The 57,671-nt window shown below is 33.4% G+C and carries 56 protein-coding genes; 25 read left to right on the forward strand and 31 right to left on the reverse strand.

The genetic code is table 11. The features are described 5' to 3' along the window. Positions 1-11 precede the first annotated feature (11 nt). From VGE71_RS21120 to VGE71_RS21160, 9 genes are all read left to right on the forward strand, one after another. A complete protein-coding gene (locus VGE71_RS21120) occupies positions 12-491 on the forward strand; it encodes a gliding motility lipoprotein GldH (protein WP_331140154.1) in 480 nt (159 codons plus the stop codon). Between the two features lie 10 nt (positions 492-501). Then, a complete protein-coding gene (locus tag VGE71_RS21125; RefSeq protein WP_331140087.1) occupies positions 502-2,802 on the forward strand; it encodes a penicillin-binding protein 1A in 2,301 nt (766 codons plus the stop codon). A gap of 273 nt (positions 2,803-3,075) precedes the next feature. After that, positions 3,076-3,288, forward strand: coding sequence for a hypothetical protein (locus VGE71_RS21130; RefSeq protein ID WP_331140088.1), 213 nt, complete (start codon positions 3,076-3,078; stop codon positions 3,286-3,288). 76 nt (positions 3,289-3,364) lie between these two features. Continuing rightward, on the forward strand, positions 3,365-4,855 hold the full coding sequence (locus tag VGE71_RS21135) for a hypothetical protein (RefSeq protein ID WP_331140089.1): 1,491 nt from the start codon (positions 3,365-3,367) through the stop codon (positions 4,853-4,855). 89 nt (positions 4,856-4,944) lie between these two features. Beyond that, the gene (locus tag VGE71_RS21140; RefSeq protein WP_331140090.1) at positions 4,945-5,298 is read left to right on the forward strand and encodes a hypothetical protein; all 354 of its coding nucleotides are present in this window, start codon (positions 4,945-4,947) and stop codon (positions 5,296-5,298) included. Between the two features lie 66 nt (positions 5,299-5,364). After that, positions 5,365-5,775 (forward strand): hypothetical protein, encoded by a 411-nt coding sequence (locus VGE71_RS21145; protein WP_331140091.1) that lies wholly within the window; start codon positions 5,365-5,367, stop codon positions 5,773-5,775. A gap of 227 nt (positions 5,776-6,002) precedes the next feature. Continuing rightward, on the forward strand, positions 6,003-6,704 hold the full coding sequence (locus VGE71_RS21150) for a CoA transferase subunit A (protein ID WP_331140092.1): 702 nt from the start codon (positions 6,003-6,005) through the stop codon (positions 6,702-6,704). Between the two features lie 21 nt (positions 6,705-6,725). Beyond that, positions 6,726-7,379, forward strand: a complete 654-nt coding sequence (locus VGE71_RS21155) for a CoA transferase subunit B (RefSeq protein WP_331140093.1) — start codon at positions 6,726-6,728, stop codon at positions 7,377-7,379. Positions 7,380-7,551: 172 nt separating this feature from the next. Beyond that, the gene (locus VGE71_RS21160; protein WP_331140094.1) at positions 7,552-7,986 is read left to right on the forward strand and encodes a hypothetical protein; all 435 of its coding nucleotides are present in this window, start codon (positions 7,552-7,554) and stop codon (positions 7,984-7,986) included. 136 nt (positions 7,987-8,122) lie between these two features. Here VGE71_RS21160 and VGE71_RS21165 read toward each other — a convergent pair whose 3' ends face one another. Together VGE71_RS21165 and VGE71_RS21170 are read right to left on the reverse strand one after the other, a co-directional pair. Next, positions 8,123-8,650, reverse strand: a complete 528-nt coding sequence (locus VGE71_RS21165) for a DUF6646 family protein (protein WP_331140095.1) — start codon at positions 8,648-8,650, stop codon at positions 8,123-8,125. Between the two features lie 51 nt (positions 8,651-8,701). Continuing rightward, on the reverse strand, positions 8,702-9,436 hold the full coding sequence (locus tag VGE71_RS21170) for a metallophosphoesterase family protein (RefSeq protein WP_144216645.1): 735 nt from the start codon (positions 9,434-9,436) through the stop codon (positions 8,702-8,704). A gap of 139 nt (positions 9,437-9,575) precedes the next feature. Here VGE71_RS21170 and dinB point away from each other — a divergent pair, with 139 nt between their 5' ends. Together dinB and VGE71_RS21180 are read left to right on the forward strand one after the other, a co-directional pair. Further along, positions 9,576-10,658 carry a DNA polymerase IV gene (gene dinB / locus VGE71_RS21175; protein WP_331140096.1) on the forward strand — a complete coding sequence of 361 codons (1,083 nt, stop codon included), beginning with the start codon at positions 9,576-9,578 and terminating at the stop codon, positions 10,656-10,658. A 102-nt stretch (positions 10,659-10,760) separates the two neighbouring features. Next, positions 10,761-11,261, forward strand: a complete 501-nt coding sequence (locus tag VGE71_RS21180; RefSeq protein WP_331140097.1) for a PAS domain-containing protein — start codon at positions 10,761-10,763, stop codon at positions 11,259-11,261. A gap of 158 nt (positions 11,262-11,419) precedes the next feature. Here VGE71_RS21180 and VGE71_RS21185 read toward each other — a convergent pair whose 3' ends face one another. The 12 genes from VGE71_RS21185 to VGE71_RS21240 all read right to left on the reverse strand — a co-directional run bounded on the left by VGE71_RS21185 (position 11,420) and on the right by VGE71_RS21240 (position 24,385). Beyond that, positions 11,420-13,024, reverse strand: coding sequence for a fumarate hydratase (locus tag VGE71_RS21185; protein ID WP_331140098.1), 1,605 nt, complete (start codon positions 13,022-13,024; stop codon positions 11,420-11,422). A gap of 70 nt (positions 13,025-13,094) precedes the next feature. Further along, the gene (locus tag VGE71_RS21190; RefSeq protein WP_331140099.1) at positions 13,095-13,844 is read right to left on the reverse strand and encodes a hypothetical protein; all 750 of its coding nucleotides are present in this window, start codon (positions 13,842-13,844) and stop codon (positions 13,095-13,097) included. A gap of 4 nt (positions 13,845-13,848) precedes the next feature. Further along, on the reverse strand, positions 13,849-14,535 hold the full coding sequence (locus VGE71_RS21195) for a hypothetical protein (protein ID WP_331140100.1): 687 nt from the start codon (positions 14,533-14,535) through the stop codon (positions 13,849-13,851). Between the two features lie 24 nt (positions 14,536-14,559). Continuing rightward, positions 14,560-15,999: a nucleoside recognition domain-containing protein gene (locus VGE71_RS21200; RefSeq protein ID WP_331140101.1), complete on the reverse strand. Its 1,440-nt coding sequence runs from the start codon at positions 15,997-15,999 to the stop codon at positions 14,560-14,562. Between the two features lie 121 nt (positions 16,000-16,120). Continuing rightward, the gene (locus tag VGE71_RS21205; protein ID WP_331140102.1) at positions 16,121-17,194 is read right to left on the reverse strand and encodes a winged helix DNA-binding domain-containing protein; all 1,074 of its coding nucleotides are present in this window, start codon (positions 17,192-17,194) and stop codon (positions 16,121-16,123) included. A gap of 92 nt (positions 17,195-17,286) precedes the next feature. Then, the gene (locus VGE71_RS21210) at positions 17,287-18,000 is read right to left on the reverse strand and encodes a 3'-5' exonuclease (protein WP_331140103.1); all 714 of its coding nucleotides are present in this window, start codon (positions 17,998-18,000) and stop codon (positions 17,287-17,289) included. 214 nt (positions 18,001-18,214) lie between these two features. Then, the gene (locus VGE71_RS21215; protein WP_331140104.1) at positions 18,215-18,691 is read right to left on the reverse strand and encodes a methylated-DNA--[protein]-cysteine S-methyltransferase; all 477 of its coding nucleotides are present in this window, start codon (positions 18,689-18,691) and stop codon (positions 18,215-18,217) included. A gap of 136 nt (positions 18,692-18,827) precedes the next feature. Further along, complete coding sequence (locus VGE71_RS21220; RefSeq protein ID WP_331140105.1) at positions 18,828-19,643, reverse strand: NAD-dependent epimerase/dehydratase family protein; 816 nt, start codon at positions 19,641-19,643, stop codon at positions 18,828-18,830. 97 nt (positions 19,644-19,740) lie between these two features. Further along, positions 19,741-22,131, reverse strand: a complete 2,391-nt coding sequence (locus VGE71_RS21225) for a M28 family peptidase (RefSeq protein WP_331140106.1) — start codon at positions 22,129-22,131, stop codon at positions 19,741-19,743. Between the two features lie 15 nt (positions 22,132-22,146). Beyond that, positions 22,147-22,494: a hypothetical protein gene (locus VGE71_RS21230; RefSeq protein ID WP_144216666.1), complete on the reverse strand. Its 348-nt coding sequence runs from the start codon at positions 22,492-22,494 to the stop codon at positions 22,147-22,149. A 15-nt stretch (positions 22,495-22,509) separates the two neighbouring features. Continuing rightward, a complete protein-coding gene (locus tag VGE71_RS21235) occupies positions 22,510-22,836 on the reverse strand; it encodes a hypothetical protein (protein ID WP_331140107.1) in 327 nt (108 codons plus the stop codon). Positions 22,837-22,855: 19 nt separating this feature from the next. Beyond that, a complete protein-coding gene (locus VGE71_RS21240) occupies positions 22,856-24,385 on the reverse strand; it encodes a bifunctional GNAT family N-acetyltransferase/carbon-nitrogen hydrolase family protein (RefSeq protein WP_331140108.1) in 1,530 nt (509 codons plus the stop codon). A 176-nt stretch (positions 24,386-24,561) separates the two neighbouring features. Between VGE71_RS21240 and VGE71_RS21245 the strand changes: the two genes are divergently transcribed. Beyond that, positions 24,562-24,888 (forward strand): single-stranded DNA-binding protein, encoded by a 327-nt coding sequence (locus VGE71_RS21245; RefSeq protein WP_331140109.1) that lies wholly within the window; start codon positions 24,562-24,564, stop codon positions 24,886-24,888. Between the two features lie 336 nt (positions 24,889-25,224). Here VGE71_RS21245 and VGE71_RS21250 read toward each other — a convergent pair whose 3' ends face one another. The 13 genes from VGE71_RS21250 to metG all read right to left on the reverse strand — a co-directional run bounded on the left by VGE71_RS21250 (position 25,225) and on the right by metG (position 39,866). Continuing rightward, on the reverse strand, positions 25,225-25,920 hold the full coding sequence (locus tag VGE71_RS21250; RefSeq protein WP_331140110.1) for a DUF2461 domain-containing protein: 696 nt from the start codon (positions 25,918-25,920) through the stop codon (positions 25,225-25,227). Positions 25,921-26,003: 83 nt separating this feature from the next. Beyond that, complete coding sequence (locus VGE71_RS21255; protein WP_331140111.1) at positions 26,004-26,189, reverse strand: hypothetical protein; 186 nt, start codon at positions 26,187-26,189, stop codon at positions 26,004-26,006. A gap of 82 nt (positions 26,190-26,271) precedes the next feature. Next, positions 26,272-26,790: a ferritin gene (locus VGE71_RS21260; protein ID WP_331140112.1), complete on the reverse strand. Its 519-nt coding sequence runs from the start codon at positions 26,788-26,790 to the stop codon at positions 26,272-26,274. Positions 26,791-26,886: 96 nt separating this feature from the next. Continuing rightward, positions 26,887-28,278, reverse strand: a complete 1,392-nt coding sequence (locus VGE71_RS21265) for a hypothetical protein (RefSeq protein ID WP_331140113.1) — start codon at positions 28,276-28,278, stop codon at positions 26,887-26,889. A 131-nt stretch (positions 28,279-28,409) separates the two neighbouring features. Beyond that, a complete protein-coding gene (locus VGE71_RS21270) occupies positions 28,410-29,804 on the reverse strand; it encodes a hypothetical protein (protein ID WP_331140114.1) in 1,395 nt (464 codons plus the stop codon). Between the two features lie 33 nt (positions 29,805-29,837). Then, positions 29,838-30,467: a chloramphenicol acetyltransferase gene (locus tag VGE71_RS21275; protein WP_331140115.1), complete on the reverse strand. Its 630-nt coding sequence runs from the start codon at positions 30,465-30,467 to the stop codon at positions 29,838-29,840. Beyond that, on the reverse strand, positions 30,467-31,174 hold the full coding sequence (locus VGE71_RS21280) for an HAD family hydrolase (RefSeq protein WP_144216688.1): 708 nt from the start codon (positions 31,172-31,174) through the stop codon (positions 30,467-30,469). The genes VGE71_RS21275 and VGE71_RS21280 overlap by 1 nt, the downstream gene beginning before the upstream one ends. Positions 31,175-31,431: 257 nt before the next feature. After that, on the reverse strand, positions 31,432-32,319 hold the full coding sequence (locus VGE71_RS21285; RefSeq protein ID WP_331140116.1) for a DMT family transporter: 888 nt from the start codon (positions 32,317-32,319) through the stop codon (positions 31,432-31,434). 126 nt (positions 32,320-32,445) lie between these two features. Further along, entirely contained in the window at positions 32,446-33,960 is a 1,515-nt protein-coding gene (locus VGE71_RS21290; RefSeq protein WP_331140117.1) for a flotillin family protein, read from the reverse strand. A gap of 16 nt (positions 33,961-33,976) precedes the next feature. After that, entirely contained in the window at positions 33,977-34,540 is a 564-nt protein-coding gene (locus tag VGE71_RS21295) for an NfeD family protein (protein WP_186296606.1), read from the reverse strand. Between the two features lie 163 nt (positions 34,541-34,703). After that, positions 34,704-36,143: a hypothetical protein gene (locus tag VGE71_RS21300; protein WP_331140118.1), complete on the reverse strand. Its 1,440-nt coding sequence runs from the start codon at positions 36,141-36,143 to the stop codon at positions 34,704-34,706. A gap of 77 nt (positions 36,144-36,220) precedes the next feature. Then, positions 36,221-37,606 (reverse strand): hypothetical protein, encoded by a 1,386-nt coding sequence (locus VGE71_RS21305; RefSeq protein WP_331140119.1) that lies wholly within the window; start codon positions 37,604-37,606, stop codon positions 36,221-36,223. A 124-nt stretch (positions 37,607-37,730) separates the two neighbouring features. Next, entirely contained in the window at positions 37,731-39,866 is a 2,136-nt protein-coding gene (gene metG / locus VGE71_RS21310; protein ID WP_331140120.1) for a methionine--tRNA ligase, read from the reverse strand. A gap of 364 nt (positions 39,867-40,230) precedes the next feature. Between metG and VGE71_RS21315 the strand changes: the two genes are divergently transcribed. Both VGE71_RS21315 and VGE71_RS21320 read left to right on the forward strand, forming a co-directional pair. Next, positions 40,231-41,730 (forward strand): family 43 glycosylhydrolase, encoded by a 1,500-nt coding sequence (locus VGE71_RS21315; protein WP_331140121.1) that lies wholly within the window; start codon positions 40,231-40,233, stop codon positions 41,728-41,730. Positions 41,731-41,983: 253 nt separating this feature from the next. Further along, a complete protein-coding gene (locus VGE71_RS21320; RefSeq protein WP_109191044.1) occupies positions 41,984-42,211 on the forward strand; it encodes a CDGSH iron-sulfur domain-containing protein in 228 nt (75 codons plus the stop codon). 53 nt (positions 42,212-42,264) lie between these two features. Here the strand turns inward: VGE71_RS21320 and VGE71_RS21325 are convergent, their stop codons facing one another. Continuing rightward, the gene (locus VGE71_RS21325; protein ID WP_331140122.1) at positions 42,265-43,008 is read right to left on the reverse strand and encodes a hypothetical protein; all 744 of its coding nucleotides are present in this window, start codon (positions 43,006-43,008) and stop codon (positions 42,265-42,267) included. Between the two features lie 180 nt (positions 43,009-43,188). Here VGE71_RS21325 and VGE71_RS21330 point away from each other — a divergent pair, with 180 nt between their 5' ends. After that, complete coding sequence (locus tag VGE71_RS21330) at positions 43,189-44,742, forward strand: patatin-like phospholipase family protein (protein WP_331140123.1); 1,554 nt, start codon at positions 43,189-43,191, stop codon at positions 44,740-44,742. Between the two features lie 83 nt (positions 44,743-44,825). Here the strand turns inward: VGE71_RS21330 and VGE71_RS21335 are convergent, their stop codons facing one another. Both VGE71_RS21335 and VGE71_RS21340 read right to left on the reverse strand, forming a co-directional pair. Further along, on the reverse strand, positions 44,826-45,275 hold the full coding sequence (locus VGE71_RS21335) for a protease complex subunit PrcB family protein (RefSeq protein WP_331140124.1): 450 nt from the start codon (positions 45,273-45,275) through the stop codon (positions 44,826-44,828). 189 nt (positions 45,276-45,464) lie between these two features. Then, positions 45,465-45,872, reverse strand: coding sequence for a hypothetical protein (locus VGE71_RS21340; protein ID WP_331140125.1), 408 nt, complete (start codon positions 45,870-45,872; stop codon positions 45,465-45,467). Positions 45,873-46,015: 143 nt separating this feature from the next. Between VGE71_RS21340 and VGE71_RS21345 the strand changes: the two genes are divergently transcribed. The 10 genes from VGE71_RS21345 to proC all read left to right on the forward strand — a co-directional run bounded on the left by VGE71_RS21345 (position 46,016) and on the right by proC (position 56,082). Then, positions 46,016-46,555 (forward strand): DMP19 family protein, encoded by a 540-nt coding sequence (locus tag VGE71_RS21345; RefSeq protein WP_331140126.1) that lies wholly within the window; start codon positions 46,016-46,018, stop codon positions 46,553-46,555. Positions 46,556-46,702: 147 nt separating this feature from the next. Continuing rightward, positions 46,703-47,623 carry a hypothetical protein gene (locus VGE71_RS21350; RefSeq protein ID WP_331140127.1) on the forward strand — a complete coding sequence of 307 codons (921 nt, stop codon included), beginning with the start codon at positions 46,703-46,705 and terminating at the stop codon, positions 47,621-47,623. Between the two features lie 159 nt (positions 47,624-47,782). Next, entirely contained in the window at positions 47,783-49,054 is a 1,272-nt protein-coding gene (gene serS, locus VGE71_RS21355; RefSeq protein WP_331140128.1) for a serine--tRNA ligase, read from the forward strand. Between the two features lie 84 nt (positions 49,055-49,138). Then, positions 49,139-49,981 (forward strand): prolipoprotein diacylglyceryl transferase, encoded by an 843-nt coding sequence (lgt, locus tag VGE71_RS21360; RefSeq protein WP_331140129.1) that lies wholly within the window; start codon positions 49,139-49,141, stop codon positions 49,979-49,981. A gap of 43 nt (positions 49,982-50,024) precedes the next feature. Continuing rightward, a complete protein-coding gene (locus VGE71_RS21365) occupies positions 50,025-51,806 on the forward strand; it encodes a tetratricopeptide repeat protein (protein WP_331140130.1) in 1,782 nt (593 codons plus the stop codon). A gap of 124 nt (positions 51,807-51,930) precedes the next feature. After that, complete coding sequence (locus tag VGE71_RS21370; RefSeq protein WP_144216721.1) at positions 51,931-52,242, forward strand: DUF4286 family protein; 312 nt, start codon at positions 51,931-51,933, stop codon at positions 52,240-52,242. A 146-nt stretch (positions 52,243-52,388) separates the two neighbouring features. Next, positions 52,389-53,042, forward strand: a complete 654-nt coding sequence (locus VGE71_RS21375) for a hypothetical protein (RefSeq protein WP_331140131.1) — start codon at positions 52,389-52,391, stop codon at positions 53,040-53,042. Positions 53,043-53,075: 33 nt separating this feature from the next. After that, positions 53,076-53,861, forward strand: a complete 786-nt coding sequence (gene rsmA, locus VGE71_RS21380; protein WP_331140132.1) for a 16S rRNA (adenine(1518)-N(6)/adenine(1519)-N(6))-dimethyltransferase RsmA — start codon at positions 53,076-53,078, stop codon at positions 53,859-53,861. After that, positions 53,845-55,194 carry a magnesium transporter gene (gene mgtE, locus VGE71_RS21385; protein WP_331140133.1) on the forward strand — a complete coding sequence of 450 codons (1,350 nt, stop codon included), beginning with the start codon at positions 53,845-53,847 and terminating at the stop codon, positions 55,192-55,194. The genes rsmA and mgtE overlap by 17 nt, the downstream gene beginning before the upstream one ends. A gap of 111 nt (positions 55,195-55,305) precedes the next feature. Further along, complete coding sequence (proC, locus tag VGE71_RS21390) at positions 55,306-56,082, forward strand: pyrroline-5-carboxylate reductase (RefSeq protein WP_331140134.1); 777 nt, start codon at positions 55,306-55,308, stop codon at positions 56,080-56,082. Positions 56,083-56,285: 203 nt separating this feature from the next. Here proC and nhaA read toward each other — a convergent pair whose 3' ends face one another. Next, complete coding sequence (gene nhaA / locus VGE71_RS21395; RefSeq protein ID WP_331140135.1) at positions 56,286-57,443, reverse strand: Na+/H+ antiporter NhaA; 1,158 nt, start codon at positions 57,441-57,443, stop codon at positions 56,286-56,288. Between the last annotated feature and the right edge of the window lie 228 nt (positions 57,444-57,671).

Raw genomic sequence — 57,671 nt, forward strand, 5'->3', positions numbered from 1 at the left:
GAATACTAAAAATGAGAATAAAAAATAGCGGAATTCTTCTTTTGGCAGCAATACTTCTTTTTTCTTGTGATAAAAAAAGAGTATTCGACGAGTATAAATCTGTTGGAAGTGCTTGGCATAAAGACAGTATTGTAAGTTTTAATCTGCCAGTTTTAGATTCTACAAAAAAGTACAATTTATTTGTAAACATTAGAGACAACAACAATTATCCGTTTAATAATTTGTTTTTAATTGTTGCTATTGAAACGCCAAGCGGATTTACAAAAGTAGATACTTTAGAATACCAAATGGCTGCTCCAGACGGGACTTTACTAGGAAACGGTTTTACCGATATTAAAGAAAGTAAACTGTTTTACAAAGAAGATGTGAAATTTAAAGGAACTTATAAAGTCCACATCAAACAAGCGGTAAGACAATCAGGAAAAATTCCTGGTGTTGAAGCTTTAGAAGGAATTACAGACGTTGGTTTTAGAATAGAACAAAAAGATTAGATAAATAGTTATGGCTGCTAAAAAAAACAATCAATCAAATAAGGATATTAATTATTATAAAAAGAAATTCTGGCGGGTTTTTGCCTACTCTTTATTGGGAGTTTTAGCTTTCTTTTTGTTTGCCTCATGGGGATTATTTGGTTCTATGCCTTCATTTGAAGATTTAGAAAATCCAGATTCAAACCTTGCCACAGAAATCATCTCTTCTGATGGAGTTGTACTGGGTAAATATTTCAAAACCAACAGATCACAACTTAAATATTCTGATTTACCTAAAAATTTAGTCGAAGCGCTTGTTGCAACTGAAGATGCACGTTTCTACGAACATTCAGGAATTGACGGACGTGGAACTTTAAGAGCTGTTTTTAGTTTAGGAACAAATGGTGGAGCAAGTACATTAACGCAACAGCTTGCAAAACAGTTATTTCACGGTGAAGGTTCTAAGTTTTTGCCTTTCAGGATTGTACAAAAAATAAAAGAATGGATTATTGCCATTCGTCTAGAAAGACAATATACTAAAAATGAAATTTTAGCGATGTACTGCAACGTTTATGATTTCGGAAATTATTCTGTTGGAGTAAGTTCTGCTGCTCAGACTTATTTTTCTAAAGATCCAAAGGATTTGACAGTTGATGAATCTGCAATTTTGGTTGGGATGTTCAAAAACTCAGGTTTATATAATCCGGTTCGTAATCCGCAGGGAGTAAAAAATCGTCGTAATGTGGTTTTGTCTCAAATGGCAAAAGCAAAAATGATCTCAGAAGCTGAAAAAGAAAGACTTCAAGCTCTTCCGATTACTTTGAAATTTAAATTGGAAAGCCACCGTGAAGGTATCGCTACATATTTTAGAGAATATCTTCGTGATTACATGAAGAAATGGGTAGCAGAAAACAAAAAACCTGATGGATCTGAATATGATATTTATAAAGACGGACTTAGAATTTACACAACGATAGATTCTAGAATGCAAACCTATGCTGAAGAAGCAGTCGCAGCGCACATGCAAAACCTTCAACAACAGTTTTTTATTGAACAGAAAAACAATAAAAATGCTCCTTTCGTAAATATTACACAAGCTGAGACAGACAGAATCATGATGCAAGCGATGAAAAATTCTGTTCGTTGGGCGCAAATGAAAGAAATGGATAAAAGTGAAGAGGATATCATAGCTTCATTCAAAGTAAAAACCAAAATGCGTGTCTTTACCTGGAAAGGGGAACGTGATACAACAATGACACCACTGGATTCTATTCGTTATTACAAACACTTTCTACAATCAGGTTTGATGTCTATGGAGCCTCAAACTGGTGCTATTAAAGCTTGGGTTGGAGGTATCAATTACAAATATTTCCAATACGATCACGTAGGACAGGGAGCTAGACAAGTAGGTTCTACTTTCAAACCGTTTGTTTACGCTACAGCAATTGAAGAATTGAACATGTCTCCTTGCGATTCTATTCTTGATGGACCTTTCATGATTCATAAAGGACGTCATCATGTAACAGAAGATTGGGAACCAAGAAACTCTGATTATAGATACAGAGGAATGGTTACGTTAAAACAAGCTCTGGCGGCTTCTATCAATACTGTTTCGGCTAAATTAATTGACAGAACAAGTCCAGAAGCAGTTGTAGAATTGACTAAAAAGTTAGGAGTAAAAACAGAAATTCCAGTACAGCCATCAATCGCATTAGGAGCTGTTGATATTACGGTTGAAGACATGGTTGCGGCATACAGCACTTTTGCTAATCAAGGAGTTTATGTAAAACCACAGTTTTTAAGCCGAATTGAAAACAAAAGCGGAGAGGTTATCTATGAGCCAATTCCAGAATCTCATGACGTTTTAAATAAAGACATTGCTTTTGCCGTAATTAAATTGCTTCAAGGAGTTACCGAAAGTGGTTCTGGTGTACGTTTGCGTACGCAAGGCGGTGGAAGTGGAGACAACCGTTGGACAGGTTATCCATACATGTTTACAAATCCGATTGCTGGTAAAACAGGAACAACACAAAACCAATCTGATGGATGGTTTATGGGAATGGTTCCTAATTTGGTAACTGGTGTTTGGGTTGGATGTGAAGACCGTTCTGCACGTTTCAAAAGTTTGACGTACGGACAAGGAGCAACTGCAGCATTACCAGTTTGGGGGTATTTCATGAAAAAATGTTATGCCGATAAAGATCTTCAAATTTCTAAAGGAGAATTTGAACGTCCAGCAAACCTTTCGATCAAAGTAGATTGCTACCAAAGACCAGCGATTGTAAAAGATACAACACAGACCGAACAAAATACAGATGAATTTGAATTGTAAAAAGAATCTTTTTTACAGTTTGAAAAGAGGACTGAATTATCTACAGATGATTCAGCCCTCTTTCGTTTACGATTATTCATTAATAATAAAAAGTAGTAAAAAACTTATTTTTTTATTCTTTTTGTAAATCTTAATTCGTATGTTTGAAAATACATCCTCATAAGTATACATCCTAAGATCATATTAAATACCACACTTTTAAAAAAGTGGGAATCATAAATCCTTTTTTAGCCCGGCATAGTGCGAAGTAGAAAGGTAGAAAAGATTTTTAATATGAGTGCAAAAATGAAATGGGTTTATCTGTTTACTTTAATTTCGTTTACTTTTCAAAGCTGTGAAAAAGATTTGAATGAAGAACTACCCACAAAAGAGCAGAGTAAAGAAGCTAAAATTAATCATCTGACAATTAAGGATGCTCCTTTTTTACGACCAAATATTGAAACTTATCAGTCGAGTAATTCAATAACTAGCAAAACTTTAGGTTAACAACGTCGACGAAGTAGAACTTGATCTCGAACATATAATTGAATATGAAGGCGCAGATGATTTCAAGAGTTATACGGTGCCAGTTATAGGTAAAGCAACTGAAATGGAAGATTATTATTTTGAAAATCTTCATGTTCTGAAAGATGGGGACAAGTATGAATCTTTTATTGTAAGATACTTTCCAGAAGATAAAACGAAAAAGTTTGAGTTAAATCAATTTACAGGAAGAATGCAATTCTTTGATTATGCTAAAAAGTTGAGGAGCACTTTGTATTTTGAAAATGGAAATGTCAAAAGAGTAGAGGCAGCACCAACAAACAGTATAACGGGAAAATTACCGGATCAAATAGAAGATAATGATGATGGTTGTGGATGTAGAGGAGGTGGAGGTAGCTTATTGTCACAATTTTTCAGCTGGATTGGCGGGCTATTTAGTAATATTCATATTTCATTTGGTTCTGGAGATTATTATAGTGGTGGAGATTACTACGCTGGGGACTATTTTCTTAGCATAAGCCCTCCTAACGGAGGAGGTGATTATTATTTAGGTCATGGAAATTCTTATTATGGTAATAGTAGTAGTGGTACTAGTTCCAACCCTGTAGTTTTCGTTCCCACTCAGGCACAATCGGAGTATCATCGTATGCAAGTTAGAGATATTGTTAGAAAGTTAGGTACTACAGATTCTATAGTATTATTATGGATGATGGATTATAATAATATTGAGAATGTTAACAATATATATTATTTTTTAAATAAGTTTGAAAATACACCTGAAACATTAGATTTTTTTAGAGAAGCTGTTTTTGCTCTTAAAGATGGTGGAGGAGTTGATTACGGGTTTAGAATAATTGAAGACAAATCGTTTACAGAAAATCCATGTCTTAGCGGGGTTTATAGTAAACTTGGAGAAGGATCAAAATTTGATAGTTATTTAAAAAAATTTGATGGAGATTTTTCAGTAGCTAATTTAATGCTGAGTGCGGTTAAGGATTCTAATTATCCAAAAGCAAATGCAGTAACTTATTCTCCAGTTGATTATTTAATTGAAATAAAATTTAATCCTGAAAATTTACATAGACCAGCATTGGATATTGCAAGAACATTTATTCATGAATTGATTCATGCTGAAATTTACAGAAAATTATTAAGCTGCTCCAGATTGCCTCATGTTAATGTTGGTAAAATGACAGATTCGCAATGGCAGATTTACATTTATAATTTGAAAAATGATTTTCCAGGTCTTTTTGAGTACTATATGAGGTATAAGTATAATGTTCCTCCCAATCAACAGATTTCAGATCCGCACCACGAATTAATGGCGCAGCATTATAGACAAATTGTTGTTCAGGTGTTGAAGCAATATGACGGTAATGCCCATTCAGATGAATTTTACAATGCATTAGCCTGGATTGGGCTTATGGGAGAAGGAGAGTTGCCGATTGATAGCCCGACTGGATTACCGCCAGTTCCTACCGTTGTATGGAAGAATGTGCCTCAATCTCAAAGACTACAAATTTTGTCTATTTATAAAAACTTTTTAAATACTAATGCGCCATGTCAATAATCAAGCAAATATTTATTTGTGCTATGATGATATCATCAAATATGATTTCTTCACAAATTGTAAGCTCCAATAAAAATCGCCCATTTCTTGTGATCTTAGATGACCCTTTGATAGCTCATTATTCGGTGAGTAAAGATACTTCTAGAATGTCTATAAGCTTTTATGTAAATGGATATGAATCGAAGCAAAAAAGAGAGAAAGCAATTAAAGCACGTCAAGACGAATGGAATAAACAGAAGAGGAGAGAATATGTTAGACTTCCAACCTTTTATGTTAATTATTTTGACACTGAAAAACCAGAAAGAATGTCAAGTTTAGACTGTGATTATCGAAATCTGAATGAGTTATTTGAAAATAATACTGAGTTTTTGATATATCTAATAATAAAGCAAGATGACGGAACTTATTTAAAATGGTCACCTGTACTTTTGCCTGAAGAGTAATTAATAAGAAAAATATATAGAGGTGAATGATATTTTTCTGAACCTCCAATTAAAATAATTAATAGTATGAAAAGAATTATAATAATAGCACTAATTTGTTTAAGTTCGTGTATTAGCTATCAAAAATTTGATTACAACAAGGATAATAATAGTTGGATACGTGCATTTCAAGATAATGTGTTTTTATGGAGCTTAAAAGAGAGTGGCCAGAACGATTCTATTTTTCAAATGGAAAGGAAAAATCTTTACAATTCCTACGGGGTTTTAAGTCTGGATGAAATGAACGAAACGAGAAGACTTGCAAAGGATTTTGTTAAAACCATTCCAAAGCCACTTATCTGTGAAAATTGTAAGGAGGATGAATATTACTATTTGAAAAATTGTTTGCATTATTATGCTAGTTGTGAGTTAGAGTTTATTGCAAAAGAAGCTTATAAAAAACATTTGAGCATGCAAACTGAATCTCTTGCAAAGTAAATGGTTTCTCTATTAAAGATACTTTGGAAACAGAGCAAAACACAGGCTAGAGTTAAGTGAAACTATGTTGCAATAGTGCTTATCTAGTTAAAATTCAATCCTTTTACTGTTCTTTCAAGAGAATAGTAAAGGGATTTTTCTTTTGGTTTTATTTTTACGAAATCGTTATAATTTCATCTAAAAATCTTATTTTTATCAAAAATATTCAGCAATAAAGATAGTTTGTTATGATAACAAAAAAAGTAAATAACGTTCAGGATGCTATAAACGGAATTGAAAGTGGCATGACCATCATGTTTGGAGGTTTCGGATTGTGTGGTATTCCTGAAAATACAATTGCAGCTTTGGTAAACACATCGATTTCAGATTTAACTTGTATTTCTAACAATGCAGGAGTTGATGATTTTGGTTTAGGATTATTGTTGCAGAAAAAGCAAATTAAAAAGATGATTTCTTCTTATGTGGGAGAAAACGCAGAATTCGAACGTCAAATGCTTTCAGGAGAATTGGAAGTTGAATTAACGCCACAAGGAACTTTGGCAGAACGTTGTCGTGCAGCTCAAGCGGGAATTCCTGCTTTCTTTACACCAGCAGGTTACGGAACCGAAGTTGCCGAAGGAAAAGAAGCAAGAGAATTTAATGGAAAAATGCACATTATGGAAGAAGCTTTTAAAGCCGATTTTGCAATTGTGAAAGCTTGGAAAGGCGATGAAGCCGGAAATCTGATTTTTAAAGGAACCGCAAGAAACTTTAATGCGCCAATGGCTGGAGCTGCAACAATCACAATTGCCGAAGTTGAGGAACTGGTTCCTGTTGGAACATTAGACCCAAATCAGATTCATATTCCGGGAATTATGGTACAGCGAATCTTTCAAGGAGAAAAATTTGAAAAGAGAATCGAGCAACGCACTGTGAGAGTTAGAAATTAGATAATTGACACATTTAGAAATATGTTGACAAAAGAAGATATAGCAAAACGAATTGCAAAAGAAGTAAAAGACCGATATTTCGTAAACCTTGGTATCGGGATTCCGACTTTGGTTGCGAATTACGTTCGAGAAGATATAGCAGTTGAATTTCAAAGTGAAAATGGTGTTCTCGGAATGGGACCTTTTCCGTTTGAAGGAGAAGAAGATGCCGATATTATTAATGCAGGAAAACAAACTATTACTACGCTTCCAGGTGCCAGTTTCTTTGATTCGGCTTTTAGTTTTGGAATGATTCGAAGCCAAAAAGTAGATTTGACTATTTTGGGAGCAATGGAAGTTTCAGAAAACGGAGATATTGCCAACTGGAAGATTCCAGGAAAAATGGTAAAAGGAATGGGAGGTGCAATGGATTTGGTAGCTTCTGCCGAAAATATCATCGTAGCCATGATGCATGTGAACAAAGCAGGAGAGTCAAAAATCTTAAAAAGATGCACTTTACCATTAACCGGCGTAGGATGCGTTAAAAAGGTTGTAACGGAGCTTGCGGTTCTCGAAGTAACTAAAAAAGGTTTTAAGCTCTTAGAACGAGCGCCAGGTGTGTCAGTCGAGCACATCATCGCCTCAACCGAAGCTGAATTGATTATTGAAGGCGAAATTCCTGAAATGGCAATTTAGTTTTTTATTAGGTTCAAAGGCTCAAAGATACAGAGGTTCAAAGTTGAAATGCTGTAGTGAGATTTAGATAGAGAGAACTTTCTTAATTGAAGGTTCTCTTTTATTTTAATCAATTTCGAACAGTTTAAATAGTCTTTTATTTACATTTGCTGTGATTTAAAAAAAGAGACATTTGGAAAAGTTTGAAATCGATATTAAATGGGGAAGTTATTTGTTTGTTACATATACGGCGACTTCAATTGTAATATCACTTTTAATGTTATTAGTTGATTATGATAGATATTTGTACAATGTTCTTGTACTACTTTTTGTCGTTCAATTAATATATTTTACTAGTAAAGCGATATCCGAAAACAAAAAAAATGATTTAAGTAAAGGCTATAGAAAGTTCTTTGTTTGTATTAGGCTTTTATTTTTCTACTACCTTCTTACGTCATTTTTGAATGGAAGCGCAATTACAAATACAGGTAGTTGGTACTTGTCTCTATTTACGCCATATAGGGAAAAAGACATTTCAGAATTAATAGCTGAGGATGATCCAAATGATAATAGCATCACTCTTAATGAGTTTATGTTGGCATTAAAAAGAAAGTTTGCCAGAGCATAAAGTATGTAAAAAATAAAAAACCGCCCAATTTAGGCGGTTTTTTTATTTTTTAAACTTTGCGACTTAGCGTCTTTGCGAAAAAAAAATCTTGCGAACTTAGCGTAAAACTTTGTGTTCTTTGCGGTTAAATTGCCAATTATAAGTTGAAAGAAGCTCCTAAACTAAAAGTAGCTTGATTATTCAAATGATAAAAAGGATCATTGTTTGAACCATATTTTGCAATTGGGAATCCGATTTCTGTGAAAACACCAAATCCGTCAGTAAAGAAATAACGACCACCAACGTGACCTCCAAAATTATGTAAACCTAAGCTTAAACCAGGGTAAACATCCAATTGTTCTACACCAATTACACTAGATAAGTTAGCGTTGATTCTTGCTTTTGCATCAAAACGGTCACCGAAATCTGGTGTTGCATCATTGTAAGCGGCAGTGCTTCCGTGATAGAAACCATTAAAATTATCAACGCCTAATAAATAATTTGCAACAAAACCAAATGAGAAGTTTTCTCCTAAACCAAAATCAATAGAACCCTGAATTCCAGAACCACCATCTTGTAAATTAGCACCAACATTTACCCTTGTGTCACCTTTACCTGTAAAGGCGCTTTGTGCATTAATAAATCCGAATGATACTAAAAACAAGAGTGTAATAACCTTTTTCATAAATTTTAAAATATTAATTATTTTGAAGAGCAAAAATAAAATTTAAACAAATTAATTCCTACCCTTTTCATTAAAATACAATTCGTTTAACGGTTCACTTTGCCAGTATTCCTTAGTGTCGACATCCATAATGGTAAGCGGACCTCTAAAGGCAGCACCTGTATCGACATTCCAAACGCAGGCTTTGTTTACAGGAACCGTTTTTCCTATTCGTGTAACAGGAGTATGTCCGATGTAAACTTCTTTATAAACGGTAAATCTTTTAGGATAGTGTAAATCGTCTTCCTTTAATTTTGGATCTAATGAAAGAGCTGTTTCCCAAAGTGTTCTGTCCCAATAAAATAGTTTAGAAAAATATTCCCATTTTACACCATTTAAATTGGTAAATCCAGCATGAACAAACAAACGATTTTGGTCATCAAGGTAATAATCCTGAAGATTTTCCAAGAATTCGATATGAGCTTTCTTTTTATCAGCCGAAATTTTGGCATAACCTTCAACAGTTGCTTTTCCGCCGTGTTTGTACCACATTTCTTCATCAAAGTCATCATTTCTCTCTTCTAGCCAGTCTAGTGCCAGCTGATCGTGATTCCCTCTTATGCAGATGCAGTTTTGTTTGCTTTTTAAATCAATCAAATAGTCGATTACTTCAACAGACTGACTCCAGCCGTCAACATAATCGCCCAAAAAAATTAGAGTATCTTCTGTGGTAACTTCGGCTCTCTTCATCACTTGTTCAAGTGCAAGTAATCCGCCATGAATGTCACCTATAACAAATGTTCGCATTATTTAATTTTTCGAGTAGAAGAACAAAAATAAAAAGAATTATTGGTTTGCACTCACCTAATTTATATTCTTTAAAAATTGATACTATTTATAACTATTTGAAATCCTTTTTTATTGCTTTCCGCTGTAAATTTGTAGCATGTCTGAAACACCAACATATCGCAAAATTATTCATATTGATATGGATGCTTTTTATGCATCGGTCGAGCAGATGGATAATCCTGAGCTGCGTGGAAAACCTGTTGCAGTTGGCGGTTCAGAAAATAGAGGAGTAGTTTCAGCAGCAAGTTACGAGGCAAGAAAATTTGGTGTAAGAAGTGCAATCAGTGGCGTTTTGGCAAAAAAATACTGTCCGCATATTATTTTTGTTCGTCCAAGATTTGATCGTTATAAAGAGATTTCATCCAAAATTCATAAAATTTTTAATGAATATACCGATTTAGTTGAACCTCTTTCGCTAGATGAAGCTTATCTGGATGTTACTCATAATAAAAAAGGAAATCCGAGCGCAAGTTTATTGGCGCAGGAAATCAGAATGAGAATTTTTAATGAAGTTGGTTTAACGGCTTCTGCGGGAATTTCGATTAATAAATTTGTGGCTAAAATTGCCAGTGATTACAATAAACCAAACGGACAGAAAACGGTAAATCCAGATGAAGTAGAAGCTTTTTTAGAAGATTTGCCTATTCGGAAGTTCTATGGAGTCGGAAAAGTAACTACAGAAAAAATGTATCAGCTTGGCATTTTTACTGGAACAGATCTCAAAAGTAAATCCTTGGAGTTTTTAGAGAAACATTTCGGAAAATCGGGTATATTTTATTATCATGTAGTACGTGGAATTCATAATAGTGAAGTAAAATCATCCAGAATTACCAAATCCGTCGCTGCAGAACATACTTTTGACGTCAATCTTTCTTCTGAAATTTTTATGATTGAGCAACTGGAAAAAATTGCAGCTTCTTTAGAAAAACGACTCGAAAGACATAAACTTTCAGGAAAAACAATAACGCTTAAAATAAAATACAGTGATTTTTCGCAACAAACCAGAAGTAAAACGATTCCTTATTTCATCTCCGATAAAAAATTGATTATGGAGAATATACAGGAATTATTATATCAGGAAAAAATGAAAGATTCTGTGAGATTGCTTGGTATTTCGTTAAGTAATCTTAATAATGAAATTAAAAAAGAAGTAGTGGTTCAGTTAAAATTTACGTTTTGATAACATTTTCGATTCTTAAAAGAGTATTAATGATACTTATTGGGAGGATTTTTCCTCTATCTTTGGATAAAATATTTATTGATCATTTAAATTGTATTTTACATGAAAAATAAAAATTCCGAAGATTTTTTACAACGAAATACAGTTCCAATTCTTTCATGGGACTTTCATCATGAATATATGAAAGAACTGAAAGATTTAACCTATGATCTGGAAAGAGTAAGTAAAATTTCAAGTGAGTTTACTTGGGATGAAAAAAAACTGAATATCAGTGAGAGAATCAAAGAAGAAGTCGTTTTGATTACGGATTTGGATTTAAAGATTGTTTTCGCGTCAAGCGGAATCAAAAAAATGACGGGTTACAAAGAAGAAGAGATTCTCGGAAAAACGCCAAAAATGTTTCAGGGGCCTGCAACTTCTAAAAAAGATTTAAGAGAAATTAGAGCGGCAGTAAAAAAGAAAATTCCTTTTGAAAAAACACTCGAAAACTACCGAAAAAACGGTAAAACTTATAAATGCAAAATTGATGCTTCGCCAGTTTATAAATTAAACGGAGAAATATCACATTTTATAGCTTTTGAAAAACAGGATTTGAGCGCTTAGATTTTGTTTAACCGCAAAGAACGCAAGGATTTACGCAAGGCACGCTAAGATAAAAAAAGGAAAAACCGTCCAAATAGGACAGTTTTTCCTTTTTTTATAAATAAATTTTTCTTTGCGAACTTTGCGTAAATCCTTGCGTTCTTTGCGGTTAAAGAAAATTACAAATCAGCAAAGAAATCATTTCCTTTATCATCTGTGATAATAAATGCTGGGAAATCTTTAACGGTGATTTTACGAACAGCTTCCATTCCTAATTCTTCAAAATCAACTACTTCAACTTTTAGAATGTTGTCCTGAGCTAAAATAGCAGCTGGACCTCCGATAGAACCTAAGTAGAATCCGCCGTATTTGTTGCAGGCATCAGTAACTTGTTTGGTACGGTTTCCTTTTGCCAACATAATCATACTTCCGCCATTTTTCTGGAATTCATCTACATAAACGTCCATACGTCCAGCAGTTGTTGGTCCGAAACTTCCTGAAGCCATTCCGTCTGGAGTTTTTGCTGGACCAGCATAATAAACTGGGTGATTTTTAAAATATTCCGGCATTGGTTTTCCAGCGTCTAACAATTCTTTGATTTTTGCGTGAGCAATATCACGAGCAACAATCACAGTTCCGTTAAGTTTTAAACGTGTTTTAACTGGATATTGAGATAATTTTGCTAAAATATCTGCCATTGGTTGATCTAAATCAATCTCTACAGGGGCTTCTAAATGTGGAGCTGTTTCTGGTAAAAATTGTTTCGGATTTACTTCTAATTGCTCTACGAAGATTCCGTCTTTCGTAATTTTTCCTTTGATATTTCTATCAGCAGAACAAGAAACACCTAATCCAACCGGACAAGAAGCCGCGTGACGAGGCAAACGGATTACACGAACGTCGTGCGTGAAATATTTTCCTCCAAATTGTGCTCCAATGGCACTTTCTTGACAGATTTTTTGAACTCTTTCTTCCCATTCAAAATCACGGAAAGCCTGACCAGACATGTTTCCAGTAGTTGGAAGATGATCATAATATCCTGCGGATGCTTTTTTTACAGCGCTTAAGTTGGCTTCTGCAGAAGTTCCGCCAATTACCAAAGCTAAGTGATATGGAGGACAAGCAGAAGTTCCTAAATCTTTGATTTTATTGCGAATGAATTCATCTAAAGACTTTTCGTTCAACAAAGATTTTGTCTGTTGGTATAAATAAGTTTTGTTTGCAGATCCTCCGCCTTTTGCCATAAACAAAAAGTCGTAAGAAGTTCCTTTTTTAGCATAAATATCAATTTGTGCCGGAAGATTTGATCCTGAATTTTTCTCTTCAAACATCGAAATCGGAACAATCTGCGAATAACGTAGGTTTCTTTTTTGATAAGTATTAAAAATTCCACGGCTTAACCATTCTGCATCATCAACACCCGTAAAAATGCTTTCGCCTTTTTTTGCCATTACAATCGCTGTTCCAGTATCCTGACAGCTTGGTAACTGACCTTCGGCAGCAACAGAAGCATTTTGAAGTAAATTGTAAGCTACGAAACGATCATTATCTGTGGCTTCTGGATCATCAAGGATTTTTCTAAGTTTTTGCAAATGAGTCGTTCTTAGCATAAACGAAACATCTGTTAATGCCTCTTCTGCTAGTAATTCTAAACCTTTTGGATCAACAGTTAAAACTTCGCGTTCTCCAAATTGTTCCACTTTCACAAAATCTGAGGTGATTTTGCGGTACTGCGTATCATCCTTTAAGATCGGATAAGGATCTTGGTATATAAAATCAATCATTGCTTTGTTTTTTCACAAAGTTAGAAAGAATTTATTTTAGAAAGAGTTTGAATAAGGGTTCTGCAGCAGTTTATTCCTGACTGTTAAACTGATCAAAGGTCATCTTCTTTTTGAAGTAAGCTTTGTCTTTTGCAGATAGTAATTTCTTACTCCATTGGTTGCCTTTCAATTCAAAAGAAATTGAATCAGAATGTGTTAGGATTCCCATGTCCATGTTTTCATCTTCATCTGCTGGTACAAATGCAACAGTTTTGCAATAAAAAGATTTTGGATCTGAACTCTTGGATGGATTTGCGATTTCTACCCAACTTCCCCAACCACTGTCGGACATTGTATTCCATTGATGAACAAGTTGTAAGCTATTATTTTTTAAGTAATATAAGTAGTTGTCATGTGTATAACCACAAGCAGGATATCCTACAGAAATATGTATGAAAGGCGAATTTTTAGAAGTTTCAGATGTCAATCCATAAGAAGCCATCCAGTCTGATCCTTTTTCAAAACCTTTGATTGTAACTTTTGAAGATCCTGTTTTGTTTTTATTCTGATAGAAATCCAATCTATATTTTACGGTTACCACGCTGTCTTTGTCAGCTTGTTGTTCTACTAAATTGGCTAGAATGTAATCTTTTGAAGATTCTTCGCCATTAACATAAATTGCAACGGTATCGGTTTTAATGATTTTTTCGTCAGCTGAATTGTCAACGGCTTCCATTGGAATTTCCTGAACAACGGGTAATGCTGCGATTTCAGAATCTGTGTTTTTTGTTTTTTGGCATCCGATTAGTAGGATTGAGAAGAGGAGGGCTTGTATTTTCATGGTATTATTGTTCTAATAGTAAAACTAAAAGTTTTTTCTTTTGATAAAGTTCTGCCAGTGATATTTTTTCGCCTTCGAAATAAAAAAGTTGGTCTTCAAATTTTACTTCATTAGGATCAATAAGAAAACAGTAGTTATCACGATCGTTTAGAACACTCAAATTATCAAAATTCAATTCGATTACTTCAACATATTTGATAATGTTTAGCTTATGTGCTTCTTCTAAAGTAACAGGCGTGCTTTCATCATATCTAAAAAAGAATTTTTCACCACCGCCAGGCATTCCAAACCAAGGCATTGCTTTTCCTGAAACCAGGTTGATGTATTCGGGAGCTTCATTAATCACAAATAAACGTTGGTTCATTGTTTGAAAGAATTCAGGAAGAGATTTGTTCTCAAAAGCTTCTTTTTCTCTCCAGAAATAAATTCCCTGATTTTGCCAAGACGGATTCTGAAAATCTTTTTCGGTCTCAGAATCAGAATAATGCATATACAATTCTCTTGGCATAAAAGTCAAGATAGAATCATTTATAAGCCAGTCAATTTTATTGGGTTCAAACTGGTTTTCTTCAGATGGTGCGTTTTCTTCAGGTTGTGGTTCTTCTGTAAATTGAGTTGTTTCAAAAGAAGGCTCTTCTTTGATTGTTTTAAGATCTTTTTCCTTGCCGAATAATTTTTTAAATAAATTCATGTTTTGAGCTTTTATCAAATGAAATTAAAAGAACCAAGTTGCCACAAATATTGCTGTAATAACGCAGATTAAATCTACTAAAAGCATTGTGCCTAAAGCATATCTTGTATTTTTGATGTTTACTGAACCAAAATATACCGCAATTACGTAAAACGTGCTTTCTGCACTACATTGGAAAATACTGCTTAATCTGGCAGTTAAAGAATCGGCACCAAATGTATTCATCGAATCAATTAAGAAACCTCTAGATCCGGCAGAACTAAAAGGACGAAGCATTGCAACAGGAAGTGCATTGGTGATTTCTTTGCTTACGCCCAAATTCGCAAATACAAATCCGATTCCGTCGCTAATGATTTCAAATAAACCGCTGTTTCTGAATAGTGAAATCGCTACTAACATTCCTAAAACGTACGGGAAAATAGTAACTCCGGTTTTAACTCCATTATTTGCTCCAACTACAAAAGTGTCGAAAACAGTGGTATTTGCATCTTTAAACTTTTGCTCATGTCTAAAAGAAAAAATCAGCGTAAAAGCAATAATCGCCAACAAGATTAATCCAGAAAGGTTTGATGTAAAATAGTTTTTTCCAATTAAATCCAAATGATTTACATACATCAGCAAACCAACAATAGCAGCAATTAATCCCATTAAACCAATTAGAAGTGAAGCACTTTTAAAATTGATTTTTTGTTTGATTCCGACAATTAAGAAAGCAGCAATAGTCCCGATAAATGAAGTAATAATACACGGAAGCATAACATCGGCTGGATTACTAGCATTTGCAGCAGCACGATAGCCAATAATCGAAGTTGCAATCAAAGTCAAACCAGAAGCGTGAAGACACATAAACATGATTTGTGCATCGCTGGCTTTGTCTTTGTCAGGGTTTATTTCTTGTAAACTTTCCATGGCTTTCAATCCAAAAGGTGTTGCAGCCGAATCCAATCCTAAGAAATTGGCAGCAAAGTTCAAGGTCATGTACGATATTGAAGGGTGGTTTTTAGGAATACTTGGAAACACTTTTACAAATACTGGACTTAATCCTTTTGCCAATTTTCCAGAAGCTCCAGAAATGATTAGAAGTTCCATTAAACCACAGAAAAAGGCCAAGTAAGCAATAAGAGGCAGAATTAAATCGACTAAAGTGCTTTTACAAGTTGGCAATAAACCGTCAGATTTTTGAAGTCCGCTGTAGATTTTTACCGTTTTGTTTTTAAAAACGTAAGTCGTGTCGGCATTCAACGTATCACGATTGATAATCATGGTTTGATCTGGCGCTTTTTTAATGCTGTCTTTGATGAAAGCAGGAAGTTCTTCAATGTATTTTTCAGAAACTAAAATCGGATCATCTTTCTTCCCATTTAAAACAGAATCAATGGTATAAGTATTGGCAGTAAATAAACTGACTACAATAAAAAGAATCGAAGAAATAAAAATAACTAACCAAAATCTGCTCAATACCATAATTACATTTTTTTGTAAATGTAATTATTTAGCGATAAAATGCATAAATATTTTGTTTCTGATGAATAATTTGATGGGCTGTGATTTTGAAATATTTATAAAACGGTTTAAAAATTCAATTTTATTCAATGACAATTTTGGTTTCCATATAATGCTCAAAAGCTTTAATTCCTTCAAACAAAATCTCTTTTCTAGAATTTTCGGTTTCATTAAAAAATTCCGTTTCTATCTTGACATGATCTTTTTTAATGGTTCTTTTCCAAATTCCAATCACTTTTCCGTTTTCTAAAATAATGGGTTTAAAAATGCCATTATTGGTAAAAACTTTAGATTGATGTTCTGTATTGAAAGACGCTTCACGTGTTTTATACGAAATTAAAATCTCATCAAACGCAGGAAGAAAATGTACGCTTTCGCGAAAGTCATTCTCTTTAGTGTCCTCTTTTTTAAACCAATATAGCTGATTATCAATAGAGATAGAGTTTAATTGCAACTCTATTGCGTTAATTGCATTCTTGCAGATTGTTGGCGCAAAACCAGACCACCAAGAGAAATCAAGCAACGTTGCGGGACCATGACTTTCAAAATAACGTTGTGCAAGTTTTGCCAGCGCTTCCTCTTTGCTTAATTTGAATTTTGGTTTAGAAACCCTTTCTTCGAGCAAAGCATACGTAATTTGTTTGCCTTTCATTCTTCCGTTGCAGACTAAGCCATCCAATTCGGCATTCATCATAATGGCAGCACTTAGAAAATCTTCCTTTGAGGTTTTTTTGATATTAAGTTCCTGCATGATTTCATCGCGAGTCAAATGATTGTTTCCTGCCAGTAACTTTTCTATAGAAGAATTGACCTGATTTAGCTTTTTCTCATCATAACCAAATTTTTTTGCTGCAGAATTGGTGAAACGTTTTACCTGCGGAGCAGAAAGCTCAAGCATCCAATAAATGTCATCTGAAGCAACAAAATGCCAAGTTGGACGCAAAATATGGGTTCGAATAATCTTAGCCGAATTTACAGCTTCTTCAATCTCTTTTTCTGATGAATCGCAACGAGAACCAATCGCCCATTTTGCCATCGCATAATCCTGCGCCTGCATCGCACCAAAATGTTTTACCACTTCTTGTGGCGTACAAGTGCTCGTTTTATACAAATTTTGAGCAACCAAACGATGATGTGAAATTTCCTCGTGCGTCATTTTTTTAACCATATAAGTGATATAAGTTAATTTTAGATTGCTATTGCAAAACCTTTGTAGCTATGAACCTTTGCAACTTTGAACCTTAAGATCTAAACATGAATAATCTCCTCCTCAATCAATAAATCTTCTCTTCTTAAACGAAGAAAAACCTGAGCTACGGCAATTGTATCTTTTTCGCAGTAAGTTATGATTCGGTCAATGTCTTTTTCAACATAAAAAACATGCGCTACCTGACTTCCATCAATATCGCCTTTTGGCGATGGGACACCGAGAATCTTGGTTAATAGCTTTAAAGAAGTAAAATGTTTATAATCGCCGAACTTCCATAATTCTAAAGTATCCAGATGTGGAATTTCCCAAGGTTTTTTGCCAAAGAGGTTTAATTTGTCTGGAATGGGCATTTGATTAATAATCATTCTTCTGGCAATAAACGGAATATCAAACTCTTTTGAGTTATGTCCGCACAACAAATGCTGTGGTTGATTGAAATGATTGTTGATCAGATTAGAAAAATCTTTTAGGATTTTCTTTTCTTCACCAAAAAAGGAAGTCACTCTAAAGTTTCTAACATCTCCTTTGATGGTGAAAAAGCCAACAGAAATACAGATTATCTTTCCGAACTCAGCCCAAATTCCGGCGCGTTCGTAAAATTCTTCAGGTGAGAACTCGTCCTTTCGTTGATATTGTGTTTTCAAATCCCAAAGTGATTGCATTTCTGCATCAAGCGAATTGAAATTCTCTTCTTCAGGAACAGTTTCTATATCAAGAAAGAGAATGTTATTGAGGTTTATTTTTTCAATCATAATTTTGTTATGGGTTTGCCACGAATTCACGAATTGAACAAATTCTTAATTTGATATAAATGTACACAAATTTGATTTTATTATTTTTTGAAAATTAAAATAGAGTGAATTTTCTTATATTTAAAATATTGAAGAAATAATTGATTGTATTTTAGTTAAAGAAAATTCGTGAATTGCTACGCCAGTCGCTATCGCTCGAGTCGTGGCGAAAAAACTAAAACAAACTTTGCTGTTGAGATGGAGATTCGTGTTCCAAAAGCCATTTTTTGCGCGACAATCCGCCAGCATATCCTGTTAAAGATCCATTCGTGCCGATAACACGATGACACGGAACAACAATCCAAAGCGGGTTTTTTCCATTTGCAGATGCTACGGCGCGAATCGCTTTTACATCACCCAGTTTTTTGGTCTGATCCATGTAACTTACCGTTTTTCCATATGGAATCTCTAATAATGCTTTCCAGACTTTCTGCTGAAATTCGGTGCCTTTTGGATTTAGTTTTAAATCAAAATTGGTTCTTTTGCCTTCAAAATATTCATTTAACTGTAAAACGGCTTCCTTCAAAACTTCTGGAATTTCATCGGAAACTTCATTTGTTCCAACATCAGAAACAGAAATTACGGAAATACCATTTTCATCTCCAATTATTTTGGTGATTCCTAAAGGCGAATTGATGAAGACTGTTTCCATATTTTTTGAACCGTAAAGAGGTTAATAGCAAAGTTCGCGAATTTTTTTTGAACCATATAAGTGATATAAGTTCATTTAATTAATTCTTTAAAATTTAAATTACTTATATCACTTATATGGTTTAATAATATGTGGTTTAATAATTGTTCATTCTAAATTTATAATCTAAAACGGTTTCAATTTTTTCGCTAGAAATTACTTTTTTGATATTAGATTGCTGTGAACTGAATTTCGGTAACGGCAAATTCATTTCAATTGCTTTTTGAGTATAATAGTTTTCTCTTGTAGGATGAAAAGGCGCTACGGCATTAAGAACTTCATTCCATTTGGATTGATTGATGATGGCTTCAATGATTTCGATACAATCGTTTTGATGAATTAAATTTACAGGCGCGTCTGGATTTTCAATGTTTTCCTTTCCTGATAAAAATTTGATAGGATGACGATCTTCACCGATTAATCCGCCGAAACGTAGAATTGTCGTTTCGAAGTTTTTATTTTTTAGAAGAAGATTTTCTGCCAACAGCAATTGTTTTCCGCTGTCTGTTTCGGGATTTGGAATGCTTTCTTCTGTGATTTTACTGTTATCATCGCCATAAACCGATGTTGAACTTACAAAGAGCACTTTCTTGATTTTTGATTTTTCTATGAAAGGAATTAGATTTTCGATTTTTTCTACAAAAAGTTTCCTTTCAGAATCAGGATTTGCAGCTCGCAATTTTGGCGGAATGTCGATAATTAGAATTTCGCTTTGCGCTAAAAAATCAGCGATATTTTCAGAAATACTTTCGCTTTTAACGGTTATTAAAAACGGATTTATTCCAACATTATCTAAAATAGAAAGTTTATGTTCAGAAGTTGTTGATCCATTTACTGAATTTCCATTTTCAATTAGCTTTTTTGCTAAAGGAAATCCGAGCCAGCCACATCCTAATATGCTTATTTGTTTCATTTTTTTGTTTTGAGGTGCAAAGTAACAAAGGTACAGAGTTGCAAAGTTTTTTGAGCTATAAAGAAAAAGGCAGATTTAAAATCTGCCTTTGTTTATATTATTCTGGTGTTACAACCGGTTTTATACTGTCTTTCGGAATCGCCAAACTGTCTTTAACGACTACAGGTTCAATAGGTTTTATTGGTGCAACATATCTTTTTATTTTCTGCTGAATTAGAACGGCATCATTTAAAACAAAAGGAGTTGGCATCATCCAGTTTTCTCTTGGTTTGACACTTAATAGAGGATTTGTCATCAAATCGAACGAACTTTCGATTAAATCCATATCAAAAATAGACGATTTGTTGATGTAGAATTCCATTTCCAGCGGTTCATTTCCGACAACATAATAGCACAAAATTTTGCTGTCTTCTCTTTGTAAACGATTTCCTTTTTCTCCCGAAGTCGTTACTCCGTTTGCTTTAAAGTTGTAAAACGTCATTTTTGGGTTGGCATAAATGTCGTAACGGTTTACTTTTCTGTTTGGCGTAATTTTGATTTTTAGATATCTATTGTTTCCAATAACGCTGTCTCTTAAGAATTGAATTGTAGGTTTTGGAACATCAACAACAGGTGCAATTGAGCTGTAAGTGAATGTTGAATTGTATTTACTTGCCAACGGAAGCGAATTTAAACCAACTGCTTTCTGATTTTTCTCTCCTAAATAAGATTTTGTCCAGTCGTCAAGATTTTTATCGTAAGTCGCCCAGACTGCAGAATTGTTATCTGCATTGTAAATATACAGTAAGCTGTTTGATTTTGCTTTTCCATATTCATAACCCGAATTGTATCCGGCGTAGATGAAAAATGAAATAGAAGCCAGGAAGAAAACAACTGTCCAGATTCCTTTTTTGGCAAAATCTCCAAATATTGGCAGTAACAATCCGAACAATAAAACGGTTAGAATGGCACTTCCAAACAAAATTTTAAGACCTAAACCAATTGGAAACATTACGATAAATGGTGCAATGATAGCCAAAGCTGGAATACTGAAAATCAGATTTACTCCTAAACTGTAATGTTGTGTGAAAACGAATATTCCGAATAATAATATTCCGAAATAAACAGGAATAATTAAAAATCCTGCTCCCGTTAAACTGTTTGCTAAAAACCCATTGATGATGATCCAAAGTAACAATGGCGCCACAAAATGGTTCATTGTGATTTTGGTATCAGAAAAATGATGGTAGAAAGCAAAACAAATTGCAATACTTAGAGTGACAAAGGCGCCGATATAAGCGTGTCCGTTATAAGTAAAGCCGTTTAATAGGTCAGAATATTGAGGGTAAATTTCTAAAATAAGTTTCCATCCTAAAAAAGTTACTAATCCTGCAATAATTATAGAACCTAAAAGAGGTACAAATCCTCTAAATATTTCTCTAAAAGTGATAATTCGTTTAACTTTTCCGATGAAAATAAATAAAGCCAATAATCCAAAAGCAATTAATGTCATTGGCATTACCCAAGTAAAAGGGTAATTAATGAATGAAAATGGAGCACTGAAATAAACATTATCTTCAGTAGATTCTGTTTGGTTTAAGTCAATGTTGGTTAGGTATTTTAATAAAGGCATCAAGTATGTACCTTGATGAGCTAAAGTGGTTTTGCTTAAGTGTTGTACATCATCTTGTTGTGTATGATAGTTGAAATGCCCATCAATAAAAGCAAAATTAAATCCTTGAATGTTTCCTTGCTCTCTAAAAACAGTCAAATCGGTATCATTCGGAAGCATTTTATAAATGCTATACATCAAGGAATTGGAAACAGGGTGAGATGTTTTTGCTTCAGAAAATTCTTTTACAAGAGCTTCATTTCCTTTAGTGGTTTCCATTAACATGTAACTTTGACCAGAAGAGCCTCGTGCTTCAAAATTCAAAACCAAGCCAACGTCTTTTGCCCAAGGATGTTTATTTACAAACAGAGCGGCACCGTTTAGTCCTAATTCTTCTGCATCTGAAAAGAGTATGATTATATCATTTTTCTGAGGATGTTTAGAGTATAAAAAGGCGCGAACACCTTCTAAGATTGTTGCGACACCAGAAGCATCGTCGCTTGCCCCTTTTGAGAAAGAATGCGGAGCACTATCGTAATGAGAAAGAAGTAAAAGCGCTTTGGTATTGTTTGTTCCTTTAATTCGGGCTAAAATATTTTTAGACTTTACTAAAAGACCTTTATCGTTTAGAGTAAAACCTTCCTGAACGCTCGTTTCTAAACCGATTCTGTTTAATTCAAGTTTCAGATAATTGGCAACCAGTTCATGATTTGTAGATCCGACGTAATGTGGTTTCTGTGCAATAATTTCGACTTGGTTTAAAGCCCTTTCGGTTGAGAATTCTGCGAGTGCTTCGTCGTCTTTATTGATTCCTTGCGGCATCATTGTGGCGTATATAATGCCTAGCAAAGCTAAAACGCAGGCAATTGCGAGAATGGAGGTTTGGTTTTTTCTCATGGTTAATAAAACTATCTATATTTCTTTTTTAACAAGCATATAATAATCATTGTCCAAGGAACGGTAGCCTTGGTCATACAAGAAATAATATGTATTTCCTGTCTTAGTTTGTAAAATATTAGTAAAGAACTCAAAATCAAAGCCTTTGTTTAACATTTTCTCACGCGTTGCTTTCGATTTTCCCTCTGTATTTAACTCTGCCAAAATACGGTAATTTTTGCGTAACTTGTTGTTTATATTTCGCATGAAATTCGTACTATCTTTATTTATTTTGTTATTGTATGCATTTCGGCAACCATCCGAGCAAAATTTCTTGTCTTCACGACCAACAATTTTAATAGAACATTCGAGGCATGTTTTCATGTGATGCTATTTAATTTATTGAAAATCAGGTTTTTTATTAATTGTTTGATTGACCTCATAGATTAAAACTTCAACTTTTTCAATATTACAGTTAGTCAAAAGAATGTCTTTAAAACCATTTTCCATATTTATTCTCAGTTTATTAGATTTTGGAGGATAATGTAAACCAATCATAATTTCAATGATTTTATTGAAGAAAGATAAATCCCGAATTAGTTCTAAACTTTCAATGTCTTCTATCGCAATTGCTCTGCTATCTTTTTCATAATCAGTATTATTAATTGTTAAATGACCATCTTTTGTGTAAATTTCAAATAAAGGATTTTTTCTAATGATGGCCATTTTAATAATTAAATATTTATTACGAATTCATTTTTTTAATTTCGTAAAGATCAGATCTACGGTCTTTTAACGTTTTAACGCTTCCATGTTCGTGAAGTTCTTTCAATAAATCGACATCAACGTCAACAATTAGAGTCATTTCGGTATTTGGAGTAGCCTCTGCTTTGATTCCGTTACTTGGAAAAGCAAAATCAGATGGTGTAAATACAGAAGATTGCGCATATTGAATATCCATATTGTTCACTTTCGGAAGATTTCCAACACAACCTGCTATGGCTACATAACACTCATTTTCGATGGCGCGAGCCTGCGAACAATGTTTGACACGTGTATAACCGTTTTGTGTATCTGTTAAAAAGGGCACAAATAATATGTTCATTCCTTCATCTGCCAAAAGTCTTGAAAGTTCTGGAAACTCGACATCATAACAAATTAAAATTCCAATTTTACCGCAATCGGTATCGAAGGTTTTAAATTCTGAACCGCCTTTCATTCCCCAATGAATTACTTCGTTTGGTGTAATATGAATTTTGGTATACATTTCTGAAGTTCCGTCTCTTTTACATAAGAAACCGACATTATACAGATTTCCACTTTCTACATAAGGCATACTTCCAGTAATAATATTGATGTTGTATGAAATCGCAAATTCTTGGAATTTCTTTTGAATGGGATCAGTATGACGAGCCAGTTCACGAATGGCTTCAGCTTCAGATAAATGATTGTAATCGGCCATTAAAGGAGCTGTAAACAATTCCGGAAATAAAGCAAAGTCAGATCCATAACCAGAAACAGCATCGATAAAGAATTCGGCTTGTTCAAAAAGAGCTTCAACATTGTTCAACGGACGCATTTGCCACTGAATTAATCCTAAACGAATGATGTTTTTCCTTAGGTTAATCAGTTTCGGACTTTCTTCATAATAAATATTGTTCCATTCCAGTAAAACAGCAAATTCTTTAGATTCTTCGTCACCTTCCAAATAATTTTTGATGATTCTTAAAACGTGAAAATCGTTGCTCAATTGGAAAGTCAATACTGGATCATATAATTCTTTGGTTCGAACTTTTTCAATATACGCTTTAGGAGACATTTTTTTAGCATGCTCTCTATAACTCGGAATTCGGCCAGCAAATACAATGGCTTTTAAGTTCAGTTGTTCGCAAAGTTCTTTTCTCGCGTCGTATAAACGTCTTCCTAAACGTAAACCTCTATAGTTTGGATGAATAAAAACATCAATTCCGTATAAAATTTCTGCACTTGGATTATGAGTAGAGAAGGTGTAGTCGCCACTAATTTGCTGATAATTATGTCTTTTCTCTACTAATTTTTCATCGACAATAAGCGATAATGCCGAGCCCACTACCTTTCCGTCCACCAAAATTACGAGCTGTCCTTCTGGGAAAATAGAAAGAAGTCTTTCAATATCATCAGATCCCCAATACGAATCGGCCATTTCTGGATACGATTCAATCATTGATTTTTTTAACTGTTTGTAATCTTCAATTTCTAAATTTCGTAATTCTACTTTTTTGATTTTTGCCTGCATATAGTAAGATTTATCTCAAATATACAAAAAAAGAGTTCCATTTACAAACGTTTACAAATAGTTACAGTCGATAGTAAATAGTTAATAACCGACTGTCGTTTAAGGGTTTTCTCATCTTTGCATCGTTGAAGTTGACGAATAATTTCAATTTATATAACCTTAAAATAATATACGCCATGAATGCAATGAAAAACAGAGTACAGTTAATCGGGAACGTAGGGAATGATCCAGAAATTAAAACATTAGAAAGCGGTAAAAAGCTAGCACATTTAACAATTGCCACACACGATGTTTACAGAAACGAAAAAGGTGACAAAGTAGAGCAAACCGAATGGCATCGTGTAACAGCTTGGGGGAAAACTGCCGAAATTATCGAAAAATTTGTTGTAAAAGGGAAAGAGGTTGCAATAGAAGGAAAGTTGACCCACAGAAGTTACGATGATAAAAACGGAGAGAGAAAATACATTACAGAAGTTGTTGTAAATGAGATTTTATTGCTATAAATAATCTTTGACTAAACGCCACGAAATACAATTAAACCCGACAGGCTTTTAAAACCTGTCGGGTTTTAAATTTTGAATGATTCATTCCGTAGGAATGTTTGGTCGGTAGAATTAGATTGAGGTTTGCAGTGGTACGTTCCGTAGGAACGTTTGATTATTTGTGTGTCGTAAATCAAGTGTTCCTATGGAGCACAATTCCCAACCATGCTATTTTTTCTACCGACGAGATATTCCTACGGAATATTGAAAATTGTAATTAATATTCTTTTTTCTGTATAGCAAACCCGACAGGTTTTTAAAACCTGTCGGGTTTAATTGTATTAATTATAATCCATTTTATAAAACAGACGCCCCATTTATATCAGTCGTAAGCACTTCACTCATATAATCAAAAAAGGGCCTCATGTTTTTAAAAGCATCCAAAGCCATTTCTAAAAATTGCGGACTCAATACTTCTTCATCCGTAAAGCGTTTTATGACTAGAAATTGTTTGTAACGAAGTAAATCAATTGCTGGATGGTCTAAATCAAAACCTTTTGGTTTGGTTTTGAGTTGTTCGCCCTGAAGGGTTCCGAAATTGCTTTTAAAGGATTTTGAATTTAATATTTTTTGAAAGCTTTCGGGATCTTGAGCAAATTCTGCTCTTATTCTTTTTAAATCTGCAGCGCTTGGTCCCCAGAAGGCTCCGGCGAAAAAGCTGTTTCCTCCTTTTTCGAGGTGAAAATAATAACCGCCACGTCTTGCTGCGGTTGCACGCGTAAAACTGCCTCCCCAATAATCTTTGAAAGGAGTTTTATCTTTAGAAAAACGAATATCACGATAAATTCGGTAAACGCTTTTCTTGCCAGAAGTATTTTCTAACACATCTGTTTTAGAAAGCTCTTTTAGCAAAGCACCTGCAAAATTTTCGATATGATTTAATTCGATTAAATATTTTGATTTATTGGCTTCAAACCAAGGTTTGTTATTGTTTTCTTTTAGCTGAACCAAGAAATCGAGGCTTGATTTCGGGATTGTAATATTGTTTTCCATAATGAATTTTAAGAATCGAAAGAGACTGCAATTTAAAACTAAAAAAACCACCAGAGAAATCTGATGGTTTTTTCTATATTTTGTTAAGCAGTTTTTTTGAATAAATCAAACATAGGACAACGTGAGCAACGCTTCTTTTCGCTTTTTTTATATTTCTCACAGCAAGAAGATTTACAGTTTTCAATCTTCTTAATCTTCTCAAGGATAACTTTATTTTTTTTGTCTTTTTTATCCTTTTTCTTCTCCTTGTCTTTTTCTTTCTTGCCCAATTTTCCTCTGTATTATAAAAACAGAGACAAATATAAATCAAAAAAGTTATTTTTACATATTCTAAATAAACTTTAACTTTTTTTATTTTGGATTGATAGCAATTGAACTTGTAACCGTTAATTGCTGAATATCACGGTCAAACAAATAAAGTCCACCTTTGTCATCACCAATCAAATTGATTTTATCTAAGATAGATTTTGCTGTAGCTTCTTCTTCAATTTGTTCCGAAACGTACCATTGTAAGAAATTGTGAGTTGCATAATCTCTTTCTTCAAAAGTGATATGTACCAATTCGTTGATAGATTTTGAAACAAAAAGTTCATGATTATAAAGTTCCTCAAACATTTCTTTAAAAGTAGAATAAGTTGTTTTAGGTGCTTTAAGATCTGTAACCTGAGCGTGTCCGCCACGTTCATTTACATATTTAACCAGTTTAAGCATGTGTGCACGCTCTTCGTCTGATTGTGTGTACATAAATTGAGCAATTCCTTCTAATCCTTGTACTTCAGCCCAACAAGCCATTGAAAGATAAGTTTGTGAAGATTCTGCTTCTATTCTGATTTGCTTATTTAAAGCCGATTCTATATTGTTTGATAGCATAATATGTGTGTTTTTGGTAAAATTAAGAAAAAATAATCGAAATCGCTTTTTGAAAACCGCGAAAACATTACACTTTTGGATCAGCTTTCACTAATCTCAATGTGATTTTATATCGCCAAAAGTGAACGGTTTCGAAAATTCAGATTTATTCATAATTGGATTTCCAATATCCTGCGTCATAATACCGTCTGTAAATTTTCGCATCAAAAATTGTTGAGAGGCACTTTCATAATAACTCAAAACATAATAATCTTTCAATCGTAATATATCATATATTCTGATTTCCTTATTGCTATTTAAATAATAAAATAAGTTATCAATAGCCAAAGGTCTTGATTGATAGTCTCTTGTGAAATTTAAATTTTGGTTTAACATAACATCAAAGTAAACGGCTTTCGTTAACGAATATGGAGTACGTTCTCCAAAATCACTTGAAGAATTGAATGAAAAATAAAAATCGGAATATTCTCCAAAACCGCTAAAAGTGATAAAACTATTTTGGTGGTTTTTAAAAATAGAAATACCAGCAGGAAGCCCGTTTATGCTTTTCAGGAATTTTTCAGTGGTTTTTAATTGACGAGGAGAATTGTTGTCAATTTGCATTGTAAAAGGCGAGTTCATAAAAGGAATCGTGTCATTTTTTGAGAATGTATAATTCTTAATGCCTTTCCCTGAATCAAAGTCTTTGATTTCAAACAAAAGGAATTCTTTATTTGCCTTCATTTGAAATATTTTATTATCGCTATAAAATGAATTCGTTGTTCGGAACGGAGTTTCTGAAGCTGGCAGATCAAAAGTTTTTTCTTTTATATCGCCAGTATTAATGTTAAGATCGAAAGCTTGTGTTTTGGTAAGCGTATTGTCGAATGTCAAAATAATATGGTCTTGAACAACATACATTTTGCTTATGCTTGAAGCCAATTCTATAGGAGTGTAAATATCTGGGTCTATTTTGTTTATCGGGAAATATTTAATAAGTGCATTAAAAGAGATTTGTACATTCCTTTCATTCTTGAAAATAAATGACGAAAAATCAAACATTTTAATTTCACATTTTCCATCTTCGAATTTGTAAAGAAGCAAATGTTCAAAATCTTTTTCTTTTACCAGCATATAAAACTTGTTAAGTTGCTGGAAACAGCTGATGATATACTCGTGATTTTTAGGAAAATCAAATTTTAAGGATTCTGAGGTTTTGTTATCGAGATCATAGGTTGTAATTAAAATGTTTTTATAATTTTCTGAACTCCAGTACAACGATGGTTTTTTATGCTCATTGATACTGTAACCAATTAAATCACGACTAATTTCATGTTTTAGAGAATCTTTAAATTGATTCGTAAGGAATAAAGACGAATTGTATTTTAAAATATTTACATTTTTATTATCCCAATTAAAAATATAAATATCCTTGGTTTTTTCGTCTTGAGCATTTAAAATCTGGGTTTTTCCTAGAAAGTTCAGATTTAATGGCAAAGAATTTAGCACTGTTTGGCTAAACAATATTGTTTTAGAAAACAAAAGAAAGAGGAGTAGCAGTTTTTTCATAGGTAAATATCCATCAAATTTTATTCCATTATATGCATTGAAAGTGAAACAAAAAAGTACTTAAGAACTTACTAATCAAATCCGTCGGTGAATTTGCGTAAAACATATTCTTTGGCAATTGTATCATAATAACCTAAAATAGAATAATTGCTCAGTTTTAGAATATTTGGAAAAAATATTTCCCGATGATTGTCTATAAAATAATAAATCTTGTCTGCTGCCAGAGGTTCATGAGTTTCGGTAGTTAATTCCAGTTTTTTTGTCCAAACGCTTTCCAAAAACACAGAATAATTGCTTTCTATGCTGTAATTATTGGATGGAAAGTCTCCAAAAAAATCATCAAACATATTAAAACCATTCATAGATACGGTTCTCGAATTACTACCAGAACCTCCCAACGTGATAAAAAGATTCTTTTTGTTTTTGAATACTGAAAGTCCTGCATCAACAGAAGCTAATTCTTTTATAAAACTGGCGGTTTTCTTGATTACTTTCGGTTTTCGATTTTCAATCTGCATCAAAAGTGGCGAATTGTTAAAGCGAATGGTATCTTTTTTTGTTACGTTAAATGATTTTAAAATTTCACCAGAATCGTAATCTTTGACGTCAAATAAAAGTTCATTCGAATTTACAGTAAGTTGATAGAGCTTATTTTCGTGATAAAAAGAATTAGAAGTTCTTGGATTTTTCTGGCCTAAAGGCTTTATAAATGTCTTTTCTTTTATCTCAGAATTTTCCAGATTTATATCAAAAAGCTGAGTTTTTCTGGGACTTTGGTCTAAAGTCAGAATTAAACGATTTGGAAGTGTATATAATTTGTTTTTTGCCACAACCCGATACAGTGGATTGTATTCTCCTGAATCCATTTTCTCAATCGGATTTTCATTTAAAATCTGATTGAAGGTTTTCTGCTGGGTTTTTCGATCTCTAAATGTAAAAGAAGAGAAATCGAGAAACTTTTCGTCGGCAATTCCGTTTTTAAAAGTATATGCGGTTAATGCCTGTTTGTCTTTGTATTTCAGAATCAGATAAAAATTATTGTCTTTCTGATATTGTGCAATAATAGTTTGATTTTCAGTAGGAAAAGTGAATTTTAGTGCTTTGGTCGTTTTAGTTTCAAAATAGTATTTTATGACAATGATGTTCTTTTCTACAGGCGAAAACCAATAAACGGTCGGATTACCGTCTTCACTGAAGCTATATCCCATCATAGATCGGTTTTCAACATATTGACGTGTAGCCACAAACTGATCGTTTAGAAACAAAGCGCTATTGTATTTGAGAATCGTAAAATTATTGGGCGATGCTATAAAAACAAAGACATCATGTGTAATGGTGTTTTCTGCATTTAAAGTTTCACATTCTTCCTTTGGTGTTTTTAAATCTATTGGATAAGAAGTTAGTACTGTTTGACTTATCGAAACAGTACTATAGATTATAGCCAAAAAAAGGAAGATTTGTTTCATATGTTTTTTTGAACAAAAATTATTTCATTTAATTTATTGATTCATAAGCTCTTGAAATAAATCTACAAATTGGCCAAGATGCATTCCATCCATCAAACCGTGATGTACATAAACAGCCATTGACATAGTTCTTTTTCCAGTTTCAGAAACCATCATTTTGCCAAAAGAAACTTTAGGGCAACTGTCAGGATAGGTAAAACTTCTTGCGTGTGTAAGCGATGTAAAGTTTAACCACGGAATCGCCGAAAAATGAATCAGATTGTCATTGTCAAAAGATCTGGTGAAAAGTCCGGTTGTGTTTTGAATGCGTTCGATTTCTGTTAATGTATTTTGTTTGAAGATTTTAAAATCGGGATGATATTCAATTAATGAAAAACCAAAAGTACCGTCTTCACGTCCAATTGTTGCCGAAGCATCAACACGATCATTAATATAAATCTGATCTCCTGAAATTCGGTATTTAAAATTTTCAATTGCGTTTACCGCAGTTAAAGTTTTGTGTAAATAGAAAATGAAAAAAGAAGCGTTTAAACTTTTGGCCGTTTGATAGGCTTTGGTACAATCGATTTCTACAGTTGCGCCAAAGAAAGGTTCTTCCATTTGTTTAAAATGAGCAAAATGCTCTTTTCTATTCCAGTTTTCTAAGTCTAAAAGTGTTTTCATTATAGTAAATTCGGAACCACTTCTGCAATAGTTTCAAATGAACTAAAATGCTCGTGTTCTATGGTATGATTAATTTTTTCGTGTTCCCAAGTGGTGTGAAACGGAATATGAACGGCATAACCTCCAATTCCTAAAACCGGAAGAACATCTGATTTTAATGAATTTCCGATCATCAAAAACTCATGCGCCTGAATATCCAAACGACCCAACAGTTTTTGATAATCAATTTCTTGTTTGTCTGACATTACTTCAATATGGTGAAAATAATGACCCAAACCAGAACGATGTAGTTTGCTGTGTTGGTCTTTCAAATCGCCTTTTGTAGCCACAACCAATTTGTACTTTCCTTTTAAAGCTTCAAGTGTTTCTTCGATTCCGTCTAAAAGTTCGATTGGTTTCTCCAATAATTCTTTTCCATATTGAATGATTTTTTCAATCACTTCAACTGGAATAGTATTGTTTGAAATGTTCATTGCCGCTTCGATCATCGAAAGAATATAACCTTTGATTCCGTATCCGTATAAAGGCAGATTGGCAATTTCAATTTTAAATAATTCCTGCGAAATGCCTTGATGCGAAAGATAATCTTCCATTAAAGCACAAAATTTATGTTCGGTTTCTTGGAAATACGGTTCGTTTACAAACAAAGTGTCATCGGCATCAAAGGCGATTACTTTTAGATTTGGTATTTTAGTTTTATGTAACATGATGTTTTTTGTTTCAAGTTTTATTAGCCACGAATTCACGAATTTTTTATTTGCGATAGCTAATGAGATAAATTATTTTAAAATCTAGAAAAGTAATTTCACGAATTTTTTCTGTTAAGATAAAAAATAAATCTGCTCAATCTGCGAGAGACTTTTTTACCACAAATTCCGCAAATTAGCACAAATTGCTTTCTGTTAAGATACAAAAATAAATCTGTGTAAATTCGTTTAAATCCGCGTCATCCGTGTTCCATTCTTTAACTCTTAGAAAATAAACTTTTTAAAGAAATGGTTTTATCGTAAAAAGTAATTCGGATTCCGAAAAGCAAAACGATTCCGCCGAAAACCATTTGTAAAGTTATTTTTTCTTCTAAAAACAACCAAGCCAAAAGCGAGGTAATTACAGCCTGGCTCAATAAACTCAAAGAAACTCTCGTTGCACGCATGTGCTGTGTGGCATAACTAATCGAAAGCCAGGCACACAATTGACAAATGACTGCTTGTAAAACTAATACAAACCAGCCTTCATTTGAAAATCCAGTAAAAGGTTCGTTTTGCGAATAGCATAAAATTCCCAAATAAATACTGGAAGACGTTAAACTGATTGTCATAAACGAAAGAACATCAACCTGTGATAAAACATTTTTGCTAATTAAAAGATAAATCGAATATAATATTCCAGATAAAACCGCAAAAAGAAACGCTTTGTCAAAGTTCAGATCCACAAAAAATTCAAAGCCAACCAAAGTGATCATTCCGAAAAGTGAAACCACAGTTCCGATCCAAAAATTAGTTGCTGGACGAACTTTTAAAAAGAAAAAGGAACCAATTCCAACCCAAACAGGAGATAAATTAGTCAAAAGTGAAGCTTGTGTCGCGCTTGATTCTTGAATGGCGATATTCCAAACAGCAACATCCGACGAGAATATAACACCACAAAGTGCTGCTAAAAGCAAAAATTTTGGTTTTGGAAGTTTAAAATTCCCCGTAACAATGACATAAGGTAAAAGTAAAGTAACTGCAAAAGCCATTCGGTAAAATGCCGAAATTAACCCTGGAGTTAAACGTAATTTTACCAAGATTGGAAAGATTGAAATACAAAGTATTCCAGCAATTAAGGCTAATCTTGGTTTGGTAATTTTCATTATGAATTTTATTCGTAAATTATTTTTCAAAGATAGTTTAGAAAGTCACTATTTTGAAAGCAAAAAGCGCGAATCAATTAAAAATCTTAATCGGTTCGCACTTTTTTATTTTAAAAAGAAGTTTTTTTACTCTTTCGTTTCTTCTACTTGTACAGTTGGAGGAACTTCAGGAGCTACATCTTCTCCTTTTAAATAAGTTGGAAGATTTAATCCTGCCATATTGAATAAGTCATTTAATGGCGGAACTGTTTTCATCATTCCAGAAACAAAGTTGGCTGTAGAGCCATTTTCGCCTTGGCCATTTCCAGAATCCCAAACCGTGATTTTGTCAATTTTGATATTTTTAACCGCTTCAACTTGAGTTTTAACCAATTCAGGAAGTTTTTCCAATAATAAAAGCTGGAATGCTTTGCTAGGATCTCCGCCTGCAGCCGCCACAACATCTTTGTAACCTTCGGCTTGTTTGGTTAAGATTTCAAATAAACCTTTTGCTTCTGCTTCCATTTTAGCGAAAATAGCATCGGCTTCTCCTTTTGCATTTTCTCTGATGGTTTCTGCAGCAGCTTGTGCCTCGATAATTGCTCTTTGTTTAGCAATTTCAGCCGGAACTACAATGTTGGCAATTTGTGTAGAACGCTCTCTTTCAGAACGCGCCAACTCGGCTTTTTGTTCTGCAAGATAAGATTCTTCTAATGCTTTTGCTTGTTGTACTTTTTCTGCTGCTATTGCAATACGCAAAGATTCTGCTTCTCTTTCTCTACGAATAGCTTCAGAATTGGCAATGGCAATTTTAGCCTCATTTTCTCCTTGAATCGCAATCGCATTAGCTTCAGAAGTTTTTACCCTTGTATCTCTTTCTGCTTCTGCTTTACCAATAGTTTCGTCTTTAGAAGCAGTTGCAATACTAATTTCTTTATCTTTTTGAGTAATAGCGATTTTTACGTCACGATCTCTGTGTGTTTCTGCGATTTGAGTATCTTTTTCTCTATCGGCAAGAGCTTTACCAATTTCTCCGATTTTTTCCTGCTCAGCAACACTAATTTTAGCTTCGTTGATAGCTTTTGCAGCAGCCTCTTTTCCTAAAGCTTCGATATAACCAGATTCGTCACGAATATCGGTAACGTTTACGTTGATTAACTTCAAACCGATCTTCTTCAATTCACTATCAACGTTTTTAGAAATGTTATCTAAGAATTTATCTCTGTCTGAGTTGATTTCTTCAATAGTCATTGTAGCGATAACCAAACGCAACTGACCAAATAAAATATCTTTTGCCAATTCCTGAACTTGTTCTGATGACAAACCTAACAATCTTTCAGCAGCGGTATTCATACTGTCAGATTCTGTAGAAATTGCAATAGTGAATCGACATGGAACATCAACTCGAATGTTCTGACGGCTTAATGCATTCGTTAAATTAGCTTCAATAGAAAGCGGTTTTAAATCCAGAAAAGAATAATCCTGAATAACGGGCCAGATAAAAGCACCTCCACCATGCACACATCTTGCTGAGGTTCCGCCGGTACGACCGTAAATAACTAAAATTTTATCTGAAGGACAACGTTTGTACCTCGAGATTAATGCTGAAATGGTTACGAATAGAACGATTGCCGCAACTGCAATCAAAATAATTGGGTTCATTATCATTGTATTTATGTTATATGGTTTCTACGATTAAAATATTGTTTTCGATTTTAATGACTTTTACAGCACTTCCAGACGGAATTCTGTTATTTTCAGTCATGGCTTCCAACTCATGAAAAGCGCCGTTAACGCTAATCATAATTTTACCTTTTCCAGTTTTATTTTCTGGAATGGTCAGGTAAACTTCGGCAGTTTTATCGAGTGTATTGGTAATTTTAAAAGAATTGTCTTCGGCTAGTTTTTGTACTTGTTTAATCACGAAGAAAAACAGAAGCACAAAGAAAACTCCAACAACAAAAGCGAGCGTAATGAGAAACCAAGGCTGTTCGCCAATGGTAGAATAGAACGAAATTCCAGTCCAGCTAAATCCTAAAAGAAAGTTGATTAGATTTCTTAAAGAAAAGAACTGAAAATCGCCTCCATCATGCAGATGTGCATCAAAATCAGTGTCAAAACCATCGGCAATGTCAAGACCCGAAAAGGTGATAATGGTTTGAATAAGAAAAATTAAACTTGTTGGAATAGCGATATACCAAAAAGATTTAAGCAACGTAGGTAAACTTTCTAATACTTCCATAATTGTCGGTTTTTCGAATAACTTCTGGCGCTAATATCTCATTTTTTTTGTAAGAAAACTAATTTTAAAGAAAAATGTATGTACAGCTATTTGTAGAATGAAAAAAGCGTGAATCAATTGAGAAATTCAATCGATTCACGCCTGGTTTTTGATAATTTAGAATTTAATCTACAAATTTTCTAATAGTATATTCTTTGGTTTTACTATCATAATACCCTAAATAATAAACAGATCCTATTTTGAATAAGGTTTGCGAAGAAACATTTTTGTTTTCTTCAAAGAAAGTACCGATTTTATCAAATGCAAGAGGTTGTATTTCGCCTTCTACATGATTTCCATTAGTATCAATTAAACTTTCGAATTTATTTACTTTTCTGTTTTGATAAGTATTAAAACTTTCAACCGACGGACTAAACGCGATTGCTCCAATCAAAGCACCAACAAATCCGAAGTTGTTCATTACAGCTTGGCCAGCAGTCATTTGTTCAGTAGAAATACCCCCAAAAGTCATCAAGTTGTTTTGACCAAGTTTGTAGCAAGAAAGACCTATGTAAACGTCGTTTATTTTGTATATAAATTGAGAGGTGTTTTCTAGAGTTTTTTTGTCTCCAGCATCATTTTTCTCCTTAATTGATGATAATGGGTTTTTGAAATCAATTTTTTTACGGGAACTAGCATCGTATTCTTTTAAAGTTTTACCATCTAAATCTTTTATCGAGAAATAAAATTGATCCATTGAGGTTTTTAATTGATACAGATTATTTTCAAAATAAAATGAATTCGAACTTAAGTAAAAACGATCTCCTGTGATTACACGTTGTTTAACTGTTTTTTCGGTAATAGTAAAACTTCCTAAATCAATTGTAAAAACTTGCGTAAAATCTATGTTGGTGTCAAGTGTTATTGTGATTTGCTTTTCATTAAAATAACATTTTCTTTTTTTGGCACTATAAACAAGTGAAGTAGGATTTTTAGAATCGATTTTTAACAATGAAAAAGAACGTTCAAGTGGAGCCAAACTTTCTTTGAAAACACCGTATAAATCTGATTTTGTGTTGTCTGATTTTAAAAAGTTTGCGCCATTTACATCAACTATTTTTTCGGAATAATTTCCATCTTTATCAAAAACATGAAGTTTGAATTGATTTCCATTTTTGAGAACAGATAAAATGTAGAAATTTCCATTTCCGCTGAAATTTTCCAGAACTTGTTCCTCTTTTAGATTAAGTGTATATTGTTGTGTAACAACTTTATGATTTGGAATATCGTAGAACTGAGAAAATATTTGCTCATAGTTAGCAGATGACCAAAATAAACGGGTGTTATTAGTATTGATATTATAACCAAGCATGTTGTCATATATTTTTGCATTGGGTTTTTCTGCAGAAATACTATCAACAATTTTCATGTTTTCGTTAAGTTGAATTGCCTTTATTTTGTTTTTGTCGCTAAAGAATAAAGTAACATCTTTCTTTTCATTATTTACAACTTGAAAAATAGTAGTATTCTTTTTTAATTCAAGAGGAACAGAATTTACAATGTCTTGTGAAAAGGAAGTTAAGCTCTGTAGTAATAAATAAGTGCAGAATAGTTTTTTTAGCATAATTTGAAATTTTGAATCTGTTTTTGTGATTAAAAACAGAGGTAGCATTTTGTAAAGGTTTAAAATTTGATTTTAATTTAATTCACAAATTTTCTAATTGTAAATTCTTTAGCGCCGTTATTGAAATAGCCCAAATAATATGAGTCGGTACTTTTAAATAAGATTTTAGAATCAATGCTTTTATTTTCCGTTAAGAAAATCTCAACTTTATCTAACGCGATACGCTGCAAATCTCCAGGAATATGATTTCCCTGATGATCAAACAGACAATTTATTGTATTTGCTGTTTTGTCACTTGAAGAGCCAAGAGCTACAGCTGCGATACCTCCAAGAGCTCCAAAACTCATCATTGCAGCCTGACCGATAGATGGATTTTGAGAAACCGAACTAATTGTTGTTAAGGTATTGTCATTTATATCGTAACAAGAAATTGATAATGGTGATTGATTGGAAAAAATGAAATTTCTAAAAAACGCAGTTGATGATTTATTAACCGTTCGGTTTTTGGGAGAATTTATAAAATCGATCTCGCTGTCTTTTTCTAATATGTATTCTTTAATCAAATTATTGTTTAAATCTTTAATAGCCAGATACATCTTTTTTGAAGACATTTTGCCCTGATACAATTGATCTTTGATAAGAAACGAATTGTATTTTACATCTGTAGTGCTAAAATTTTTAAAAGGTGGCTGTAAAAAGTTTTTCGAAGTCACCATATAAGTATTTAAATCAATATAAATGAGTTGTGTATAATTTTGATTACTATCAAATGATATAACAATTTGATTTCCTAGTATATAACTTTTCCTTTTTTTACCAGCAATAGTTGGAGTTGTAATGGTTTCGGGTGTAATTTTGGCTAAGGAAAATTGTCCTTCATAAGGCATAAAATCTTCCAGAAAGGTATCATACAAATTCGTTCTGTGATAAAATTTCACACCGCTTAAATCGATATCTTTTATTTCTAAATTACCCGATTCGTCAAAAACGTATAATTTGAAAATATTGCTTTTTTTGACAATGGACAACATGACGAATTTATTTCCAACAGAATAATCCTGAAGGTAAACCTCGTCTTTAAATTCTAGATTAAAAGTTTTGTCTGTGATTTTATTGTTCTTTAAATCAAAAGATTGAAATAATATTTTCTTTTTGTTTGATGAAAAAAGTAAAGCCGTAATGTTGTCTGATGCAATACTTCCAATAATCGAAGGATAACTTTTATCTGCTTTTTCAGTAGAAGCCGAATTAATCACCTGCATTTTTTCATCCAATTGAATGGCTTTAATCAGGTTTTCATTGTCATTAATGGCAAAGAGGGTGGTTTGTTTATTACTATCATTTAAAACTTGAAAAAAACGACTGTTTTGGTGCGTTTCTACAGGGATAGTATTGATTATTTCCTGTGAAAATGAATGTATACCACAAAAAATAAGACCAAGAAAAATGTATTTTTTGAACATGAATAGATTTGTTTTTTCGAAAGTTTTTTCTCTTACAAAACTAAACACTTTTGGATATTATAAAAGTAAAATACCTGAAATTCAAAGTTAAATTTCAGGCATTTTTATATTAAATAGAACTAGCTTAGTTTACAGTAGCTCCATTAGGTGCATCAGCATCTGGATTTACGAAAACCAGTTTCCCTTCTGCATTGGTTGTCATCAAAATCATACCTTGACTTTCAACGCCGCGTAAAGCTCTTGGAGCTAAGTTCGCTAATACAGAAACTCTTTTTCCGATGATTTCTTCTGGAGAAAAACTCTCAGCAATTCCCGAAACAATGGTACGAACATCGATTCCAGTATCTACTTTCAAAACTAAAAGTTTATTTGCTTTTGGCATTTTTTCAGCTTCTAAAATAGTTCCGATACGGATATCCATTTTGGCGAAATCCTCAAACTGAATTAAATCTTTTTGCGGTTCTGCTTGTTTGTTTTCAGCCAGATTTGCTGTTTTAGTTGCTTCCAATTTATCTATTTGTTTTTGTATTTCTTCGTCTTCGATTTTAGCGAAAAGCAATTCTGCTTCACCAATTTTGTGTCCTGCTGGCAATAAATCTGAATGCTCAGAAATATCATTCCAACCTAATGTTTTATCCAAAACAACATCTGTAGAACCAGGGTGATTTAGTTGCAAATACTTACTGAATCCTTTAAAGTGTTCTTTCAAATCACCTAAATTCAAGATTCTTGACAATTTAGCAGCTGTAAACGGTAAAAATGGTTCAGCCAAAACACTTAAAGCAGCTGCAATTTGTAAAGCTACATACATTTGAGTTTTTACACGCTCTGGATTGTCTTTCATTACTTTCCAAGGCTCTTCGTCTGCCAAATATTTATTTCCTAAACGAGCGACATTCATTAATTCGCCTAAAGCTTCACGGAATCTGTAACGCTCAACCGAACTTGCAATTACTGCTGGATACGCTTTTAATTCGTTTAAAGTAGCTTCGTCAATTTCTGTCAATTCGTTTGGAGTCGGGATTACACCATCGTAATATTTGTTGGTTAAAACCACAACACGATTTACGAAGTTTCCGAAAACGGCAACCAATTCGTTGTTATTTCTAGCCTGGAAATCTTTCCAAGTAAAATCATTATCTTTTGTTTCAGGTGCATTTGATGTTAAAGCGTAACGCAAAACATCTTGCTTGTCTGGGAATTCTTCTAAATATTCGTGCAACCAAACTGCCCAGTTTTTAGAAGTCGAAAGTTTATTTCCTTCCAAATTCAAGAACTCGTTTGCTGGAACGTTGTCTGGTAAAATATAGCTTCCTTCAGCTTTTAACATCGCTGGGAAAATGATACAGTGGAAAACAATATTGTCTTTTCCGATAAAGTGAACCAATTTCGTTTCTTCATCTTTCCAATACGGTTCCCAATCTTTTCCTTCGCGTGCAGCCCATTCTTTTGTAGAAGAAATGTAACCAATTGGTGCATCAAACCAAACATAAAGTTTTTTGCCTTCAGCACCTTCAACTGGAACATCAATTCCCCAATCTAAGTCACGAGTTACGGCGCGAGGTTCTAATCCTGCATCGATCCAAGATTTTACTTGTCCATAAACATTGGTTTTCCAGTCGTTTTTATGTCCAACTAAAATCCACTCAGTTAAGAAATCAGAATATCTGTCTAAAGGTAAAAACCAGTGTTTTGTTTCTTTAAGAATTGGAGTTTCTCCAGTAATTGTCGATTTTGGATTGATCAAATCTGTCGCATTCAAAGTAGATCCGCATTTTTCGCATTGATCTCCATAAGCTTCCGGATTATCACATTTCGGACAAGTACCTACCACAAAACGATCTGCCAAAAACTGATTTGCTTTTGCATCGTACAATTGTTCAGTTACTTCTTCGATAAAATCGCCTTTATCATATAATGTTCTAAAGAATTCCGAAGCCGTATCATGATGAATTTTAGCCGAAGTTCTTGAGTAATTATTGAATGAAATTCCGAAATCTTCAAACGATTTGCGGATAATTCCATCATATTTATCAATAACCTGTTGTGGTGTAACTCCTTCTTTTTTGGCTTTCATAGAGATTGCAACCCCGTGTTCATCGCTTCCGCAAATAAATGCTACATCTTTTCCTTGCAATCTTAAATATCTCGAATATATATCTGCAGGCACGTAAACCCCAGCCAAGTGACCAATATGGATAGGTCCGTTGGTGTAAGGCAATGCCGCCGTGATTGTATATCTCTTTGGATTCTGTGTCATTATATGAATTTTAGAGTGCAAAAATAAGCAATAGAATTGAGATTTTAATATTACACAGAGATGCGTGGAGGATTTTTCGCAGAGATTCGCTAAGTTTTTTTTTGAATTTGGTTCTCGCAATGTCTAAAAGGTTTACGCAGAGAACGCAAAGATGTATTTTATTAAAGATTAAGAAGATCTAAATATTGAGTTCGCTAAGCTGTATTTACACAAAGCTTTGTGAACTTTTCATTTTGTAAAAACTCAAAAAAACTTCGTGCTCTTTGCGTAAATCTTTGCGTTCTCTGCGTAATTAACCCAACAAAATTTTCCTCAATTAAAACCTTATGGTCTTTTTGACTATATTTGAAGAAAATATCAAAACATGAAAAAAATATATCTAACTTTTTTAATACTGTTTTCGTTTTGTGGATATTCTCAATCGCAATCAGCAGAAAATCTAAAACAAGGACAATATTCCAATCCGATTTTTGCGGGTGATTATCCCGATCCGAGTTTACTGCGCGATGGAAAAGATTATTATGTCGTGCATTCTTCTTTTGATTATTATCCCGGACTTTTGATTTGGCATTCTACCGATTTAATGAATTGGGAACCTGTAACCAATGCACTTCATAAATATGTTGGAGCAGTTTGGGCGCCCGATTTAATCAAATACAACAATAAATATTACATCTATTTTCCTGCCAATAATACCAATTTTGTCGTTACGGCAGATTCTATAAATGGTCCATGGAGCGAACCTGTAGATTTGAAAATCGGAAATATTGATCCGGGACATGTTACTGACGATAAAGGAAACCGCTTTTTATATTTCAGCAATGGAGGTTATGTAGCGTTATCCAAAGACGGACTTTCTGTAACCAGCGAATTAAAACATGTTTATGACGGATGGAAAATTCCGAGCGAATGGAGTATTGAATGTTTTTGTATGGAAGGGCCAAAATTATTCAAGCGAGGAGAATATTATTATTTGACGGTTGCCGAAGGTGGAACTGCTGGCCCAGCAACAAGTCATATGGTTATTTCGGCAAGATCAAAATCGCCTTTTGGACCTTGGGAAAACTCACCTCATAATCCGATTGTGAGAACGAATAGCAGTTCTGAAACTTGGTGGTCTAAAGGTCACAGCACCGTTTTTGAAGATGTAAACGGAAAATGGTGGATGATTTTTCACGGCTATGAAAAAGATTATTACAATTTAGGACGTCAGACTTTGTTACAACCAGTTGAATGGACAAAAGACGGTTGGTATAAAATTCCTGATAACATACAGACCGATAAACCAATTAAAAAACCAGAAGGGAAAACACTTCCTGAATTTTCTTTAAGTGACAATTTTGCTGGTTCGGCTCTTAAACCGCAATGGAAGTTTTATAGTGGAGTAGAAAGCTCAAGATTTAAAGTTGCCAATAATACTTTGACTATTCAAGGAAAAGGCGATGGAGTAGGAAACAGTTCTCCGCTTGTTGTGGTTCCAGGTGGACATTCGTATTCTGCTGAGGTTGAAATGGAAATTGAAGGCGATGCAACTGGAGGTTTGGTACTTTTTTATGACAACAAATACTATTCTGGAATTCTGGCCGATCAAAACAATATTTTGGCAAATTTGAGAGGTTGGCAATTTCCAACAGAGAAAAATACACATACGCGAAAAGTCTTTCTTAAACTAAAAAATATCAAAAATACCGTCGACATGTTTTACAGCATTGATGGAAAAGACTGGAAGAAAATCGAAAACTCGGTAGAAGTTTCAGGATATAATCATAACGTTTTGAGTGGTTTCTTAGGATTAAGAATTGGTTTGTGTTCTTTCGGAAAAGGAAGTGTCAAGTTTAAAAATTTCGTTTATAAGACACTATAGTTTTTTTTGCTGCTAAGGCACTAAGGCGCAAAGTTTTATTGTTTCACGCAGATTTTTAAAGATTTAGGCAGATCATGCAGATCACTTGTTTGAGAAATTTCGATTTATATTCTTCGATTCTTAATAAAAAAACTTTGTGCCTTAGCGTCTTCGTGGCAAAAACACACATAAAATAGAACCAGTTTAAACTACGTTTCCCGCTTATAAATGAGAATATATTTCGCAATCTTTGCATCCGAAAAAAACAAAATTTATGAGCAAGACTAAATTAATCATCAATAAAAACGGTTCTATCAAGATCGAAGGAGATTTTGAAATCATGGATCCAGAAGGAGCGCTTTACGGTTTACAAGGAAGATCTGCACTAGGACTTTGTCGTTGCGGATTATCAAATAACAAACCATTCTGCGACGGAGGTCACAGAAACAATTTCGAACACGATTCAGTTGCGTTCGATTTACCACCAATGAAAACGAACTAATAAGTTTTCTAGTTTTAAATAATTTAAACCGCATTCTGCCAGATGCGGTTTTTTTATATCTTTTTTAGTTGAGGTTTTACTTTTTCAAAAAAAACTTTGTAATCATTTTTATATTCCGGCTTAGTAATTCTTGAAAAACCACAGTTCTCAAAACAGATTCTTAAGTAATTGATAAAATAAGTATCGTTTTCTTCATATAAAAAAGGAGCATCAATACTTTTGTTAGGAGTAATTTGAAGTGAGTAAGAAGGTCCGCCGCTAATATCGTCTTTATGAAAATAATCTCTTGAAAGATCTAACGACGTAAAACCATCTTCATTATAGCTATCTTCAAGGAATTCAAGATTATCAGCATTTGCTACTTGAGAAACAAGATCATCCAGACTTATAATTTCAATAGGGTCAGCACAATCCCAGATAAAATTATAATTAGTGTCGTAATCCCAACCAAAATTACAAGCCCCAACAATTTTATAAAACATTTTTAAGGATTCTGGAACATAACCAAAAGGCTCAACTAAATTTTCAAGTTTGTCTAATAATTGATTTGTATTAGAAAGAGGTTTTACCAATGGACAGTCAGAATTAAATTTAAAGCTGGTTTTAAAAAGATAGTTTATATCGGTAAGTTCTTTATAAATAACATTCAGATTATATGAAACTCTTTCAAAAGTTTCTATTAATACTTTTTCAATATCAATAATATTCTCGGTTAGAAATGCCTTTTCTCCTAATTTATGAATGTCATCATAAACTTCTTTGGTTTCACCATTTAAATATCTCTCGTAAAATGTCATGATTATTTTTAGATTCAAATTCTTGTAAAAGTAAGAATTGTCTTTAGTTTATCTGTTTGAAAATCTAAAATTTAAAGCATTAGATTGTAAAGGTTTTAATAAAAGGAAAAAATAAAATGTAATTGTTTCATTTTGAATTAATTCAGCTAATTTTAATCCCGTTAAATAACGTTGCAGTTTATGATGTTTAAAAGACTTTTGATTGGATTCTTTTTTCTTGTTCTGATGCATGAAGGAATGGCTCAAAACAAGATTAATCTGTTTTCTGAAATCAATTACAATTCGATTCCAGCTGTTAATTTAAATGAATACAAATCGGTTCAGGATCGTGACAGCCGACTTCAAAATCCTAATATTGCTTTGGGAGTTGGAATTTCAGGCGGCGGATCCAGAGCTCAGTTTTTTAGTATGGGAGTTCTTTTGGGTTTGGAAGAAATTCAGGAAGACAAGTCAAATCGTAATTTTTTGAATGAAATCGATTATTTCTCCACTGTTTCAGGAGGATGTTATTCGGCAGGATATTATTTGACGATTCTGAAAAACAAACTGCAATATGATAATTGTACTTTCAACGAATTTTACTTTTCCAAAGCCGATGCTTTTAAATCTGATGTCAATAAATCGGCTACGCTTTTTTCTCTTTTGAATAATAGCAGAAACGAAAAAGGAGAAAAAGTCTCAATGGCACAGCGATTAGATTTGGAAGTTTTACAATACGACAGCACCAATCCGGAGAATCAGAATAAGTTTAAAACCCAAATGTTATTGTCTGATTTCTTTATTCCGAAAGACAGTAAATTAAATCCGCAATTGCCCATTATGGTGGCCAACGGAACGGCTTATAACAATGGAGAACGTTTTCCGTTTATGCCGCATATTATTCGAGCTTTAAAAATCAATTCGTCTTTAGCACCCAATAAAGCGTCACTTTCGCTTGACGAAAATCAAATTAATAATGGTTACGATTTTCCGCTTACCTATGCTATTACAGCAAGTTCTGCTTTTCCTGGTGTTTTACCAAAAACCAAATTCGGAATCAAAAATCAGGATAAGATTTTATGTGTGATTGATGGCGGAGCATCGGACAATATGGGATATGAAACGTTGGTAGAATTGCTTCATAACGATAAAGTAAATGACAAAAACAAAAGAGCACTTTTTATTGATTGTTTAGGCCAAGGAAAAAAGGCTCCTTTTATAAATGACGGAAAGATCGGATTACTTTCTTTGTTGGAAACGGCTTCTTTATATACAGTTCAAACGCGATATATGACTTTTGAAAAAGATGTAGAAAATATTTTGGAGAGATATAAGATTCCGACTTCCAACTATCAGATTATTGGTTTTACAACTTTACGCGATTATTTGCTAACGCTAAAAAAAGATCAGACTTATGATGATTTGGCCGCAGAGTTAAAAAGTATGGATGATGAAGCAGCAAGCTGGCTCAAACTACACAATGATTTTAGAGAAAAACTGATTGAAAAATTTGGCGCTGACCGTTTCAAAAAAGATAAAATAGGAGAGCCATTACTTTCTAGTTTAGACAAAGAAACGTTTAAGGATTTTGGTGCCAGTGAACTTTTAATGTTGTATGAATACACTTCGCACGTTGAAACCAAATTAAAAATAACTCCCGAAGAAAAAGAAATGTTATTGCTGTCTGGACGTTTTGCAGCGTATTTGAAAACCAATGAATTGAAAGGTTTGCTGGTAGAGAATAAAGGGTTTTAAACTCGATGCAGCTTTGTCAAAGTTTTAAACTTTGACAAAGCTTGAAACGTTTTTAGTTAAAGTTGGGGTAATTCAAAACAGCTTTATTCCTCAAAAATAACCTTTTTGTCTGTTTTGTCTGTTTTGATAATGTCGTAAGGTCTGGATACTTTTAAGGTACTATTACCGTTTTTTAATCTTTCGACTTTTACAATTATAGTATTTCGATTTTCGGTAATTTCAACAATATCTATAGAATGTCCTTCGGTGTTTTGAGTTTTGTCTATAACAGCAATCACTTGATATTTACTAAAATCAATGTTTATTTCTTTAAAGTCTTTAGATAAATTGGTAGAAACATTCATTTCTGCAATTAATTTATCCCAAGCTTTTTGATCTTTAATAATTAAATGTATTGGTGCAAGAGTTTTATTATTTGGAAAAGAATCTCCCTTAGCTATTAACGAATATTGCACATCAGAATTTGGCAAATCGTCTTTGTCACAGCTTGTCAAAGCTAGCAATATGCTAAATATTAGTATAATTCTTTTCATGTTTTGTGGTTTTGGTTGGGAGAACTTTGTAAAGTTCTGTTTATTAAAAAGATGCTATTCTTTTTAAATGGTTGCGTTCAGGTGAAATTAACTTCTAGATCGCTTCCCGATATAACGTAAGTTTTGATTAAAAATTGTATTGAAGACCAGAAAAAAGATAAAAAAGTTTTTTATATGTGATGGTATCTCTTATGTTTGAGATTGGTGTGCCTTTAATTTCTTTTTAAGAGTAAAAAAAATCGCAATAGGAATAATAAAATTAAAGATCAAATACAATTCGACTAATGCATCCCGTAAATTTAATACTTCAAGAATATTACTTAAAACTAGGAGTAGTAGAAAGAAAAAATTAAGAATACCCATAGTGGAAAGTAGGAAAACTTTTTGTTGGTTAGATTTCCAAATTTTCAGAAATGATATTAAGATTGCTAAACCTCCAACGCCAGAAGTAATCCAGCAACTGAATAAGAAAAAAGTTAATGTTTTAAAACCACTGAACAGACCGTGTTCGAAATAATACATAAAAAAGATAGTGACACTCCAAATATTGGTTATTAAAAGAGAGAAAATCGAGCTTTTGTAAATAGTAATTTTCATAATGGGTTTGTTTTTAAAATTATATACTTCAAAAACTTATCCAAAAAAGATGATTTCTATTTTTTCTTTTGTTTTAATTTGAAAAGGAATTTCTCAAATTTTTCCCTCAACTTTGCAAAAGCAATCTTTAAACAAAAACTCAAATGGAATTCGGTAAAATCATTATTTCAGAAACTGCAGCAAACAGCGAAAATCCTCAAGACGTTGTTAATTCGAATATTTCGGTAATCAATCTAATGCGTGAAGAAAAAATAGACGATGATTTGATTCACGAAGATGCTTTAATGAGTTATTATTTGGATTTTTATGCGTCTAAATATACAGAAGGGAATTTTTCGAAATTTGTTCATGATTCTGGTTGGAATAAAGAATTGAATGAATTGATTGAAGAAGGTCTGGCTTTAATTGGTGCCGAAAAACATTTGGAATTATTTAAAGAACAAAGCAGAAAATTACGTTTACAGAGTACTATTAAACTTGGAAAATTTCTACAGGCAAAGTTCGAAACCCCAAATCCGTTGCGTGATCTTTTAAATAATAATACTTATTTTGAACTGGATGAAAATCTAGTCGAATTAAATGCAACTTTTTTAAAATCACATCCAGATACAGAAGTGCTTTCGGTAGAAGAAATGTTTAAAACTCTAGAAGAATTTGTTGGTCACGAAATCAAAAGAGATTAAGATTTTAAACAACAAAATTCAATTTTAGATAAGAAAAATAGATTCTTTTTATCGCATTGATTTGATGTTTTAATTTTTTTAAGATGTTTTGTGAGAAAAGTATATATTTGGAGAACCCAAAATAATCTACAAAACAAATCAATGCCTATGAGAAAAATTATACTTTTAAGTGGAGTTTTTATCCTTTTATTCGCTTGCGGCAAAAGCGAGAAGGCTAAGAACGAAGCAGAAATTCAGAATCAGGAACTTCTTTCGCTGATTGAAACAGATACGAATGTGAATAAAAAAGAGTTTAAAAAACTCATTTTTAAAAATCTGGATAATATAGAAGATTCGCAAGAGTTGAATCTTCCGTTGCTTTCAAAAGTCGCATCCAATCTAAAAATTAAATATTCAAATATTAAAATTGATGAGACTAGTTCTATAAACTATGATGATAAGACTGCTTTTTTTGTCTTAACCATTGTGGAGCATAATAGAAAAAAGCAACATCCTGATGATTACGAAAATTTAGGTAATTATTTTCAACGTAAATATTTGTTTGTAGATCGTGAAAGCGGGAATGTGATTGCAGAAGAGTTTGATGCTAATTTAGGATATTATCATAATGAAGCCATTCGTTTTTCTAAATCTCATATCCTGAAAAATCTGGTTTATCTTAACGAAAATACTCCTGCTGTCGGGTTTTATACAGAAGCAAGCGCAAGCAGCAGAATTGTGTTGTACAACGAGCAGAAATTTACTTTGATTACTCTGGCGGATAACGAAATTAAGAAAGTTTTATACGAATATCCAATTCGACTGACTAATGGAGATTCGAATGGAAGCGGAACCTATCAGATCGAAACTCTGGAGACGGGTATGAGTTTGGGAGATCAGAAAACAAATGGTTTTTTTGATCTGATTGTTACTAAAAACTTCTCTTACGAAGAAGCTGTCGAAGATAGTTTAGAAAACGAAATGGAAGACAACAAAGAGCTCAAAACCAAAAAAGAATCTGAAAAACTAAAGTTCAACGGCAGAGAATACGCGTTTCACAGAGATGACAGACATCGTTTTCTGGAATAAAAATTTAGAAATTTCAAAATAACACAAAGGCACTTTTAAGGTGCTTTTGTTGTTTATAAGAGATTTCAGTTTTACTGCAAAACTTTGACCTATTGTTAACAAACATTTCCTTAAATTTGCTTCCGTTATAAAAAATACAATAGTTATAAAAATCAAGCTATGTTACAAATTGCATTTATTAGAGAAAATCAAGAGAAAGTAATCAAAGCTTTAGCAAAACGAAATATCGATGCTAAAAGCGTTGTTGAAGAAGTGGTTCAATTAGACGAAAATCGTCGTGCTGCACAGGTAGAATTAGACAATACTTTATCAGAATCTAATAAATTGTCCAAAGATATTGGTGAATTGATGAAAGCTGGAGAGAAAGCTAAAGCGGCAATCTTAAAAGAAAAAACAGTTTCACTAAAAGAAAAAAGTAAAGAACTAAGCGAAAAAGCAGAAGCTTTGGCTGTTGAGTTGACCAATAAATTATACACTTTACCAAACCTTCCTGCTGATATTGTTCCTGAAGGAAAAACTCCAGACGATAACTTAAATGTTTTTCAAGAAGGAGATATTCCTGTTTTACATGAAGGAGCACAACCGCACTGGGAATTGGTGAAAAAATACGATATCATCGATTTTGAATTGGGTGTAAAAATCACTGGTGCAGGTTTTCCTGTTTATAAAGGAAAAGGAGCTCGTTTACAACGTGCTTTAATTAACTACTTTTTAGATAAAAATACTGCTGCAGGATATAATGAAGTTCAGGTTCCTCATTTGGTAAACGAAGCTTCAGGATTTGGAACAGGACAATTGCCAGACAAAGAAGGACAAATGTATCATTCTACAATTGATGATTTATATTTGATTCCGACGGCTGAGGTTCCGGTTACAAACTTGTTCCGTGATGTTATTTTAAACGAAAGTGATCTTCCTGTTTTGCATACAGCGTATACACCATGTTTCCGTCGTGAAGCAGGTTCTTACGGAGCACACGTTCGTGGATTAAACCGTTTGCACCAATTTGATAAAGTAGAAATTGTTCGTGTAGAACATCCTGATAATTCTTATGCGGCACTTGACGGAATGGTGGAACACGTAAAAGAGATTCTTCAAGAATTGAAATTACCATACAGAGTTTTACGTCTTTGCGGAGGCGATATGGGATTCACATCTGCTTTGACTTACGATTTTGAAGTATTTTCTACAGCACAAGATCGCTGGTTAGAGATTAGTTCTGTTTCTAACTTTGAAACTTTTCAGGCTAACCGTTTGAAATTGCGTTTTAAAGACAAAGACGGAAAAAATCAATTGGCTCACACGCTTAACGGAAGCTCATTAGCGCTTCCACGTGTTTTAGCTGGAATTATTGAAAACTACCAAACTCCAGAAGGAATCGTAATCCCAGAGGTTTTACGTCCTTACTGCGGATTTGATATTATAAACTAGTTTTTAGTTTACAGTCACAGTCTCAGTTTTCGGTAAAGAAAACTGGGGCGGCGACTGAAAACTGAGACTGAAAACTGACACTAAATGAAAAACGGTATCTTAAACTGGAACGTGGATCCCGTTATATTCTGGATTACAGATAGTTTTCCTCTTAAATATTACGGAGCGCTTTTTGCCTGCGGACTTCTTCTCGGGTTTTACATTGTCAGAAACATTTACAAAAAAGAAAATCTTTCCTTAGACAATCTCGATTCTTTACTTATTTATGTCATTGTCGGAACCGTTTTAGGTGCGAGACTTGGACATTGTTTCTTTTACGAACCTGATTATTTTCTCAAACATCCGATAGAAATTCTTTTACCAATTCAAAAAATAAAAGGAGCTTATCAATTTGTAGGTTATCAAGGTTTGGCAAGTCATGGAGGTTCGATTGGAGTGATTACGGCGATGATTTTATATTGTCGAAAATATAAAGTACAATTCTTAGGACTTTTGGATAAAATGGCGGTTGCAGTTCCTGTAACGGGCGCTTTTATCAGAATGGGGAATTTTATGAATTCTGAAATTTATGGAAAACCAACCAACGGAAATTGGGGAGTAGTTTTTCAAAGAGACGATTTGATTCCGAGACATCCAACACAATTGTATGAAGCTTTTGCTTATGTAATGATTTTCGTAATCCTGTTTTATATGTATAAATCGGAGAAAATTAGAAATGCGCAGGGATTAATCTTTGGAACTTTCTTAACTTTATTATTTACAGCTCGTTTTATAATTGAATTTTTCAAAGAAAATCAAGAAGCTTTCGAGAATGATATGCTGATTAATATGGGACAGATTTTAAGTATTCCCTTCATTTTGATTGGTTTAGGATTGATTTTTTGGAAAAAGAGAATAGTCACAGTTGACAGTGACAGTTTACAGTAAGCTTAGACTGAAAACTGCGACTGCGACTGAAAAACTAAAAAATATGAGAAACATATTAATCTGTATCGTTTTATTATGTTCTGGTTTTGCATTTGGACAAAACGAGCAGCTGGCGCAATATTACTACGATAAAGGCGACTTCGAAAAAGCTAAAATTAGTTACGAAGAACTTTTAAAAGCAGCGCCTTCTAATACTCAATATTTTTTGCGAACTGTAGATTGTTATCAGCAATTGCAGCAATATGCAAATGCTGAAAAAGCAATTCAGGATCGTTTTAATCGTTACAAACAAGGCGTTTTTTTAGTGGAGTTAGGATATAACTTTCAATTACAAAAAAACGAATCGAAAGCCAAAAGTTACTACGAACAAGCAATCGAAAAAATAAAAACAAGTCCGAATGATGTTTACGGAATTGCAAGTTCATTTGAGAAAAAAGTATTGCTGGAATATGCTTTAAAAGCCTATCAAACGGCAATGCAAGTTCAGCCGAACTTTAATTTCAATTTCCAAATTGGAATGTTGTACGGTCAGTTGGGGAAAACCGATTTAATGATCGATTTATTATTGACAGAATCTTTTACCAATCCGCAGAATACGAATTTGATTCAGACACAATTGTCTCGATTCATGAATGGCGAGACAGATAATACCGCTTTCAAAGATGCGATGCGAAAAGCATTAATCTTAAAAACTCAAAAAGATCAAGATGTTTTTTGGAACCATTATTTGAGCTGGTTTTATGTTCAACAAAAAGAATTCGGAAAAGCTTTTATTCAGGAAAAAGCGATTTATAAGCGTGAACCAGAATCTTTGATGAGCATCGTTAATCTGAGTCAGTTTGCTATGAATGAAGATGATGACGAAACAGCGACAGAAATTTTAAATTTTATTCTTCAGAATACAAAAGATTTAAATCTCTTGATTCAGTCCAATGCGTATTTAATGCAGATTAAAATTGATAATGCACAGGAAAAAGATTATCCAGCAATCAGTCAGGAGTTGCAGCAATTGTTGACAACTTACGAAATCAATCCTTTTACCTTATCTTTGCAAATTATTCAGGCCCATTTTCTGGCTTTTAATTTGAAAAAAACAGAAGAAGCAAAGGCGGTAATCAAAAAAGCTTTAGAATTAAATTTAAACGAATATCAAAAAGCCGATGCAAAAATGGAATTGGCTGATATTTTGCTTTTAGAAGAAAAATACAATCAGGCGCTTATTTATTATTCGCAGATTCAATTGGATTTAAAGAATGATGTAATGGCGCATGAAGCGAGTTTAAAAGCAGCCAAAACGAGTTATTATAAAGGTGATTTTGAATGGGCAAATAAACAATTTAAAGAATTAAAAGCCGCAAACACGCAGTTAATTGCCAACGACGCTTTGGAGTATTTTTTATTAATTAATGACAATACCGCTGCAGATTCGACTCAGGTTGCTCTGAAGCAGTTTGCAAAAGGAGATTTTTTAATTTATCAGAATAAAAAACAAGAAGCGATAACACAGTTTCAAAATATTTTAAAAACCTATAAAGGTCAGGAAATAGAAGCCGTAACGTTACTTCGTTTAGGGAAAATTTACGAAAGTCAGAAAGATTTTGCTTCAGCTTTAAGCCAATATCAGCAGATAATCGATAACCATAGTGACGGAATTTATGTAGATGAAGCGCTGTTTTTCTCAGCAGAAATTTATAATGACGAATTAAAAGAAACAGAAAAGGCAAAGCCTTTATATGAAAAGGTAATTTTTAACCATCAAGACAGTATTTACTTTGTTGATGCCAGAAAAAAATACCGCGAATTGAGAGGGGATAAGAATTTATAAAATTCAATTTATAAATTCCAAATTCCAAAAAAGAAAGATTAGAAATAGGAGGAAATCTGTTTGTAAGTTCCGAGAGATAACCTCAGAACCTTAGCATCTCAGAACCTCAGAACCTTAAAAAAAAATGATTATTTACAACGTTACCACCAATATACACGAAAGCGTTCATGAAAAATGGTTGAAATGGATGCAGGAAAAACACATACCAGAAATTCTGGCAACTCAGAAATTTTCTTCGGCAAGAATTGTCAAAGTTTTAGTTGAAGAAGAAATGGGCGGAATTACTTATTCTACACAGTATGTGACAGACAGTAAAGAAACTCTGGATAGATTTTATATCGAAGACGAACCGGAATTTCACAGAGAAGCACTGAGTTTGTTTGCAGATAAAATGCTTTCTTTTAGAACAGAATTAGAGGTTGTTTCAGAACACTAATTTTGAGTAGTATTCTTTAATTAGAAATGTACATAATTTGTATTAAGATTAAAATTAACAGGTCTATCTGCTTAATACCTAAAAAAAGTATATTTGCAAAAAATTAATTTCTAATTAAAAATTGTGCTTGTTCACGCCCCTTATTTATGAAACACCTTTACATAAAACTTGTTTTATTTTTATTGCTAAGTCTGAATGTTTGCTGTCAAAGTAAAAATGGCGTGTGGAATGAAGAAGAAACCTCAAAATCTATTGTTTTACAACTGAATGAGTTTAGGGAAATTAGTAATACTTCGAAAGAAATTTTAAAGAATACTGTTTTTTCTAAATATGAGGTGTTGAAAGTGAAAAATGAAGATTCGCCTAAATCATTTGGAGAAATGATGAAGTTTGCAACACAGATTTATGATACAGGTAATGAAATTAACGATTACATTGAGGAAATTAAAGCAGAAATCTCAGAAGAAGATTGTTTTGTGACAAATGATACTGCGCTTTACGATGCATTTGTAAAACAAAAATATGCTGTTTTGAAAAGTAAAATAGATAAATTTTACAAACAAAATAAAGTAATTACATCTTCTGGAGGAGTTTATTCTTCTTTTAAAGGAGAAAATGAAAAACTATTTAACACCAATAAAACCTTCATTAATAAGGAAAATAAAAGTGTAGATTTTTTAAACTATAGATTTGGTTACAAAGCCAATATTGGACTGTTGACAGGTTTAGAAAAAATTCAATTTGACGTTATTCATTTTCAATATATGTTTATGAATACGATTATAGGATCTGCTCATTAAAATAATACCAAAAGCAGAAAGCGAATAACGAATATGGAAAAAGTAAAAGCTAAAAAACATTTAGGACAGCACTTTCTTAAAGACGAAAGTATTGCAAAAGCAATTGCAGATACATTGACTCTTAAAGGATATGATGAGGTTTTAGAAATAGGACCAGGGATGGGTGTGCTTACTAAGTATTTGCTTGAAAAGCCAATTAATACACACGTTATTGAAATCGATACCGAATCGGTAGCGTATTTGGATGCCAATTATCCAAAATTAAAAGACAAAATTATCTCTCAGGATTTCCTGAAGTATAATATAAATGAAGTTTACGAAAATAAACAGTTTGCCATAATAGGTAACTTTCCGTATAATATTTCTTCTCAGATTGTTTTTAGAACATTAGATCTTAAACATCAGATTCCTGAATTTTCGGGAATGTTTCAGAAAGAAGTAGCCGAGCGTATCTGCGAAAAGAAAGGCTCGAAAACTTACGGAATATTATCAGTTTTAGCCCAGGCTTTCTATACTACTGAGTATCTGTTTACGGTTGATGAAAACGTTTTTATTCCTCCGCCCAAGGTGAAATCGGGTGTGATGAGAATGACCCGAAAGGAAGATTATAGTCTTCCTTGTAGCGAAAAGTTGTTTTTTACTGTTGTAAAAACCGCTTTTCAGCAGAGACGAAAAACATTACGTAACAGTTTGAAAACATTAAATTTATCAGACAATCTGCGAGAAGACACTATCTTTGATAAACGTCCGGAGCAGCTTAGTGTCGATGAGTTTATTGAACTAACTCAAAAAATAGAAACCGATGGAGTTCAAAGTTAGTAAAGAATTTATACACCAGTTAGAAGAGCTAATCAATAGTAAAAACGACAACGAACTTGAAGTTTTACTTAATGATTTGCACCACGCTGATATTGCCGAAATCTTAGAAGAATTAGATTTCGATGAGGCAACTTACATATTCAAGGTTTTAGATAGTGATAAAACAGCCGAAATTCTTCTGGAATTGGAAGAAGATCTGCGAGAAAACATCTTAAGCCGACTTTCACCAAAGGAAATCGCGGAAGAGCTTGATGAGCTCGAAACCAACGATGCTGCCGATATTATCGCAGAACTTTCGCAGGAAATAAAAGCCGAAGTAATCTCCGAATTAGTTGACGTTGAACACGCCAAAGACATTGTTGATCTTTTGCGTTACGACGAAAACACGGCCGGTGGTTTGATGGGAAAAGAGTTGGTGAAAGTAAATGAAAACTGGAATGTCTTAACCTGCGTGAAAGAAATGAGAATTCAGGCAGAAAATGTATCTAGAGTACATTCAATTTATGTAGTTGATGATGAAAACCGCTTAAAAGGAAGACTTTCTCTAAAAGATTTATTGACTTCTTCTACCAAAACGCAAATTGGCGATGTTTATATTCGAAAATTAAACTTTGTAAAAGTAGATACTGAAGACGTTGAAGTTGCTCGTATCATGCAAAAATACGACTTAGAGGCAATTCCAGTTGTGGACGAATTAGGTCGTTTGGTTGGAAGAATTACCATTGACGACATCGTGGACGTAATCAAGGAAGAAGCCGACAAAGATTACCAGTTGGCGGCGGGTATTACGCAAGACGTTGAATCTAATGACAGCGTTTACGAATTGACAAAAGCGCGTTTGCCATGGCTTTTAATCGGAATGGTAATCGAAATTGTAGCTTCGTTTGTTTTGAAAGGAAACGAAAGTACTTTTCAAAAATATTCTACTTTAATTATTTTTGTACCATTATTATCTGCAACTGCAGGAAATATTGGGGTTCAAGCTTCCGCAATTGTGGTACAAGGTTTGGCAAACGGAACTTTAAAAGATTTCAGCCGCGGTTATTTTACCAAAGAAATTACCGTTTCTATGATTTCAGGAAGTATTATTTCGTTACTCTTATTGGGATATCATTCTATAATGTACCAACAGTATTTGGTTGGATTTGCCATTTCAATCTCAATGATTGTTGTGATTTTGTTTGCAGCGACTTTAGGAACTTTGGTACCGCTTTTCTTGAATAAAAACAAAATTGATCCCGCAATTGCGACTGGTCCTTTTATCACGACGACCAACGATGTATTTGGAATTATGCTATACTTCGGAGTAGCAAATCTGATTCTTGGATTCTAGATTTTTGCCACAAATTAACGGATTGCAGTGATTTAAGATCTCTAAAATCTGCGTAATTTACAGGCGAAAAATATACTGTTAATTTGCCATCATAAATTCAAACCAAGAAGTATGAATGTACACATTATTGGAGGAGGAAACCTTGGGGTTTCTATCGCCTTGGGAATTGCCAAATTCTCGAAAAACAACCAAGTTACTGTCACAAGAAGAAACATTGCAAGTATTCAATATTTATCAGAATACGGAATTACGGTTTCTAACGATAATAAACACAATATTCAGCAAGCTGATGTGGTGATTTTAACCATAAAACCGTATCAGGTTGATACCGTTTTGGCTGAAATTCTACCATTTATTCAAAATAAAACCATTGCTTCTGCAGTAAGCGGATTGTCTTTGGAAATGCTTCAAACCAAAACAAATTACGAATATCCAGTTGTTCGCATTATGCCAAATATTGCGGCGCAGTTTGGAGAGTCGGCAACTTGTATTTCTTTTCCAGAAAAATACAAAGAAAATGCTGCGCCAGTTGTTGATTTGTTCCAAAACTTAGGAACTGCTCCTGTAATCGATGAAAAATTGATGGATGCAGCAACTGTTTTAGGCGCTTGCGGAACTGCATACGCATTGCGTTATATTCGTGCGTCTATGCAAGCAGGAATCGAAATCGGATTTGATTCTAACACTGCTTTAGCAATTGCTGCACAAACGGTAAAAGGAGCTGCTAAAATGCTTTTAGAAGAACGAGTACACCCAGAACAATTAATTGACCGCGTTACAACGCCGCAAGGTTGTACAATTGTTGGTTTAAATGAAATGGAGCACAATGGTTTCAGTTCTTCATTAATTAAAGGAATCAAGACTTCTTTGAAGCAAATCAAAGGTTAGATTTAAAGAAATTCCAATATTTTAAATTCCAAATTCCAATTTTCTTATTGGGATTTGGAATTTTTTGTTTTACGAAGATTGAATGGTCTGGTTTGTCATTCTGAGGAACGAGGAATCTCACTAGTAATTCAACAAACAATCACACGATGGATATTCGATTGTGATTCTTCGTTCCTCAGAATGACAAAAAAGGTTAGGTATTTTTATAAATCGAGTGTACTATTTTGTTTTTTATTCAAAACATATTTTAGAAAAAGAAACCCCATAAGTCCAGCTAAAAACGATGCAATCAAAATCGCTATTTTAGAAAAAACAATAATCTCCGGATTTTTAAAAGCCAGAACCGTTATAAAGATTGACATGGTAAAACCAATTCCGCCCAACATTCCTGCGCCCAAAATGTGCGCCCACTTTAAGTTTTTTGGAAGCATGCACAAGCCAGAAGTTACGCCGACAGAAGAGAAAAGTAATATTCCAAGCGGTTTTCCGACTACGAGTCCAAGAATAATTCCGTAAGTATTGGAATGGTTCAAACCTTCGTGCCAGTTTTCGGTAATAGTTAATGCTGTGTTTGCAATAGCAAAAAGTGGTAAAATGAAAAAGGCGACTGGCTGATGTAAAAAATGCTGCAGTCTAAATGATGAAGTTTTTTCTCCGCCATCTCCAAACGGAATTACGAAAGCCAAAATAACTCCAGTAATCGTAGCATGAACACCAGAATTAAGCATAAAATACCACATAATAACACCACCAATCAGGTACGGAATTAGATTATGAATTTTCATTCGATTTAAAACAAATAGAATAATCCAGATTCCAAGTGCGATTCCGAGGTTTAAGAAAGAAATCGAAGTGGTATAAAAAATGGCAATAACAATAATTGCTCCTAAATCATCAATCACAGCCAAAGCGGTCAGAAATACTTTTAAAGATGCAGGAACTTTATTTCCGAGAAGAGACAAAATTCCGATTGCAAAAGCAATATCTGTTGCCATTGGAATTCCAGCTCCATTTTGAGTAGTCGTTCCGTAATTTAAAACCAAAAAGATGGCAGCAGGAACCAACATTCCGCCAAAAGCGGCCATTATCGGTAGCGAAGCATTTTTAAAATTGGATAATTCACCATGATAAATTTCTCGTTCCAGTTCTAATCCGATTAAAAGAAAAAATATTGTCATCAGTCCATCATTAATCCAATCGGTTATGGTGTGTCCTGCAATTTCTTTTTCCCAAAAAGCAACGTATGGAACTTGAAATGAAGAATTAGCGAGATAAAGCGATAAAAGAGTGACAACAAGCAAGATAATTCCTCCTGATTTTTCGTTTTCAAAAAAGGCTGTAAAAGTCTTAGTTAGTTTCATTTGGGAATATTTTCAGAAGATTTATGACGGATTTTTGGTAATCCTTGCACTTTCAAAGTTAAAAAAAAATCGGTGTAATAAAAAGTGATTTGCTATGAAGGCGAAAAGGCTCGAAGTTTTTTTGTGTTTTTTAGCTGTTGAATTTTTTCTTTGCGACTTTCTGTCTTGACGAGATAAACTAAGACGTAAACAAAAATCTTAAACATTTCCCGTATTTTTGTCATTATA

The sequence above is a fragment of the Flavobacterium sp. genome, assembly GCF_036405015.1.
Taxonomy (GTDB): domain Bacteria; phylum Bacteroidota; class Bacteroidia; order Flavobacteriales; family Flavobacteriaceae; genus Flavobacterium.

Bases quoted from the DNA above. Each gene is read 5' to 3' on its own strand.
- VGE71_RS21120 (WP_331140154.1), top strand. From the start codon at position 12: ATGAGAATAAAAAATAGCGGAATTCTTCTTTTGGCAGCAATACTTCTT.
- VGE71_RS21125 (WP_331140087.1), top strand. From the start codon at position 502: ATGGCTGCTAAAAAAAACAATCAATCAAATAAGGATATTAATTATTAT.
- VGE71_RS21130 (WP_331140088.1), top strand. From the start codon at position 3,076: ATGAGTGCAAAAATGAAATGGGTTTATCTGTTTACTTTAATTTCGTTT.
- VGE71_RS21145 (WP_331140091.1), top strand. From the start codon at position 5,365: ATGAAAAGAATTATAATAATAGCACTAATTTGTTTAAGTTCGTGTATT.
- VGE71_RS21150 (WP_331140092.1), top strand. From the start codon at position 6,003: ATGATAACAAAAAAAGTAAATAACGTTCAGGATGCTATAAACGGAATT.
- VGE71_RS21155 (WP_331140093.1), top strand. From the start codon at position 6,726: ATGTTGACAAAAGAAGATATAGCAAAACGAATTGCAAAAGAAGTAAAA.
- VGE71_RS21165 (WP_331140095.1), bottom strand. From the start codon at position 8,650: ATGAAAAAGGTTATTACACTCTTGTTTTTAGTATCATTCGGATTTATT.
- VGE71_RS21170 (WP_144216645.1), bottom strand. From the start codon at position 9,436: ATGCGAACATTTGTTATAGGTGACATTCATGGCGGATTACTTGCACTT.
- dinB (WP_331140096.1), top strand. From the start codon at position 9,576: ATGTCTGAAACACCAACATATCGCAAAATTATTCATATTGATATGGAT.
- VGE71_RS21180 (WP_331140097.1), top strand. From the start codon at position 10,761: ATGAAAAATAAAAATTCCGAAGATTTTTTACAACGAAATACAGTTCCA.
- VGE71_RS21185 (WP_331140098.1), bottom strand. From the start codon at position 13,024: ATGATTGATTTTATATACCAAGATCCTTATCCGATCTTAAAGGATGAT.
- VGE71_RS21190 (WP_331140099.1), bottom strand. From the start codon at position 13,844: ATGAAAATACAAGCCCTCCTCTTCTCAATCCTACTAATCGGATGCCAA.
- VGE71_RS21195 (WP_331140100.1), bottom strand. From the start codon at position 14,535: ATGAATTTATTTAAAAAATTATTCGGCAAGGAAAAAGATCTTAAAACA.
- VGE71_RS21200 (WP_331140101.1), bottom strand. From the start codon at position 15,999: ATGGTATTGAGCAGATTTTGGTTAGTTATTTTTATTTCTTCGATTCTT.
- VGE71_RS21205 (WP_331140102.1), bottom strand. From the start codon at position 17,194: ATGACGCACGAGGAAATTTCACATCATCGTTTGGTTGCTCAAAATTTG.
- VGE71_RS21210 (WP_331140103.1), bottom strand. From the start codon at position 18,000: ATGATTGAAAAAATAAACCTCAATAACATTCTCTTTCTTGATATAGAA.
- VGE71_RS21215 (WP_331140104.1), bottom strand. From the start codon at position 18,691: ATGGAAACAGTCTTCATCAATTCGCCTTTAGGAATCACCAAAATAATT.
- VGE71_RS21220 (WP_331140105.1), bottom strand. From the start codon at position 19,643: ATGAAACAAATAAGCATATTAGGATGTGGCTGGCTCGGATTTCCTTTA.
- VGE71_RS21225 (WP_331140106.1), bottom strand. From the start codon at position 22,131: ATGAGAAAAAACCAAACCTCCATTCTCGCAATTGCCTGCGTTTTAGCT.
- VGE71_RS21230 (WP_144216666.1), bottom strand. From the start codon at position 22,494: ATGAAAACATGCCTCGAATGTTCTATTAAAATTGTTGGTCGTGAAGAC.
- VGE71_RS21235 (WP_331140107.1), bottom strand. From the start codon at position 22,836: ATGGCCATCATTAGAAAAAATCCTTTATTTGAAATTTACACAAAAGAT.
- VGE71_RS21240 (WP_331140108.1), bottom strand. From the start codon at position 24,385: ATGCAGGCAAAAATCAAAAAAGTAGAATTACGAAATTTAGAAATTGAA.
- VGE71_RS21245 (WP_331140109.1), top strand. From the start codon at position 24,562: ATGAATGCAATGAAAAACAGAGTACAGTTAATCGGGAACGTAGGGAAT.
- VGE71_RS21250 (WP_331140110.1), bottom strand. From the start codon at position 25,920: ATGGAAAACAATATTACAATCCCGAAATCAAGCCTCGATTTCTTGGTT.
- VGE71_RS21260 (WP_331140112.1), bottom strand. From the start codon at position 26,790: ATGCTATCAAACAATATAGAATCGGCTTTAAATAAGCAAATCAGAATA.
- VGE71_RS21270 (WP_331140114.1), bottom strand. From the start codon at position 29,804: ATGAAACAAATCTTCCTTTTTTTGGCTATAATCTATAGTACTGTTTCG.
- VGE71_RS21275 (WP_331140115.1), bottom strand. From the start codon at position 30,467: ATGAAAACACTTTTAGACTTAGAAAACTGGAATAGAAAAGAGCATTTT.
- VGE71_RS21280 (WP_144216688.1), bottom strand. From the start codon at position 31,174: ATGTTACATAAAACTAAAATACCAAATCTAAAAGTAATCGCCTTTGAT.
- VGE71_RS21285 (WP_331140116.1), bottom strand. From the start codon at position 32,319: ATGAAAATTACCAAACCAAGATTAGCCTTAATTGCTGGAATACTTTGT.
- VGE71_RS21290 (WP_331140117.1), bottom strand. From the start codon at position 33,960: ATGAACCCAATTATTTTGATTGCAGTTGCGGCAATCGTTCTATTCGTA.
- VGE71_RS21295 (WP_186296606.1), bottom strand. From the start codon at position 34,540: ATGGAAGTATTAGAAAGTTTACCTACGTTGCTTAAATCTTTTTGGTAT.
- VGE71_RS21300 (WP_331140118.1), bottom strand. From the start codon at position 36,143: ATGCTAAAAAAACTATTCTGCACTTATTTATTACTACAGAGCTTAACT.
- VGE71_RS21305 (WP_331140119.1), bottom strand. From the start codon at position 37,606: ATGTTCAAAAAATACATTTTTCTTGGTCTTATTTTTTGTGGTATACAT.
- metG (WP_331140120.1), bottom strand. From the start codon at position 39,866: ATGACACAGAATCCAAAGAGATATACAATCACGGCGGCATTGCCTTAC.
- VGE71_RS21315 (WP_331140121.1), top strand. From the start codon at position 40,231: ATGAAAAAAATATATCTAACTTTTTTAATACTGTTTTCGTTTTGTGGA.
- VGE71_RS21320 (WP_109191044.1), top strand. From the start codon at position 41,984: ATGAGCAAGACTAAATTAATCATCAATAAAAACGGTTCTATCAAGATC.
- VGE71_RS21325 (WP_331140122.1), bottom strand. From the start codon at position 43,008: ATGACATTTTACGAGAGATATTTAAATGGTGAAACCAAAGAAGTTTAT.
- VGE71_RS21330 (WP_331140123.1), top strand. From the start codon at position 43,189: ATGATGTTTAAAAGACTTTTGATTGGATTCTTTTTTCTTGTTCTGATG.
- VGE71_RS21335 (WP_331140124.1), bottom strand. From the start codon at position 45,275: ATGAAAAGAATTATACTAATATTTAGCATATTGCTAGCTTTGACAAGC.
- VGE71_RS21340 (WP_331140125.1), bottom strand. From the start codon at position 45,872: ATGAAAATTACTATTTACAAAAGCTCGATTTTCTCTCTTTTAATAACC.
- VGE71_RS21345 (WP_331140126.1), top strand. From the start codon at position 46,016: ATGGAATTCGGTAAAATCATTATTTCAGAAACTGCAGCAAACAGCGAA.
- VGE71_RS21350 (WP_331140127.1), top strand. From the start codon at position 46,703: ATGAGAAAAATTATACTTTTAAGTGGAGTTTTTATCCTTTTATTCGCT.
- serS (WP_331140128.1), top strand. From the start codon at position 47,783: ATGTTACAAATTGCATTTATTAGAGAAAATCAAGAGAAAGTAATCAAA.
- lgt (WP_331140129.1), top strand. From the start codon at position 49,139: ATGAAAAACGGTATCTTAAACTGGAACGTGGATCCCGTTATATTCTGG.
- VGE71_RS21365 (WP_331140130.1), top strand. From the start codon at position 50,025: ATGAGAAACATATTAATCTGTATCGTTTTATTATGTTCTGGTTTTGCA.
- VGE71_RS21370 (WP_144216721.1), top strand. From the start codon at position 51,931: ATGATTATTTACAACGTTACCACCAATATACACGAAAGCGTTCATGAA.
- VGE71_RS21375 (WP_331140131.1), top strand. From the start codon at position 52,389: ATGAAACACCTTTACATAAAACTTGTTTTATTTTTATTGCTAAGTCTG.
- rsmA (WP_331140132.1), top strand. From the start codon at position 53,076: ATGGAAAAAGTAAAAGCTAAAAAACATTTAGGACAGCACTTTCTTAAA.
- mgtE (WP_331140133.1), top strand. From the start codon at position 53,845: ATGGAGTTCAAAGTTAGTAAAGAATTTATACACCAGTTAGAAGAGCTA.
- proC (WP_331140134.1), top strand. From the start codon at position 55,306: ATGAATGTACACATTATTGGAGGAGGAAACCTTGGGGTTTCTATCGCC.
- nhaA (WP_331140135.1), bottom strand. From the start codon at position 57,443: ATGAAACTAACTAAGACTTTTACAGCCTTTTTTGAAAACGAAAAATCA.